This window comes from Aeromonas caviae (genome assembly GCF_000819785.1).
GTDB lineage: Bacteria > Pseudomonadota > Gammaproteobacteria > Enterobacterales > Aeromonadaceae > Aeromonas > Aeromonas caviae.
The window spans coordinates 1-51,773 of record NZ_CDBK01000028.1; the positions used below are offsets into that span (position 1 = coordinate 1).

Below are 51,773 nucleotides of genomic sequence, written 5' to 3' on the forward strand. Positions count from 1 at the left end.
GCCCAGCCCGCCCCCTTGACCCCCTGGCAACCCTCGGTCACCTCGGTGCAGGGGAGTGGCGGCGATCGCCTCGATCTTGGCAACCTCAGCCGCCTCTCTCTCTTTGGCAAGGCGCTGCAACCCCAGGCGGACAAGGCGGCAGAGACGGTGGCGGCGGATGCCCCGAAAACCCAGCTCAACGCCCAGCTCAACGGGGTGCTGGCAAGCTCGGATCCCGCCAAGTCCATCGCCATCATCGCCCACAACGGGACGCAGAACTCTTACGGCATCGGAGACTACATCGACGGTACCCAGGCCAGGATACGCCAGGTGTTTGCCGATCGGGTCATCATCGCCCGGGACGGCCGTGACGAGACCCTGATGCTGGACGGGGAAGAGTATGGCAAGCCCCTGCCCAAACCAGCCCGCCAGGAGGGGCTCTCCTCCGTGCGCAGCGAACTGCTGGGCAACCCGGGCAAGATCACCGATTACCTCAATATTTCTCCGGTCCGGGTGGACGGTCGCATGACCGGCTATCGCCTCAACCCGGGTCGCAATCCGGAACTGTTCAATCAACTCGGACTGGTCGCCAACGATCTGGCGGTCAGCATCAACGGCCTGGATCTGCGTGACAACGCCCAGGCCATGCAGGCGATGCAGCAGGTGGCGGGCGCCACGGAAATGACCGTCACCGTCGAGCGGCAAGGACAGCTCTACGACGTCTATGTCGGCTTGTCAGAATAATGAATTGGAGTAGCACCAAGAATGACAAATAAAGGGAAGGGCTGGCGTCTGGCCACCATGGCGGCAGCCTTGATGATGGCCGGTTCTGCCTGGGCCACCGAGTATTCCGCCAGTTTCAAGAACGCCGACATCGAGGAGTTCATCAACACGGTCGGCAAGAACCTGAACAAAACCATCATCATAGAGCCATCGGTACGCGGCAAGATCAACGTGCGCAGCTATGACCTGCTCAACGAGGATCAGTACTACCAGTTCTTCCTGAGCGTGCTCGACGTTTACGGCTTTGCCGTGGTGCCCATGAACAACGGCGTGCTCAAGGTGGTGCGCTCCAAGGATGCCAAGACCTCGGCCATCCCCGTGGTGGATGACACCAACCCCGGCGTGGGTGACGAGATGGTGACCCGGGTCGTGCCGGTGCGCAATGTCTCGGTCCGTGAACTGGCCCCCCTGCTGCGTCAGCTCAACGACAACGCCGGCGGCGGCAACGTGGTCCACTATGAGCCCTCCAACGTGCTGCTCATCACCGGCCGCGCCGCCGTGGTCAACCGCCTGGTGGAGGTGGTTCGCCGGGTGGACAAGGCGGGGGATCAGGACATGGACGTCATCAAGCTCAAGTTCGCCTCCGCCGGCGAGATGGTGCGGCTGGTGACCAACCTCAACAAGGATGGCAGCAATCAGGGAGCCAACGCCTCGCTGCTGCTCTCCCCCAAGGTGGTGGCCGACGAGCGCACCAACTCCGTGGTCATCAGCGGTGAGCCCAAGGCCCGTGCCCGCATCATCCAGATGGTGCGCCAGCTCGACCGGGATCTGCAGAGCCAGGGCAACACCCGGGTCTTCTACCTGAAATATGGCAAGGCCAAGGATCTGGTGGACGTCCTCAAGGGGGTCAGCTCCAGCATCGCCGCCGACAAGAAGGGCGGGGCGGCTGCCACGGCCACGGGCGGTGCCAGCATCGGCGGCGGCCAGCTCGCCATCTCCGCCGACGAGACCACCAATGCCCTGGTGATCACCGCCCAGCCGGACGTGATGGCCGAGCTGGAGCAGGTCATCGCCAAGCTCGACATTCGCCGTGCCCAGGTGCTGGTGGAGGCCATCATCGTCGAGATATCGGATGGTGACGGCATGAACCTCGGGGTGCAGTGGGCCAACACCAATGGTGGCGGCACCCAGTTCACCGACACCGGTCTGCCCATCGGCTCCCTGGCCATCGCCGCCAAGGATTACAAAGACAACGGCAACACCGACGGTCTGTCATCCCTGGCGGGCAGCTTCAGCGGCATGGCGGCAGGCTTCTATCACGGGGACTGGGCGGCGCTGGTGACGGCGCTCTCCACCAACAGCAAGAACGACATCCTCTCCACCCCGAGCATCGTCACCATGGACAACAAGGAGGCCTCTTTCAACGTCGGTCAGGAAGTGCCGGTGCAGAGCGGCTCCCAGAGCTCCACCACCAGCGATCAGGTGTTCAACACCATAGAGCGCAAGACGGTGGGGACCAAGCTGGTGGTGACGCCCCAGATCAACGAAGGAGATTCCGTACTGCTCAACATCGAGCAGGAGGTCTCCAGCGTGGCACAGAAGCAGGCGACCGGGACCGCCAACCTGGGCCCCACCTTCGATACCCGTACCGTGAAGAACGCCGTGCTGGTCAAGAGCGGCGAGACAGTGGTGCTGGGCGGCCTGATGGACGAACAGACCCAGGAGCAGATCTCCAAGGTGCCCCTGCTCGGGGACATTCCGGTACTGGGTTACCTGTTCCGTTCCTCCAAGACCTCCACCGCCAAGCGCAACCTGATGGTCTTCATCCGCCCGACCATATTGCGTGACGCCAATGTCTACTCCGGGGTCTCCAGCAACAAGTACACCCTGTTCAGGGCCGAACAGCTGAGCCGGGCTGCGGAAGAGGGCTATGCCACCTCGCCGGCTCGCCAGGTGCTGCCCGCCTATGGCCAGGACGTGATGATGTCCCCCGAGGTGCAGCAGCAGATCCAGAGAATGCAGGCCCAGCAGCAGGCGACCGCCACCGGCGTGCGCGCCCAGGTGCAGGAGCAGCCCTTCGTGCAGAGCAAGCCCTGATGGCCGCCTACCAGCTCGATGGCAGCGAGCTGCCGGCTCCCCTGCCGGAACTGCCGTTCGCGTTTGCCCGCAACTTCGGGGCCATCCTGACCGAGCGCCAGGGTGCCCCGGTGCTGCTCTGTCGTCAGGGGATCTCCCCCCAGACCCTGCTGGAGGTGCGCCGGGTGGCGGGCTGTGCCTTCGCGGTGGAGCAGCTTGGCAACGACGAGTTCGAGACGCTCCTGATGGCCCACTATCAGCGTGACTCCTCCGAGGCGCGTCAGCTGATGGAGGATCTCGGCAACGAGATGGACTTCTTTGCCCTGGCCGAAGAGCTGCCCCAGAGCGAGGATCTGCTGGATGCCGACGACGACGCCCCCATCATTCGCCTCATCAATGCCATGTTGAGCGAGGCGATAAAAGAAGAGGCGTCCGACATCCACATCGAGACCTTCGAGCGGGCCCTGGTGATCCGTTTTCGCATCGATGGGGTGCTGCGGGAGATCCTGCGCCCCCATCGCAAACTCGCCTCCCTGCTGGTGTCGCGCATCAAGGTCATGTCGCGCATGGACATCGCCGAGAAGCGGGTGCCGCAAGATGGCCGTATCTCACTGCGCATCGGCGGCCGGGCGGTGGACGTGCGGGTCTCCACCATGCCCTCCAGCTACGGCGAGCGGGTGGTATTGCGACTGCTGGACAAGAACAACGTGCGCCTCGAGCTCAAGCAGCTCGGCATGACGCTGGCCAACCGCAACATCATCAGCGAACTCATTCGCAAGCCCCACGGCATCATCCTGGTGACGGGCCCGACCGGTTCGGGCAAGTCCACCACCCTTTATGCGGCCCTCTCGGAGATCAACTCCCGGGATCGCAACATCCTGACCGTCGAAGACCCCATCGAATATGACCTCGAAGGGGTGGGCCAGACCCAGGTCAACAGCAAGGTGGACATGACCTTCGCCCGGGGCCTGCGCGCCATTCTGCGCCAGGATCCGGATGTGGTGATGGTGGGGGAAATCCGTGACCTCGAGACCGCCCAGATCGCGGTTCAGGCATCCCTCACCGGTCACCTGGTGATGTCGACCCTGCACACCAACACCGCCATCGGCGCCATCACCCGAATGCGGGACATGGGGATCGAGCCCTTCCTGCTCTCCTCGTCGCTCCTGGCGGTACTGGCCCAGCGGCTGGTGCGCACTCTCTGCCCGGATTGCCGCGCACCGCACCCTGTCACCGAGCAGGAGCGTGTTGCCATGGGCATCGAGCTTGCGCCGGATCAGCAGATCTGGCGTCCGGTGGGCTGCGAGCAGTGCAACCACACCGGCTATCGCGGCCGGACCGGCATCCACGAGCTGGTGGTGGTGGACGAGGCGGTGCGCGAGGCGATCCACAGTGCCAGCGGCGAGCTCGCCATCGAGCGGCTGATCCGGGGTCACACCCCCAGCATCCGCCGCGACGGCATCGACAAGGTGCTCAAGGGGCAGACCAGCCTCGAAGAGGTGCTGCGCGTGACCCGGGAAGACTGAAATGGCGGCATTTGAATACAAGGCTCTCGACGGCAAGGGGCGCAACAAGAGCGGCGTGCTGGAAGGGGATTCCGCCCGCCAGGTGCGCCAGCTGCTGCGCGAGCAGGGGCTGACCCCCCTCGAGGTGAATGAGACCACCGAGAAGGCCAAGCGGGAGGCGAACCGCTTCGTGCTGTTTCGCCGTGGTGCCTCCACCGCAGAACTGGCCCTCATCACCCGCCAGCTGGCGACCCTGGTGGGGGCCGGTCTCACCATCGAAGAGGCCCTCAAGGCGGTCGCCGAGCAGTGCGAGAAGGCCCACCTGCGCAGCCTGGTGGCGACGGTGCGCAGCAAGGTAGTAGAGGGGTATTCCCTGGCCGATTCGCTGGGGGCCTTCCCCCATGTGTTCGACCAGCTGTTCCGCTCCATGGTGGCGGCCGGCGAGAAGTCCGGTCACCTGGAGAAGGTGCTCAACCGTCTCGCCGATTACACCGAGCAGCGCCAGCACATGCGCACCAAGCTGCTGCAGGCGATGATCTATCCCATCGTCCTCACCCTGGTGGCGGTGGGGGTCATCTCCATACTGCTCACCGCCGTGGTGCCCAAGGTGGTGGCCCAGTTCGAACACATGGGCCAGCAACTGCCGGGCACCACCCGTTTCCTCATCGGCACCAGCGAGCTGTTGCAGCACTATGGCCTCTGGTTCCTGCTGCTCCTTGGTATTGGCGGCCTGATCTGGCGCTGGTGGCTGACCGACGACAAGCGTCGTCGTCGCTGGCACCAGGTGATACTGCGCCTGCCGGTGATCGGTCGGGTCAGCCGCGGTCTCAACACCGCCCGCTTTGCCCGCACCCTGAGCATCCTCAACGCCAGCGCCGTCCCCCTGCTGGAGGGAATGAAGATCGCCGGCGAAGTGCTCTCCAACGACTATGCCCGCATGCGCATCGGTGAGGCCACCGAGCGGGTGCGGGAGGGGACCAGCCTGCGCAAGTCGCTGGATGAAACCAGAATTTTTCCGCCCATGATGCTGCACATGATCGCCTCGGGCGAGCAGAGCGGCGAGCTCGACAGCATGCTGGAGCGGGCGGCGGACAACCAGGACAGGGAGTTCGAAACCCAGGTGAACATCGCCCTCGGGGTGTTCGAGCCCATGCTGGTGGTCTCCATGGCCGGGGTGGTGCTGTTTATCGTGATGTCGATCCTGCAGCCGATCCTGGAGCTCAACAACATGGTGAATCTGTGAGGGTCGGGTGCCCGAATAGGCTTCGCCATTCGAACCTGCAAATTCAATCGAACGATCGTGGTTTAACAGTTAATCGTTGATGGCTCATGCCATCTCATTTCGTTAGGGAGTCAGTCATGCAAAAGCGTCGTCAATCGGGTTTTACCCTGCTGGAAGTGATGGTGGTCATCGTGATCCTGGGGATCCTGGCCAGCCTGGTGGTGCCCAACCTGATGGGCAACAAGGAGAAGGCGGATCAGCAAAAAGCGGTCTCCGACATAGTGGCGCTGGAAAACGCCCTCGACATGTACAAGCTGGACAACAACCGCTACCCCACCACCGAGCAGGGGCTGGATGCCCTGGTCAACAAGCCGACCGCATCCCCTGAGCCGCGCAGCTACCGGGAAGGGGGCTACATCAAGCGCCTGCCGCAGGATCCCTGGGGCAACCAGTACCAGCTGCTGAGCCCGGGCCAGTTCGGCAAGATCGACATCTTCTCCATGGGGATGGACGGCGAAGCCGGGACCGATGACGACATCGGCAACTGGAACCTGAAGGACTTCCAATAAGTGATTCCGCCGCGTCGTGCTCACTGCGCTACCCCGGGGCTGCCTGAATGAAGGTGGCCTCTTGGGCCCGTCACCAGGCCGGTTTTACCCTGCTGGAAGTGTTGCTGGTCGCCATGTTGATGGGACTGGTGGCGACCGCCGTCACCCTCAGCATGGGGGGCGCCAGGGGGGATCGGGAGCTCGACAAGCAGGCGCGCCGCTTCATGGCGACCCTGCAGCAGGCCCAGGAGTATTCGGTCATGGATGGCAGGCTGCTGGGGCTGCGGGTCGAGGAGAACGGCTGGCAGTTTATGTCCCGGGATCCCAAGGATCGCAAGTGGCGCGCACTGACCGGTGACAAGCTGCTGGGGCCGGTGACGTTGCCGGAGGGGATGACCCTGGCGGTGGAGCTGGAAGGTTTCAACTGGCGCACTGCGTCGGACGAACGCCAGGAGCAGGGTCGGGACGAGCGTGAGCGGACACCCCAGATCCTGGTCTTTCCGGGGGGAGAGCTCTCTCCCTTCGTGTTGACCCTGAGCCAGCAGGACGAGGATCTGCACTACCTGCGCACCGTCAGGGGGGACGAGTTCGGTCGTCTCTCCCTGTTACAGGATGAAGAGGAAGAAGAGTGAGGAGCACCAGGCCCGCAGGGGGCGTTCTAGCGCGTCGCACCGTTCTGTCGGGCGGCCCCGCCCGGGTGCGCGGCATGACGCTGCTGGAGGTCATGGTGGCCCTGGCGGTGTTTGCCATCGCCGGGCTGGCGGTGATGAAGACCGCGAGCGAGCACCTGGCCGGCCTCAATTATCTGGAGCAGAAGACCCTGGCGACCTGGGTGGTGGAGAATCAGCTGGTGCAGCAGAAGCTCGAAGGCAAGTGGCCGGGAGACAGCTGGGTGGAAGGGGACGAGGAGATGGCCGGGCAGACCTGGTACTGGCGCTATCGCGGCGTCGCCACGGCGGACAGCAACTTCAGGGCGCTGGACATGGAAGTGCGCACCGCGCCCAAGGCCGAGGGCCCGGTGGCCATGATCCGGACCTATCTCAGCCGATGAACATTCATCAACGTGCGTCCATGATCCGGAGCCGGTGTCAGCCGATGATCCAGAGCAACCCCCGCCCATCGTGCCACCGCGGCTTTACCCTGCTTGAGATGCTGGTGGCCATTGCCATCTTCGCCACCCTGAGCCTGGGTGCCTATCAGGTGCTGCAAGGGGTGCTGACCAGCGACGAGGTGGCCAAGCGCAAGGAGGCCCGTCTCTCGGAACTGCAGCTCGCCTTCAGCCTGCTGGAGCGGGACGTCACCCAGATGGTGCCGCGCAGCGGTCGCATCGACGGCGAGAACAACAAGGTGCTGCTGGCGGCGTCCCGCTTCGGCCAGCAGAGCGACGACTGGGGCATGGCCTTCATTCGCGGCGGCTGGCTTAATCCGGACGGCATACTGCCGCGCTCCGGCCTGCAACGAGTGGGTTGGCGTCTCAAGGGGCAGACCCTGGAGCGGTTGAGCTACCTCTATCCGGATCCGGCCATTGGCACCGAGCCGCGCATTCAGCCCGTGCTGACCGGCGTGACGGCGCTGCGCCTCTATTTCTACGACAAGGGACAGTGGAAGGAGGAGTGGACCCAGCGCGACCTGCTGCCCTATGGGCTGGCGGTGGAGCTGGAGCTTGAAGACTACGGCACCATCCGTCGCCAGTTCCTGATCGGAGCCGGTGGTCAGAGGGCTGAGAATGGTAACTGATCGTCGTTTTCCCCTGTCCGTCACGAAGGATGACGGCACTATTCGACGTCGCCAGTTCCTGATCGGAACCGGTGGTCAGAGGGCTGAGAATGGTAACTGATCGTCGTTTTCCCCTGTCCGTCACGGAGGATGACGGCACTATTCGACGTCGCCAGTTCCTGAACGGCGCTGGTGGCCAGAGGGCGGACAATGGCAATTAAGCGCTCCCGCCCTCCTTCGGCCCCCGGCAGACAGCGGGGCATGGCCCTGCTGGTGGTGCTGCTCATCCTCGCGGTGATGGTGATCGTCGCCAGCAACATGAGCGGCCGCCTGCAACTGGAGCTGCGCCGCACCGCCAACCTCACCCTGGGCAAGCAGGCCTGGTGGTATGCCATGTCGGCGGAGGCCCTGGTGATCAAGGTGCTGAACCAGGACTTCAAGGATGACCCGGATCGGGTGAGTCTGGGACAGAACTGGGCGCGGGAGGACGGGGTCTTCCCGGTGGAGGATGGCACTCTCTCGGGCCGGGTGCGGGATCTGCAATCCTGCTTCAACCTCAACAGCCTGAGCGTGCCCCTCAAGGAGGGGGAGAACGGCGACGATCTCGACGCCCAGCCTTACCAGTTCAAGGTGTTCCGGGCCCTGCTCGCCCAGCTCGAGGTGGATGATTACGAAGCGGTGCAGCTGACGGACGCCATCCGCGACTGGACCGACAAGGATACCCAGCTGGTCTCGAGCAACGGGGCCGAGGATGCCTACTACGAGGGACTCAATCCCCCCTACCTGGTGGCTAACCAGCGGATGCTGGGCACCGACGAATTGCGGGCAGTGCGCGGGGTGAGCGCCAGCCTGTACGCCCGGTTGGCCCCCTATGTGTGCTCCCTGCCCAATGACAAGCTGGTGGTGAACATCAACACCATCCGGCCGGAGCAGGCGGCCCTGCTGGTGGGGCTCTACCAGGGGAAGATCGGGCTGGACGATGCCAAGCGGGTGCTGACCAGCCGCCCCAAGAAGGGGTGGAAGAACAAGCAGGAGATGACGGAGCAGTTGCAGGTTCAGCCGGGTGCCATCACCGGGCTGGATGGCGCCCTGGACATCAAGAGCAGCTTCTTCGAGGCCCGCCTGCTGGCGGAGGTGGGGGAGACCCGCGCCAGGCTTGAGACCGTCTTCCAGCGTGGCAAGGACAACAAGCTGGTGATGCTGCGTCGCCTGAGCGGCGGCGCCGAATAACAAGGGGGCGTGGGGCGGTTTCGCTACCCTGCGCATCCCCCGATTGGACTGCAACCCATGGCTGTGCGCCCGCCCCCCTGAGGGAGGATCGGGCATGGCAGGAGAGACATTAGTGAGCGAGAGTCTGGTCATCCGTCTGGGGACCAATGCGCAGCAGCCAGTGCACTGGCTGGTCTGGTCGGCGCAGGAGCAGGAGATCATCGCCTCCGGCATCCTGGCCTCGGCGCACGCCCTCGGCGAGCTGCAGGAGCGTGCCGGTGGTCGCCCCGTGGTGACCCTGGTGCCCGGCAGCGATCTTATCTTCCGGCGGGTCAATCTGCCGGGCAAATACAGCCGCCAGAGTGCGGCGGCCCTGCCTTATCTGCTGGAGGAGCAGATCGCCTCAGACGTGGACGATCTTCACCTGGTGGTGCTCGGCCATCAGGGCCGCGAGGTGGATCTGATGGCGGTGGACAAGGGGAAGATGCACTCCTGGCTCGGTTGGCTGGAGCAGGCAGGGCTCAAGACCCTGCACCTGCTGCCCGACGTGCTGGCGCTGCCGCTCGCCGCCGATGGCTGGTCAGCCCTGCAACTGGGGGAGGAGTGGCTGGTCCGCCAGGGCCCCCGTCAGGGCATAGTGGCGGAGGAATCCCTGCTGGCCATGCTGCTGGCAGCGCAGACCGAACCCGTCACCCTTCACTGCCATACTCCCATCCCCGCCATGGCGGCGGGCAACTGGCAGGGGGCTGACCCGGAACTGCCCATGCTGTTGCTGGCGAAAGGGGCGCTGACCTGCCAGGCCAACCTGTTGCAGGGGCCCTATCGTCCCCAGACCGAATACGCCCGCTACTGGTTGCAGTGGCGCAAGGTGGCGGTGCTGGCAGGCGTATTGTTGCTGGTGGCCCTGGTGCAGCGCGGTGTGCATCTGCACCAGCTGGCGGAACAGGACAAGGCCCTCAAGGCTGAGATCCGGCAGGTCTACACCCGGATCTTCCCGGGGGAGACGCGGATCGTCAACGTGCGCAGCCAGATGACCCAGCACCTCCAGCAGTTGGGGCAGGCTCCCCAGGATGGCGTCCTGTTGCTCCTGACCGAGCTGGCCCCGGTGTTTGCCGAGGTGCCCGGCCTCAAGCCCGAGGTGCTGCGCTTCGATGCAGCCCGGGGCGAGCTGAGGTTGCAGGTGACGGCCCCCGGCTTCACCGAGATCGAACGTTTCCGCGAGCTGGCGGGCAAGCGCTTCGAGGTGCAGCAGGGTGAGGTGCGAAGCACCGAAGGCAAGGTCGAAGGGGCGCTGGTGCTCAAGGGGAGGTCGTCATGATGGACAAACTGCAGAGCTGGTGGCGCGGCATCAGTGCCCGCGAGCAGCGGCTGGTGGCGGTGGGGGGCAGCGTGCTGCTCATCGGGCTCTTCTACTGGGCGATCTGGCAGCCGGTGGCAAATCGCATTGCCGAGCGCGAGCGGCAGGTGGTGAACCAGCAGCAGACCCTGGCCTGGCTCAAGGAGAAGGGACAGGAGGTGCTGGCGATGCAGGGGGGACAGGGGCGCCAGATCGATACCGGCGGTACCCTGGACGGCGTGGTGAACCGCACCGCCTTCAACCAGAAGATCAAGATTGCCCGCTTGCAGCCCCAGGGTCAGGAGCTGCAGGTATGGATAGACACGGTGCCGTTCGATGATCTGCTGATCTGGCTTGCGACCCTCTCGGATCAATACGGCGTCCAGGTGCAGATCATCGAGCTGGCCCGCGAGGGGCTGGCCCCCGGGCTGGTCAAGGTCAGACGTTTGCAGTTGAGTCGTTCCCAATGAAGCGAAAAATAGTGATCGCCAGTCTCTTCCTGCTGGCCTATCTCGGTTTCCTGCTGGCCCAGTTGCCTGCATCCCTGGTGGTGCGCCATCTGCCGCTGCCCCCCAATCTGGTGCGGCTGGAGGGGGTGAGTGGCACCCTCTGGAGCGGTCAGGCCGCCCGGGTGCAATATGCCAGCGAGTCCCTCACCCAGTTGCGCTGGGATCTCGATGGCTGGTCCCTGCTGCGGCTGGCGCCCGAGGTGTCGGTGCGCTTTGGCGAGCGCAGCGGACTCAACGGGCAGGGGATCCTGGGTTGGAACGGTGCCGCTTTCGGGCGCGACATCACCCTGAATGCGCCTGCCCCCTGGGTGCTGGAGCGGGTGCCGATGAGACCCCCCTTCCCGTTGACGGCGACGGGTCAGTTGCAGCTCAAGATCGATCAGTTTGCCCAGGGCACTCCCTGGTGCGACAACCTTTACGGGGATCTTCACTGGTATGACGCACAGGCGGACACCCCGGCGGGCAAGCTGGCCCTGGGGGATCCCGAGATCACGCTCACCTGTCTCGACTCCCGGCTGGTGGCCGAGATCAAGCAGGGCTCGGAGGCGGTGCAGGTGCTGGGCAAGCTGGAGTTGCAAGCCAATCGCCAGTACCTGTTCCAGGGCACCCTGAAACCGGGTCCCGAGCTGCCGGACCAGATGAAACAGGGGCTCCCCTTCCTCGGCCAGCCCGATGGGCAGGGGCGCTTCCCGCTGCGTTATCAGGGCCGCATCTGACGGCGTTGCCCATGGTTTGAACCACCCCGCCCCGGCGGGGTGGTGTCGTTATGGGGGCGCGCCGGCTGGCGCCGTGATGAGGTGATTGAGGAAGAAGCTGAACAGCTCGGCCCGGGAGTGCAGGTTCAACTTGGCGTAGAGGTGCTTGCGGTGATTCTTCACCGTGCCGCTGCCGATGCCGAGCGCACCGGCAATGGCCTCGGTATCCAGCCCTTGCAACAGCAAACCCGCCACCTGGCGCTCCCGCCGGGTTAGCTGATCTCCCCCCACACTGGCGATAGCCTGCTCCACCGCCCCCTTGAGGTCAGTGCCATCTGACCTGGCCGGGCTGCGGGCCAGGCGGGGTGTCTCTTCCCGCCAGTGCTGGCGACACAGCGAATGCACCAGCGGGAACAGTGCCTCCAGCCTGGCCAGCTCGTCACGGCTGAGGGAGCTGCGCTTGTCGAGGCGGCCCAGAAACAGCATCAGGGTGAGGCCGCCGCGCACCGGCAGGATCAGCCCCACCTCCTCCTGCCAGCCGGTGGCCTGATAGAAGTGGTGGCGATACTCGGGGTCGAGCCGCCCGCGCGACACCTGTGCCAGGGTCCAGACCCCGGCCCCCAGGCCCTGTTCCAGCGCCTGCATGAAGGGATCCTGACTGAAGTGGCGGGTGAGGTAGCGGTCGAACAATAGGGCCCGCTGGTGATGCAGGTTGTCGTAGAGGTAGACGGGGCGCTGCCCTACCCCGAGCAGCAGGGCGCAGTCGAACGCCACCTGCTGCTGGATCAGGCGCACCAGGGCTGCCGGGAAGCCGCTGCCGTGCAGGGCATCGACGGCGGCGGTCAGGCTCAGGGTATCCGTGGCAGGAGACGGGGGCATGGCGATGGGCTCCGGGTCAGGGAATGGCTTCCCCACGATGGCAGGATGCTAGCACGGGAGTGGCAAAACTGTCCCCTGGGGGACATATCTGCCAGCACTGCAAACGGCGAGGATGGCCCTCTTTCTCTTGCTGTTGGAGCCCTCCATGACAAATCCTCACCTGCTCGATGAGCTGACCCAGCGCGGCCTGGTGGCCCAGAATTCCGACCCGGTGGCGCTGGCCGACCATCTTGCCACCCCTCGCACCGTCTACTGCGGCTTCGATCCCACCGCTGGCAGCCTGCACATCGGCCACCTGGTGCCACTGCTGATGCTGCGCCGCTTCCAGCTGGCGGGCCACACCCCGGTGGCGCTGGTGGGCGGGGCCACCGGCCTTATCGGCGATCCCAGCTTCAAGGCAAGCGAGCGCCCCCTCAACAGCGCCGAGACGGTGCAGGGCTGGGTCGCCAGCCTGTCGGCCCAGATAAGCGCCCTGCTGCCAGCGAGCGACGGGCTGGCGGCGCCGCTGCTGGTCAACAACGCCGACTGGATGGGGCAGATGTCCGCCCTCGATTTTCTGCGGGACATCGGCAAGCACTTCTCGGTCAACGCCATGCTGGCCCGCGAATCGGTGCGCCAGCGCCTGGCCCGTCCGGATCAGGGCATCTCGTTCACCGAGTTCTCCTACGCCCTGCTGCAATCCCAGGACTTCGCCGTGCTCAACCAACGCCTCGGCTGCACCCTGCAGATCGGCGGCAACGACCAGTGGGGCAACATCACCAGCGGCATGGACCTCACTAGGCGGCTGCATCAGGCCCAGGTCTATGGCATGACCCTGCCGCTCATCACCAAGGCCGATGGCACCAAGTTCGGCAAGACCGAGGGGGGCGCTATCTGGCTCGACCCGGCGCTCACCTCCCCTTACGCCTTCTACCAGTTCTGGCTCGGTACCGCAGACGAGGATGTCTACCGCTTCCTGCGCTACTACAGCTTTATGCCGCTGGCCGAGATTGATACGCTGGAGGCGGAGGATGCGAAGCGGCAGGGGCGCAAGCTGGCCCAACAGGTGCTGGCGGACGAGCTGACCGAACTGGTACACGGCAAGGGGGCGCTGGCGGCGGCGCAGCGCATCAGCGAATCGTTGTTCAGTGGCGAGGTAGCGCGCCTTGGGGAGAGCGATCTGGCCCAGCTGGCGCAAGATGGCATGCCAAGCAGCTGCATCGAGGGGGAAACGGATCTGGTGACCCTGCTGGTGGAGTGCGGCCTGGCCAACTCGAAGCGGATCGCCCGCGAGCTGCTGGCGGCGGGAGCCGTCAGCGTCAACGGTGCGATCCGCCGGGATGAGCCGCTCACCGCCGACGATCGGCTGTTCGGCCGCTACCTGCTGCTGCGCCGGGGCAAGAAGCAGTACCACCTGGTGATCTACTCATGAAGGGGTGAGCGCCTCGATGACGTAGTCGAGGAAGTGGCCGACCAGGGCCGACTCGGCCCGGCGCTGGGTATAGAGGGCGTAGAAATGGGCCCCCTTGGGGCGATAGTCCGGCAGCACTTCGCGCACCACCCCCTCGGCCAGCTCGGCCGCCACCAGGTAGCGCGGCAGGCGGGCTATCCCCAGTCCCTGGCGCATCCCCTGGTGAATCGCCTTCTTGCTGCTGAAGGCCAGTTCGCCCGCTACCTCGAGAGGGATCTCGCGCCCCTGGGCAAGCAGGGGCCAGCACTCGTGGCGGCCGTACTCCTGGCTGCGGGTGATGAGACTGTGCTGGTGCAGATCCTGCGGTGTGGTGAGGGGCGGGTGGCGGTCCAGGTAGTTGGCGCTGGCGCAGAGCACCAGATCGTCCACCGCGATGGGGCGCGCCAGGTAGGGCTGGGTGCCGAGCTCGGTGCTGCGAAACGCCACGTGCAGGTTGTCGCGCAGCAGGTCGGCCGGGGTATTGCTGAAGTCGGCGATGATCCGCACCTCCGGGTGGTCGGCGCGAAAGCGCAGCAGCACCGGAGTCAGCACCACTTCTCCCCAGAGATCCGGCGCCGTGATGCGCAGCTCCCCGCACAGTGCCGAGCGGCGGCGCTGCAGGCCGTCCAGCAACTGCTCGTGCAGGGCGATCATCTGGTCGGCCTGGCGGTAGGCGAGCTCTCCTGCGTCGGTCAGTTGCACCCGGCGGGTGGTGCGACTCAGGAGCACGCTGCCGAGGCTCTGCTCCAGGTGGCGCAGATCTTTTGACGCCTTGCTCGGGGTGATGCCCAGGCGGGCCGCCGCCGCGGCGAAGGATCCACAGCGGACGATGGCGACCAGCAGGCGCATCAGGTAGAGGGTGTCGAGCTTGTGGTGACTCATGAGGGGTGGCCTATTGTGTCTTGCTGGGAATGAATGTCTTGCTTGTGCGCCTGATTATATCCTGGTGGCCCGGGTTTATAGTGGCCGCCATGCCATTGCGATCCCGGGAGAGGACGATGAACAAGACACTGGGCGACAGCTTCCACTTCGAGCGAGCTGGATTGCGGCTCAAGAACCGGGCCGTGCTGGCCCCTTTGACCCACAACATGAGCGGCGCAGGTGGTGATCCCGGCCAGGCCGAGCTCGACTGGCTGGCGCGCTGTGCCCGTGGCGGCTTCGGCCTGCTCATCGCCGCCGCCACCCAGGTGCAGCCCGGCGGACGCTGCTGGGCGGGGCAGCCTGCCCTGATGACGGACGCTCAGCAGCAGGCCTTCACGGCCCTGGCCGACAGTGCGCGGCAGGCCGGGGCGCTGGCGGTGGTGCAACTGCATCACGGCGGGATGCGGGCTCTGCCCGAGCTGAACGACGGGGTGCCGGTCGGCCCGTGCGCGCTGGCGCCGGGCGGGCGTTACCCCCTCGGGGTCAAGGGGCTGAGCGAGGAGGAGATTCTGACGCTCATTGACGCCTTTGTGAGCGCTGCCGAACGGGCCCATGGCGCCGGCCTGCACGGGGTCGAGCTGCACGCAGCCCACCACTTCCTGCTCTGCAACTTCCTCAACCCCCTGCACAACCTGCGCACCGACCGCTGGGGGGGCAGCCTCGCGAACCGGGCGCGGATCCTGGTGGAGATAGTGCGCGGCATTCGCGCCCGTCTACCCCGGGGCTTCCTGGTCGGGGTGCGTCTCTCCCCCGAGAGCTATGCCCATATCCAGGGCATCGAACTGGCCCATCAGCTGGCGGTGGCGCGCCTGCTGGCGGACGAGGGGATCGACTACCTGCACTTCTCCATGGGGGACAGCTTCAAGGCAGTGGCGGGGGATCCCGACGGCGGCGCCCTGCTGGAGGCGGTAAGGGTCGGGTTGGCCGGGCGGGTGCCGCTCATGGTGGCGGGCAAGATTAGCGACGCAGATTCGGCGGAGCGGGCTCTGGCCGGCGGCGCCGATCTGGTGGCGGTGGGCACGGCGGCCCTTGGCAATCCGGACTGGATGGAACGGGTGAGCCGCGGCCTGCCTCTGCATGCAGCCCCTTTCACGGCGGCGCACCTCACGGAGGTCGGCTTCACCCCAAGCGCCCTCGACTACCTGGCCAGCATGGGGGTGCTGGCCCCGCGCGATGCGGCCTGAGGGCTTTCATGAACGGTATGCGCTCGGCAGGCTGTTGAGCTGATGTGACAAGGCCCTCGTGAAGAGGGCCTTGTGCGTGTCAGGCGCCGAGAGGGAGCAGGTCGGCGTAGTCGTCGAGCGCCGGGAAGTGCTGGAAGGTGAGCGGCGGCATCTGGCTGTCGGGGTGACGGATGCCGAGCTGGTGGGCAATGCCGAACTCGGCCGAGGCGGCCAGGATCCGCTCGCTGTCATCCACGAAGAGGGTGCGGGCCGGGTCGAACGCCAGCCGCTCGGCCAGTGCCTGCCAGCAGTGCTGGCTCTCCTTCGACCACCCGAGCTCATGGGTGCTCACCATCAGGTCGAGGTGCTGGGCGAGGCCGAGGCGTGCATCCTTCACCGACAGGCTGGCGGGATGGGCATTGGTGAAGAGCACCACCTGCTTGCCGGCGGCCTTGAGTGCGGCCAGGAAGGGAATGACGTTGGGGCGCCACTGGATCTTCTCCAGGATCTCCTGTTTGAGGGCGCGGATTTCGAGCCCGAGCGTCCGGGTCCAGTAATCCACGCAGTACCAGTCGAGGGTGCCGTTGACCGCATGATAGTGGGTGTCTATCTGCGCCTTCGCCTCGGCCAGCGGCAGGCCGAGTCGCTCGGCGTAGCGCGCCGGCACCAGTGTTTGCCAAAGATGGCTGTCAAAATGGAGATCGATCAGGGTGCCATCCATGTCGAGCAACACGGTATCAATCTGGTGCCAGGGCAGGGGAGTCGACATGGGGCCTCGTGATGTCTGTGGTGATGGGAAAAACGGGGCGCATTATAACGGATTTTTCAGACATCTTTCCCCTCTTTGCCCCGTGGTGTTCGGCAGGGGAGTCGTTTACTCTTGAAACACGATTTTTTAACGAGCAGTCAGCCCCCGATGAGCGATCCCCACAAGCGCAATCCCGTCCACCTCAGTGTCGAGACCATGGCCCATGACAAGAGCAAGCCGGAGATCCTCAAGGCCGAGATCGTGGCCGAGAGCCGGCTGTTCAAGGTGGAGTCCCTTCACCTGAAATTCTCCAACGGCGAGGAGCGGGTCTACGAGCGGATGCGCGGCGGCAACCGGGGTGCCGTCATGGTGGTGCCCCTGTTCGATGCCCACACCCTGCTGCTGGTGCGCGAGTACGCGGCGGGCACCCACTCCTACGAGCTGGGTTTCCCCAAGGGATTGATAGACCCCGGTGAAAATGCCTTCGAGGCGGGCAACCGGGAGCTGATGGAGGAGGCGGGCTTCGGGGCGAGCAGACTGACCCTGCTCAAGCAGGTGTCGCTGGCGCCGGGGTATTTCTCCAGCCGGATGGACATCTTGCTGGCGCGGGATCTCTACCCCGAGCAGCGGGTCGGTGACGAGCCCGAGCCTCTCGAGGTGATCCCCTGGCCCCTCAACCGGATCGACGAGTTGCTGGCACGACCGGACTTCACCGAGTCGCGCAGCATCAGTGCCCTGCTGCTGGCCAGCAAATGGCTGGCGGAGCAGGGAAATTAGCCCGCAGAGGGTCTGTTTGGTAATCAGAGGCAGAGGTAAGCACCATGCAGGAGTTGTTGGCCTGGATACCCGAGGTCAAGGAGATCGCCCGTGAGGCGGGCAGGATCCTTCACGAGATCTATCGCGGCGGTCAGTTCGAACGCCAGTTGAAGGAGGATGCGACCCCGGTCACCAGTGCCGATCTTGCTGCCGATGCCTACCTCAAACAGGCGCTGGCAGCGCTCACTCCCCATGTCCCCGTGCTGACCGAAGAGGCGGCCGACATCCCCTTCAGCCAGCGTGCGAACTGGCGCCAGTACTGGCTGGTGGACCCGCTGGACGGCACTGGCGAGTTCATCGCAGGCAGCGGCGATTTCGCCACCCTGATCGCCCTGGTGCGGGACAATGTCCCGGTGCTCGGGGTCATCTATGCCCCCGAATCCGATCTGCTCTACTGGGCGGTGCGTGGTCACGGCGCCTTCAAGGAGGCGAACGGCGAGAGCCGTCCCATCAGCGCCATCCATCATGAACACGATCAGCCTGACTCCCTGGTGGTGGCCATCAGCCGCCGCCAGAAACTGGAGAACCTGACCCGTCGCCTCAACCCGGCCATCCACTACGAGCTGATCCCGCTCGGCTCCAGCTCCCTCAAGTCCTGTCTGGTAGCGGAAGGCGTGGCGGATTGCTACGTGCGCCTGGGCCCCACCGGGGAGTGGGATACCGCTGCCGCCCAGTGCATCGTGGAGGCGGCAGGGGGCCGCATCCTCAGCCTGGCGCTGCAACCGCTGAGCTACAACGAGACCGAGTCGCTGGAGAACCCGGACTTCATCGTGATGGGGGACCCGGATCTCGCCTGGGGACGCATTCTGGCCCACTGACGGGTCGACCAGCTCGCAGGGAATGCAATCAGGCGACCACAGGGTCGCCTGATTGCATTGGTGTGATCCACTGGCTGGTTACGGGGATTTCAGGGAGATTCGCTAGTGATGGCGATAACGGCAGTGGATCATCACATCCAATCTGGCTGCACTGGCATAAATTTCAGTAAATTCTGAAAACATGCATTTCATCGAAACAAAAAATCGACGTCTATTTTGATTTTGGTTTTATATTCCTAATTTTTGGTTAATGTCAGGATTAATCGAATAATCCGGGGTGAAATTTCCTCCCAATCTCACTGGTGGAACAGGGCTTTGCCAGTGAGATCTGCCAGTCTCCATTTTTGAGAATTAAATGCTAAAGGAGCACAATGTTTTTAGATTTTAATACTGCGTAAAAGTGATTTATCGATGAGTTTATCTGTAGACGTCTCACGGGAGCTGTCCGGTTCCCCCTCCACCATGGCCAGCACCGGCTGGCGTCGCCACGACACCCACTGGGTCATCAGCCTGTTCGGCACCGCCGTCGGCGCCGGCATCCTGTTCCTGCCCATCAACCTGGGTCTGGGGGGGATTTGGCCCCTCATCATCGTCGCCGTGCTGGCCGGTCCCATGACCTTCCTGGCCCACCGCGGGCTGGCGCGTTTCGTGCTCTCGTCGTCGCGCCCCCAGGCCGACTTCACCGAGGTGGCCGAGGAGCACTTCGGCAAGATGGCCGGGCGCCTCATCTCGGCGCTCTATTTCCTCTCCATCTTCCCGATCCTGCTCATCTACGGCGTCGGGCTGACCAACACGGTGGAGAGCTTCATGGTCAATCAGCTCGGCCTGGCCTCCCCGGATCGGGTGATGCTCTCCGGCGTGCTGGTGTTCGCCATGATCGCCGTGATGCTGGCCGGCGAGAAGGCGATGCTGCGGGCCTTCGCCGTCATGGTCTACCCGCTGGCGGCTATCCTGCTGGCCCTCTCCTGCTACCTCATTCCCCAGTGGCAGTGGCAGTGGCCGGAAGTGACCGCCTTTGAAGGCACGAGCTTCCTCAACACCGTCTGGCTGGCGCTGCCGGTCACCGTGTTCGCCTTCAGCCACGCCGCCGCCATCTCGGGCTTTGCCAACGTGCAGCGCCGGGAATACGGGGAGCAGGCCGAAACCAAGAGCGGCCTGATCCTGCGCAACACCACCGTCATGCTGGTGGGCTTCGTGCTCTTCTTCGTCTTCTCCTGCGTGCTGAGCCTCTCCCCGGCCCAACTGGCCGAGGCCAAGGCCCAGAACGTCTCCGTGCTCTCCTATCTCGCCAACATCACCGACAACCCGGTGATCGTGACCCTGGGGCCGCTCATCGCCTTCATCGCCATCAGCTCCTCCTTCCTCGGCCACTTCCTCGGTGCCCGCGAAAGCCTGAAAAGCCTGATCGCCAAGGCCACCGGCCTGCCGCTGGCGAAGGCGGACAAGCTCGGCATCGCCCTGATGTTCTTCGCCATCTGGGGCGCCGCCATCATCAACCCGGGCATTCTGGGGTTGATGGAGACCCTCTCCGGCCCCGTCATCGCTATGATCCTCTTCATCATGCCGGTGGTGGCCATCTACAAGGTGGAGGCGCTGGCCCGTTTCCGTCACCGTTGGGTCAACGGCTTCATCCTGCTGACCGGTGCCCTGGCGGTCTCGGCCCTGCTGTTCAGCCTGCTGAAATAAGCCAGGCCGTCAGCATCAAACAAGAGAGGCGACCCCGGGGGTCGCCTCTCTTGTTTCTGCTCTCTGGTTGCCTTGCCGTGTCTCACCCCAGCTTGGCGCCGTTCTCCACCGCCTGCTCGGGGATGGCGATCACCACGGCGCCATCCGGGCGATAGAAGCCGGTCAGCAGAAACTCCGACTGGATGGGGCCTATCTGCTTGGGAGGAAAGTTCACCACGGCGACGATCTGGCGGCCCACCAGATCCTCCGGTCGATAGAGGTCGGTGATCTGGGCGCTGCTCTTGCGCACCCCGAGCTCGGGGCCGAAATCCGCCCACACCTTGTAGGCGGGGCGGCGCGCCTCGGGGAAGGGCTCGACCCGCACCAGGGTGCCCACCCTGAGCTCCACCATCTCGAAATCCTGCCAGCTTATGGTCTGCATCTTGGCTCCTCGTTGCCCATACCGTGCATGAGCCTCAGCATGCCTCGAATGCCCGGGGATTGTCTTCGGCAAAGAGCCGACTGATTACGGCAGGCGGCCGTTTTGCCGGCGCCAGAGGGAAGGGGTCAGTCCGGTCTCGGCCAGGAAACGCTCGGCAAAGGCCCCCTGGTTCTGGTAGCCGCAGCGGCTGGCCACTTCGCCGACGGGCAGCCGGGTGCGGGCGAGCAGGCTGCGGGCCAGCGCCATGCGCCGCATCCTGAGGTAGTGGGAGACGCTCGTGCCCACCTGCTGGCGAAAGGCGTGTTTGAACTGGCTCAGGCCGAGGCAGGCGATGGCGGCGAGTTCCTCGTTGGTGAGGGGGTCTGCGAGGTGGGCTTCCATATGACGCTGCACCTTGGCGATACGAGGGGCTATGCGGGGAGCGACGGCGGGGCCCATGCCGCGTCCCTCGGTCAGCAGCCCGAGCCACACCTGATCCATGCTGGCCACGTGGCGCCCCTCGGCCACCATGCGGTGCAGGAAGGCGAGGTAGTGGCGCTGAGCCTCATCCAGCTCGACGAAGGGGTGGTCCCCCAGGGCTGCCGGCAGCCAGTGGCTCTCCTGCACCAGAAACACGTGCGCCGGGTCGGCGGCGTAGTCGTGGCGAAGGCCAGGGGCGATGATGCAGGCAAAACCGGGGGCGAGGCGACATCCCCGACCCTGCACCTCGATCTCGAGGGGGCCGACGAGGGGGATCACCAGCTGGGCGTGGTCATGACTGTGGCTCTGCATGTCGCTCTGGTAGTGACGCAGGCTGAAGGGGGAGGTGGCAGATAAGCATGACGCGGCACCGGGCCGCGTCATTGAAAGGGATGCATCGTTTGCCATGGGCAGCCGCATTACTCGGCGTCGAAGTCTTCGATCTCTTTGCCAAGGGCTTCCATGATGGCGCGGGCCTCAGCGGGGACGCTGTCCGGGTGATCCTTGCGCAGGTCGTCGTCACAGGGCAGCGGCTGGCCGGTGAAGGCGTGCAGGAAGGCTTCGCAGAGCAGCTCGCTGTTGGTCGCATGACGCAGGTTGTTCACCTGGCGACGGGTGCGCTCATCGGTCAACACCTTCAGCACCTTGAGCGGGATCGAGACGGTTATCTTCTTGACCTGTTCGCTCTTCTTGCCGTGCTCTGCATAGGGGCTGACGTAGTCGCCGTTCCACTCTGTACCCATGTTCCACCTGTAGTCGTTTGGCCGTGAGCGCGGATTTTAACCCTTAAGGAATTCAATGGCAATCCAACAGCAAAGCCATTTAGACGTCTGGAAGTGTTGACGGCTTTTTTAAGGTGGCGTAGTGTGGTGCACCATGGGCCGGCAGTCCGGCCAGCGAAAATGAGAGCGGGGCTGGACGACCCACGAGGCGGACCGGCTCCGGCAACCCATCAAGGAGAGTGACATGACCCACAAGGCCACCCTGGCGGTACGCACCGGGATTGAAACAGACACGCAGCACGGTGCCGTGGTGCCCCCCATCTACCTCTCCAGCAACTACACCTTTGCCGACTTTGGCGAGCCCCGTCAATACGACTATGCCCGCTCCGGCAACCCGACCCGCACCAATCTGGCGGATGCCCTGGCGGCCCTGGAAGGGGGGGCCGGCGCCGTGGTGACCGGTACCGGCATGGGGGCTGTTCACCTGGTGACCACGGCTCTGCTCAAGGCGGGGGATCTGCTGATCGCCCCCCACGACTGCTACGGCGGTACCTGGCGTCTGTTCGAGTATCTGGCGGCCAAGGGCCACTACCAGGTGCAGTTCGTGGATCAGGGAGACGAGGTGGCGCTGGCCGCCGCGCTGGCCCAGAAACCCGCACTGGTGTGGGTGGAGACCCCCTCCAATCCGCTGCTGCGGGTGGTGGACATCGCCGCCATCGCCGAGGCCTCCCACGGGGTGGGGGCCCAGGTGGTGGTGGACAACACCTTCCTCTCCCCCTTGCTGCAACAGCCCCTGGCCCTTGGTGCCGACGTGGTGGTCCACTCCACCACCAAGTACATCAACGGCCACTCCGACGTGGTAGGAGGTGTGGCGATCGCCAAGGATCAGGCTCTGGCCGACTCCCTGGTGTGGTGGGCCAACTGCCTGGGGCTCACCTCCGGTGCCTTTGACTCCTACCTCACCCTGCGGGGCCTGCGCACCCTGGCCCCGCGCCTGCGCACCCATCAGGAGAACACGGATCGCATCCTCGCCTTCTTGCAGCAGCAGCCGCTGGTCAAGCGGATCTATCACCCCAGCCTGCCGAGCCATCCGGGCCACGACATTGCGCGCCGTCAACAGTCCGGCTTTGGCGCCATGCTAAGTTTTGAGCTCGATTGCAACGAGACGGGGCTGCGAGCCTTCCTCGCGGGGCTGCGCCTCTTCTCGGTGGCGGAGTCCCTCGGCGGTGTGGAGAGTCTGGTGGCCCATCCGGCCAGCATGACCCACAGGGCCATGACCCCTGCGGCCCAGCAGGCGGCGGGTATCAGTGCCCAGTTGCTGCGCCTGTCGGTGGGGATCGAACACGGTGAGGATCTGGTGGCCGATCTGGCCCAGGGGTTTGAACAGGCGCAGTTGGCACAACAGGCAGAGCAGGTGAAGTAATGGAACAACAACAAGGAGAGTGTGTGGTGGCAACAGAGGCAGTCTTCAAGCGGCGCCATGTACACAAGTTCGGCGGCAGCAGCCTGGCGGATCCGGTCTGTTATCGCCGGGTCGCCAGCATCGTCGAGCAACAGGTGGGGGGCAACGAGCTGGTGGTGGTCTCCGCCGCAGGCAAGACCACCAACCGGCTGATCCAGCTGGTGGAGCTGGCGGAAGCGGGGGATGAGGCCGCAGGCGAAGCCATCACCGCCCTGCACGCCTATCAGCAGAGCCTGATCGACGGCCTGCTGGAAGGGGAGCTTCACCTCGATCTGAGCCAGCAACTGACGGACGACATGCAGTTGATCGCCAAGACCCTGGAGGGGCAGTTTGACCGCTTCGAGCGCAACGGCCTGCTCGCCTTTGGCGAGGTGTGGTCCGCCCGCCTGCTGGCTGCCCTGCTCACCAGCCGGGGTGAGGCGGCCGCCTGGCTCGATGCTCGCAGCTTCCTGCGCGCAGAAGACGGCGCCCTCATCAAGGTGGACACCGCCCTCTCCAGCGAGCTGCTCAAGGCCCGCCTGGCCGAGCACGCCGGTCGCATCGTGGTGACCGGCTTCATTGCCGCCGACATGGAGGGGCGTTCCCTGCTGCTGGGGCGCAACGGCTCCGACTACAGTGCCAGCCTCCTGGCGGCGCTGGCGGACGGCGAGTCCACCACCATCTGGAGCGACGTGGCCGGGGTCTACAGTGCCGACCCGCGCCGGGTGAAAGAGGCGCGTCTGCTGGAGCGCCTGAGCCTGGCCGAGGCCAACGAGCTGGCGCGCCTGGGCTCCTCGGTGCTGCATTCGCGTACCCTGCAGCCGGTGGCCGACAGCCGCCAGCGACTCACCCTGCGCTGCAGCTACAATCCGGACGAAGGCTGTACCCACATCCTGCGCCGTGCGCCCCGCTCCGGCGGTGCCCGCATCGTCTCCTCGGTGGATCAGATAGCCCTCATCGAGCTCAAGGTGCTGCCGCAGACGGACTTTGAGCAGACAGTGGCGGCCATCGAGGCCCATCTGGCCCGCCATCGCCTCCATCCGCTCACCCTGCAGCGCCAGCCGGATCGGCGGGTGCTGCGTCTGGCCTACACCCTGGAGGTGGCACAAGGGGCCTTCGAGGTGCTCCGTGACTTCCAGTTGCAGGGCAACTTTACCGGCCTCATCCAGAAGGAGGGGTTCAGCCTGGTCGCCCTGGTAGGGGCCGGCGTCACCGACAATGCCGAGCAGTGCCACCGTTTCTACCAGCTGCTGGCGGATCAGCCTCTGGAGTTCGTGCAGGTGGCCAAAGACGGCCTGAGCCTGGTGGCCGTGCTGCGCCAGATCGTGCTGGAGCCGCTGCTCATCGCTCTGCACAGTGCCCTGTTCAGCCGCCCGACCCGGGTCGGGCTGGTGGTGTTCGGCAAGGGCAATATCGGCGGTCACTGGCTGGGGCTCTATGCCCGCGAGAAGGCGCGCCTCGAGCATGAGCTCAATCTGGCGCTCACCCTCTACGGGGTCTTCGACTCCAAGGGCGGGCTGCTGGACGAAGAGGGGCTGGATCCCCTCAAGGTACAGGACAACTTCCATCCCAAGCCGCTCATCTGGCCGGAGCTGCTCTCCCAGCTGGAGCAGCACAGTTTTGACTCCCTGATCGCGCTCGACATGACCGCCAGCGAGACGGTGAGCCGCTACTACCCGGACTTTGCCCAGCTCGGCATCCACATCATCGCCGCCAACAAGTTTGCCGGTGCCGCCGACAGCGAGTTTTACCAGCGCATCAAGCAGACCTGCCGCGACCATCAGGTGCAATGGCGCTACAACGCCACCGTGGGGGCCGGGCTGCCCATCCAGTCCAGTATCCAGATGCTGCGCCAGAGCGGTGACCGCATCCAGGGGGTCTCCGGCATCTTCTCCGGCACCCTCTCCTGGCTGTTCCAGCAGTATGACGGCACTCGCCCCTTCTCCGAACTGGTGGACGAGGCGTGGCAACACGGCCTGACCGAGCCGGATCCCCGGGAGGATCTCTCCGGTCAGGATGTGCGCCGCAAGCTCCTCATCCTGGCGCGGGAGGCGGGCTTCGAGCTCGACTCCGCCGACATCGAGCTGGAGAACCTGGTGCCGGTGGTCCTGCGCAAGGTGAGTGCGGATCAGTTCATGGACAGGCTCAAGGAGCTGGATGACCCTATCCAGACCGCCTTCGAGGGGGCGCGCCGGGTCGGCAAGGTGCTGCGCTATGTCGCCCGCTTCGAGCACGACGGCAAGGCCCGCGTCGGGCTGGAGGCGCTGGAGCCCCATCACCCGTTTGCCAACCTCTTGCCCTGCGACAACGTGTTCGCCATCGAGAGCGACAGCTATCGCACCAACCCCCTGGTGATCCAGGGGCCGGGAGCGGGCCGGGAAGTGACGGCCGCCGCCATCCAGTACGATCTCTGGCAGATCTGCGCCAGCCTCTGAGGCTGCGTGACACGATGCAATGAGAAGAGGCGCCCCAGGGCGCCTCTTCTGTTATCGGGTGGCGGAGTTACCAGAACAGCCGGCCCAGGAGGGGGGCGAGCAGCACGGTGGCCATGCCGGCGATCATCATTACCATGCTGGAGACCACCCCCTCCTCGTTGCCCATCTGATAGGCCCTGGCTGTCCCGGCCCCGTGAGCCGAGGCACCAAAGCCCGCGCCCTTGCCGAGGCGGCTGCGGATGGCGAGCACGGTGAGCACGCTTTCTCCCACCGCCATGCCGATGACGCCGGTCAGCACCACGAACAGGGCGGTGAGATCGGCGTTGCCACCCACGGAACGGGTCGCCTCCACCGCGAAGGGGGTGGTGATGGATCTCATGGCCATGCTGCGTTGCAACAGCTCGGAGAGGTTGAGCCAGCGGGCCAGCAGCACTGTGCTGCCCACCGCCATCACCACGGACGCCACGACCCCGACCGAGAGGGAAAGCCAGTGGCGGCGCATCAGCTGGCGATTCTCGTAGACGGGCACCGCGAAGGCGACGGTGGCAGGGCCCAGCAGCCAGAGCAGCCAGTGGGATTCGGCCATGTAGTCCCGGTAGGGAATGTGGAACAGCATCACCACGGCCACCAGCAGGGTGGGGGCCAGCAGCAGCGGCATCAGGGGCAGGATGCGCTTTTTGCCATAGAGCCACTTGCTGGCGTAGTAGAAGAGCAGGGTCAGGGCGAAGCAGAGCAGGCCGAGCAGGGTGTCAGACATGGCGGCGACTCCGGCGGGCCAGCTTCAGCTCGAGGCGATAGACCCTGTCCACCACCAGGGCCGTGGTGCCGAGCACCAGCACGGTGCTGACGATCAGGACCACCATGATGCGCCACCCCTCCTGCAGCAGCAGCTCCTGATAGTTGACCACGGCCACCACGGCGGGGACGAAGAAGAGCAGCATCTCCGCCAGCAGCCAGCGGGCCCCGGCACTGAACCACTGGGCCTTGACCACCCCGAGCAGGATGCAGACCAGCAGCAGCAACATGCCGGTGAGGTTGGCGGGCAGGGGCAGGTGCAAGGTGCGCACTGCGATGTCGGCCAGCAACCAGATGGCCGCCAGCAGGGCGATTTGGAAGGGGGTTTGCAACCAGCGAAGGCAGAGGGTTTTCATGGCAAGCGTCTTTCTGTGAACCTGCTCACAGTATAGAGAGGGACCAAACCTGCAAAAAATGAATTTAAATTATCAAAATCATGCCAAAGAGGCATGATTTAGCCAGCCATCCCCGTCAAGAGAGCACCATGGATATTCGAGCCCTGCGTTACTTCGTCGAGCTGGTGCGGGAGCAGAGTTTCACCCGCGCCTCCGAGAAGCTGTTCGTCACCCAGCCCACCATCAGCAAAATGATCCGCAACATGGAAGAGGAGCTGGGCCAGCCCCTGCTGAGCCGGGTCGGTCGCCGCTTCACCCTGACCGACAGCGGCCAGGTGCTGTTCAATCGGGCCCAGACCATCCTGGCGGAGATGCAGCAGCTGGAGGCGGAGCTGGCGGATCTGCAGAGCCTGCAATCCGGGCGTCTTGCCCTCGGCATCCCGCCCATGGTGGGCCATGTCTATGCGGATCTCATTCGTACCTATCGCAGCCGCTACCCCGGGGTGGAGCTCTCCATCGTCGAATATGGCGGGCGGCGCATCGAGCAGGCGGTGCTGGCGGGGGAGCTGGATCTCGCCATCACCATGCTGCCGACCAGGGAAGAGGGGGCCCTCTGCGCCCTGGATCTGGACAGTTACCCCATCCGGGTGGTGCTACCGGACCTGCCCCGCTGGCGCGAGGGGGGCGAGATCCGGCTGGAGGCTCTGCGGGACGAACCCTTCCTGCTCTATACCCAGGCCTTCACCCTGAGCGAGCGGCTGGAGCAGGCCTGCGAGCAAGCCGGGTTCGTGCCTCAGGTGGCGGCCCGCAGCAGCCAGTGGGACTTCCTCACCGCCATGGTGCGAAGCGGCATGGGGGTCGCTTTCCTGCCGGAGCCCATCTGCCGGCGGCTGACGCCGGACGGCCTGGTGTTGCGCCCTCTGGCCCCGGCGCTGAGCTGGCGACTCGGGGTGATCTGGCCAGGGGATCGCTACCTCTCCCGCACCGCCGAGGCCTGGCTTGCCCTGTGCCGCGAACAGGGCTGAAGAGAGGGTCTGGGGTTAGGGGGTCCCCTGTGACGCCATGCCTGTGACGAAGCGGGCATAGGCTGCGGAGTGTCGCACCTCCTCAATCTCGTCCCACACCTGTTGGCTGAGATCGGGGTGGGCTTGATGGAAGGGGTGGGAGAAGATGAGGTAGTAGGGTTTTTCGACCAGGGGAGGGGTGATCCGCTCGAGTGTGGCCTGCAACTGCGGGTGGGCGGCCAGGGTCCGTTCTGCGACCCCGGTTTGCAGGGCGGCGGCAACGGCGCGCTGCATCGCGACCTTCTTGAGCAGGATCAGTGGTTCCCTGCTGGAGTCATCCACCCTGACACCGCTCTCCTGCAGCTGGGCGACGATGGAGAAACCGGACTGCGCCGCAATGACGCCATGGGCGACGAGCTGCCGGCCATCCCAGCGAACCTGTCCGCCTTTTGGCTGGTAGAGGCTGTAGCTCTCGGTGAGCAGGCGCTTGGCGGGATCAGGTGCCCCCTGTCGCATGGGATAGACCCCTATGGTGCGAGCACGCTCTTCGCTGTAGCTCAGCTTGACGGCGGCATCGAGCTGGCCCTGGCTGACGAGGGAGAGGCAGCGTTTCCAGGGAAGGGGGGTGAGAATGATGGGATGCCCGATCCGGTTTGCCACCTCCTTGAGGTGGAACTGCACTATCCCCTCGCCGGACATCAGCAACCAGGGAGGCGAATCACTGTTCTCCATGCAGGCACGAATGCTGCCGGGAGCGGCCATGACGCAGGTCGGCAGCAACCAGAGCAGCAGCGCCAGGCAGAGAGTGCGCAAGGGGAGCCTGCCTGACAGGGGAGAACCGGCGAGCCAGTCAGGGAGCGATGCCAAAGTCATCCCTCATCGGGTCATAGAGATAGGCGCGGTAGTCGGTGCTCTCGTCGGGCAACTGCGGGTTGGTCAGCCGGAAGATCTGGCGTGAATCGAGCCGGGCAAAGACCAGGGAAGGCTGGAAATGATGGCGCCAGAGGCGCTGCAGGGAGCCATCTTTCCAGGCCAGTTGCAGGCCGCGCAAAAGGCGCTCGCGCTCCTTGCTGTAGGTGGCGTGGCTATAGAGGGAGTGGATGAGCGGATAGAAGAGGGCGACATGGCTATCCACGGTCAGCCCCGGCAGGCCGGGTCTGTGGTTTTTCCACTCGCTCAATATCTCGTTGGCACCACGGCAGAAGAGATCGATCCGGCCACGGGCCACCAGGCGAAACAGTGACTCATAGTTATCCACCTCCTGCACCCTGAAGCCGTTGTAGCGAAGGATGTCGGCATCCCGCCAGCCTGTGCCCACCCCTTGCGTGAACTGCTGCAACTGGGACAGGGTGTGAACCCCGGCAAGTGCCCGGGCACGGGCGCTGCCGACAAAACAGACCCGGTAGCCGAGCACGCCCAGATCGATGGGGAAGGGGACCAGGCTGACGCCGGGTTGAGGGATCTCCTGGGGCCAGCTGTCGACGATGAAGAGGGCATTCTTGCCCGGCGTTTGCACTTCGAGCCGCATCCTCGCCTTGTTCATCCTGATGGCGTCGAGCAGTTCATAGTCGCCGTAATCGGGCCGTGTTTTCTCCAGCGCCAGCCGCATCGCCGCCCGGTAATAATTCATGCGGACATCCTGTTGGGTCTCCCCGGTGATCAGGGTGAAGCGGGTGGCCGCCATCGTGAGGGACGGGAGGGAGAGGGCGAGCAAAAGGAGCAGGATTCGATGCATCTTGACCGGGTTCGGCAACGGGATTGTGCCCAGTATAGACGGGCCATTCCCGTCGACACAGCGCTATCAGGCTCTGGCAGATCTGACCTCTTGAGAAGGGGGTCATGCGGATTTCATCAAGAGACCCAGGCGGCGACAGAGTTGGCGCAGCGTCTGGTTGTCGAGGCAGCCGAAGCCGAGCAGCCACCCCTCCAGCGTCGGCGGGCCCAGGTAGAACTGGCCCAGATGACGCAGCCCCAGCCCGCAGGCGTTGGCGGCATCGGTCCAGCGCGCCTCGCCACCGGGGGGCAGCAGCACGGCGCACTGCAGGCCGGCGCCGCTGTGGATGGGGGTGAGCCCCGGGCAGTGCTCGGCCAGTTCCGCCAGCAGCAGATCCCGTCTGCTCTGGTAGAGGAGGCGGCTCTGGCGCAGGTGGGTGGCGAAGTGCCCGCCCCGGATGAAGTCTGCCGTGACCGCTTGCTGCAACTGGTTGCTGTGGCCGTCGACGGCGGCCCGGGCGCGGCAGAAGGAGTCCATCAGTGGCCTGGGCAGCACCAGGTAGGCGAGGCGCAGCGAGCCGAACAGCACCTTGCTGAAGGTGCCCACATAGATCACCCGCCCCTGGCCGTCGAGCCCCTGCAGGGCAGGCAGGGGACGCTGATCATACTGGTACTCCCCGTCGTAATCGTCCTCCAGGATCCAGGCGCCGTGACGCTCTGCCTCGGCCAGCAGCGCCATGCGGCGGGGCAGGCTCATGGGGACGCCAAGGGGATACTGGTGTGCCGGGGTGCAGTAGATGAGGCGCGGTGCAGGATGATCCCCATGAGGGTTGAGCCCCTCTTCATCCACCGGCACCGGATGCACCCGGGCACCGGCGCTCTCCATGGCGGTGCGAGCCCCGGGATAACCGGGGTCTTCCACCCAGACGGTGTCGCCGGCATCGATGAGCAACTGGGTCGCCAGCAGGATCCCCTGCTGGGAGCTGGTGAGGATCAGGATCTGATCCGGCTCGCACACCACGCCGCGTGACTGCACCAGATAGCTGCTGATGGCGGCGCGAAGTTCCCCAAGCCCCTGGGGATCCCCGTAGTTCATCCAGTCGCTGGCGCGCTGGCGCCACTGTTGCTGCATCAGCCGACCCCAGAGTGCCTGGGGGAAGAGACGGGGATCCGGCTGGCTGGAAGCAAAGGTGGTGCCCACCTCGGGCACGTCGTGACAGGCGCCACCCAGGGCCATCTCCTGGCCGCGGCGGGAGAGGCCAGCCGCTGACTGGGGCGGGCGCGGCGCGGGGCGCACCGCCGCCAGGGCGACAAAGCTGCCGGCGCCCACCTTGCGCACCAGATACCCCTCCGCCTCGAGCCGGCCATAGGCCAGTTCCACCGTGCTGCGGGAGATACCGAGATCCCGGGCCAGGAGGCGGCTGGCGGGCAGGCGGCTGTGCAGGGGCAGGTGGCCCGCCAGGATGGCCTCGCGCAGGGTACGCACCAGTTGTTCGTGCAGGGGCAGCTCCCCTTGCTGCTGGCTGGCGAAGAGCGTTGGCAGAACGGTCATGGTGTGCTCCCGTTGGCTCGTGGGGGGCGCCCCTTTCGAGGCAGGGATCCTGCCCGCAGGGCATGGCGCGGCTGTGGGGCTGGCGACCGACGGGCAGAGCGGGTGGGGTGGATGGTCATGGTGGCGGCTCGATGAAATTGGTCTGCCCATATTGGCAAAATTGGTCGGCGTGGCAAGGCCATTTTGTCGCTACATTGGTGGTCACAGGGTGGCGCCAGCAGGCGGCACGGATTGGCAACACAAGGAGTCTGCATGTCGGAATACAGTGCCACCATCAGTTGGCAGCGGGGGGAGCACGAGCCCTTCGTCGATCAGCGTTACAGCCGGGCCCATGAGTGGGCGTTTGATGGCGGGGTCAGGGTGCCGGCCTCCTCCTCTCCCCATGTGGTGCCGCTGCCTTACTCGGTGGCGGAACATGTGGACCCGGAAGAGGCGTTTGTGGCGGCCCTCTCCAGTTGCCACATGCTCACCTTCCTTTGGCTGGCGGCGAAGGCGGGCTATCGGGTAGAGAGCTACCGGGACGACGCGGTCGGCATCATGGCTAAAAACGGGCAAGGTCGCCTCGCCATGACCCGGGTCACCCTGCGTCCCAGGGTGATCTTCGGGGGAGAGCGGGAGCCCGCCCTGGCGGATCTGGAGCAGTTGCACCACCAGGCCCATGAGGAGTGCTTCATCGCCAACTCGGTCAACACCGTCGTCACCACAGAGATCGTCATCTAGTCATCAGGAGCGTTCAGGATGAGTCATGTATTGAGCACAGGGGTGGCAGGGGCCGCCGAAGCCAGCGTCTTTTTCGAGGCCCAACTGAAGTTTCGTACCGATCCGGCGGATCTGGCCGCCGATCTGCTGGCCGGGGCGGCGGGGATCGTGGTCATCGATACCCGCTCCCCCGCACACTATGCCGAGGGGCACATTCCCGGCGCCATCTCCTTCCCCCACAGGACCATGACGGCGTCGACCACGGCGTTACTGGACCGGAACCTGGTGTATGTCTGCTATTGCGACGGCATCGGCTGCAACGGTTCGACCCAGGGGGCCTACAAGCTGGCGTCCCTCGGGTTTGAGGTCAAGGAGTTGATAGGGGGTCTGCACTGGTGGCGTCAGGACGGTTTCGCCGTCGCCACGGGCAGCGAGCCCGGAGTGCTGCTGGAAGGGGGAATTGCCTGTGCCTGTTGAACGTTGCAATGAGGGGGGCGACGCCTCCCTGTCCGGCGCCGCCCTTTTCAACGACTTTGGGCAGCCTCTGGGGCGTGCGCTGCCAGAATGGCGCGGCGCCGAATTCCCTCCCCACCGCGCACTGCATGGCTGGGGTTGTCGTCTCGAGCCCCTTGATCCCGAGCGCCACCTGGGGGATCTGTGGCAGGCGTTCAGTGCCGACAGCGGGGCCATGTGGACCTACCTGACCAGCGGCCCTTTCGCGGACGAGGCCGCCATGGGGGTCTGGCTGCGGGAGGTGGCCACCAAGCGGGATCCCCAGTTCTACGGCATCATCGACGAGGGGAGCGGACGGGCGCTGGGACTGGCGAGCTACCTGCGCATCGATCCCCTGGCGGGCAGCATCGAGGTGGGCTGGCTGCACTTCTCCCCCGCCATGCAGCAGTCACGGCTGGCGACGGCGGCCATGGTGTTGATGATGGCCAATGCCTTTGCTCTGGGATACCGGCGCTACGAGTGGAAGTGCAATGCCCTGAACCTGCCTTCGCGCCAGGCTGCCCTGCGCCTGGGCTTCCACTATGAGGGGACCTTCCGTCAGGCGCGGGTGGACAAGGGACACAACCGGGATACGGCCTGGTTCTCCGTCATCGACAGCGAGTGGCCCGCCCTGAAAGGGTGCTTCGAGCGCTGGCTGGAGGACGGCAACTTCGACCATGCCGGGCGTCAGCGTAGTCGGCTCTCCGAACTGACCGCCGCCTGCCGCTCTGGGGCGTGTTGAGGGCGGCAGATCACCCGCCGGGACGGGGCGGTTTCCGGTGCCGGGGCTTTGGGTATCCTTCGCACACAAGGCGCCAGATCCGACATCCAGACGCAAGAGGCGCCAGTCATGGCGCCTCTTTTGTTTGTTCAGTCGTGGTGATCGCCGATGGGGGCCGCAATCCAGTTCATCAGCCGGACCATGTCCTCGGGGGCCACGCCGACCGAGAGCCCCCGCTTGCCACCGCTCACCAGGATCTCGTCGAAGGCCATGGCGGAGTCGTCCAGCACGGTGGGCAGCAGCTTCTTCTGGGCCAGGGGACTGATGCCGCCCACCTTGTAGCCGGTCAGCTTTTCGGCTTCCGCCGGCTTCATCATCTCCACCTTCTTGAGCCCGGTAGCCTTGGCGAGCTGCTTGAGGCTGCACATGCCCGAGGAGGGCACGATGGCCACCACCGCCTGCTTGTCGTGATGGGCGAGCAGGGTCTTGAACACCTGCGCCTCGGGCAGGCCCAGCTGGGTAGCGGCATGCTTGCCGAAGTCGTCGTGGGCTTCGCACTCATAGGGGTAAAGCCTGTGAGGTATCTTGAGCTTTTTCAGCAAGTTGATGGCGGGTGTCATGGGGTCTCCTCGAACCGTGGCAAGGCCAGACAGTCTGCGCCCGGGAGCCGGATGTGGCAAGAACCAGTCTTCACACCCAATCGGGGCCTGTGTTAGCGTAACCGGGTGCCGGATCCTATGATTTGGGCACTTGTCCCCGCATTCCAATGCAATGCGCCGGCGATCGAAAGGAATCGTAGCCATGAATACCACAGCACTTTGCGCTCGCGATATCGACGCGATGGATCGATATGAGACCCTTGCCAGGCTGACCGCCCTTGATCGGGCCTATGGCATGGTCGAGTTCGATCTCGATGGTCGCATGGTCTCGGTCAACCCCCTGTTTTGCGACATGCTGGGCTATCCCCCCGAAGCGCTGGTGGGCCAGTCCCATCTCATGCTGTTGCCGCCGGATCTGCAGGCGGAGCATGATCTCTTCTGGCAGAAGGTATTGGGTGGCGAGATCCAGTCGGGGGAGTTTCGCCGGGTCAGGCAAGGTGGCAGCCCCCTCTGGCTCCATGCCACCTACATGCCCGTGAGCGACGAGGCCGGCACCCTGCTGGGGGTGGTCAAGCTGGCGCACGACATTACCTCGGCTGTGATGGCCAAGCAGCGGGTCGAGCAGCAGAGCCAGCTGTTTGACATCGTGGTGGCCGCGCACCAGAGTTTTCTGCTCGATCGCAATCTCGGCTCCGCCTGCGATACCGTCTTCGAGCGCCTGCTGAGCGTGAGCGAGAGCTCCTATGGTTTCATCGGCATCATCCAGTACGAGGATGGTCGTCCCAGTCTCTATGTCCCCTCCATCTCCAATGTCTCCTGGGACGAGGCGACCCACGCCTGGTATGAACAGCAGCGCCAGAGTCGGGGCGGGCTCATCTTCAGCAAGCTCGACAACCTGTTTGGGCACGTGGTGACCCACAATACCCTGGTTTGCTGCAACGATCTGCCGAGCCATCCAGCCAGTCGCGGTGTCTCCCCCCGTGGTCATCCGCACCTGGAGAGCTTCCTCGGCATTCCCATCCGCCACAAGGGAGAGGCGATCGGCATGATCGCCCTGGCCAACCGCCCGGGTGGCTTTGACGAGACCCATGTCAGCCTGCTCGAGCCCCTCACCACGGCCCTTGGCACCCTTATCCACGCCCGCAACCTGGAGGACGAGCGCAGCCGCATGGAGCGGGTGCTGCGCTTCAACGCCGAGCACGATTTCTTGACCAAGCTGCCCAACCGCAGCAGCTTTTTCCAGCAGGCAAACGTGTTGCTGGATCACGTCCAGCACCATCCCGCCGAAGGGGAGGCCTGCTGCCTGGCCTTGATAGATATCGACTTCTTCAAGCAAATCAATGATGTATATGGACACCTTGCCGGAGATGCCGTGCTGGCGTCGCTGGCGGGGCTCCTGATGCAGGCGGTGCGCAGCAAGGATCTGGTGGCGCGATTTGGCGGGGAGGAGTTCATCCTGCTGCTGCGGGGCACGACCCTGGAGGAGGCCCACACCATCATGGAGCGCATCCGGCGCCAGGTGGAGCAGCACACCTTCCTGTATCAGCACCAGGCGATCACCGTCACCATCAGTGTGGGGCTCACGCCCTATCAGATGAGTTACAGGCGCATGGATGACTGGCTTCAATGCGTGGACCAGCGACTTTACGAGGCAAAACGTCGGGGTCGCAACCAGGTCTCCTGATGAGAGGCCATATCGCGAAATAAAACAGGGCGCCATCATGGCGCCCTGATTGTTGTGGATGTTTTTTTCCCTTAGAGGGGGCTGTGCTGGCGGCAATATCGGGATCCCCGTGCCCGGCAGGGACGAAAAAGGGCGCCGGGGCGCCCTTGTTTGCAACGGTCCGGGATCAGCCGGTGTTGCGCATGCCGGCGGCGATGCCGGCGATGGTGACCATCAGCGCCTGATCCAGCTCGGGGTGCAGGGTCTCCGGGTGGTTGCGGGAGCGATTGAGCAGCTCGGCCTGCAGCACGTTGAGCGGGTCTGTGTAGGGGTTGCGCAGCTTGATGGACTCCTTGATCCAGGGCTGATCGTCCAGCAGGTCGCCCTGCGGGCGCAGTTTCAGCACTACCTCGATGGAGTCGGCAAGCTCCTGACGCAGCTGCTTGCCGAGTGCCCACAGGTTCTCCGGCACCAGGCGGGTGTCATAGTATTCCGCCAGCCAGAGGTCGGCCTTGAGGAACACCATCTCCAGCATCTCGAGACGGGTGCGGAAGAAGGGCCACTGGCGACTCATCTCGTCCAGCACGCTCTTCTGGCCGTCGTCGATGGCCTGTTGCAATCCCTTGTGGGCGCCGAGCCAGGCCGGCAGCATCAGCCGGTTCTGGGTCCAGGCGAAGATCCAGGGGATGGCGCGCAGGCTCTCGACACCGCCGTTGGGCTTGCGCTTGGCGGGGCGGGAACCGAGCGGCAGCTTGCCGAGCTCCATCTCCGGGGTGGCGGCACGGAAGTAAGGCACGAAGTCCGGGTGACCGCGCACGATACTGCGGTAGTGATCACAGGAGACAGACGCCAGCTGCTCCATCACGGCGCGCCAGCTCTCTTTCGGCTTGGGCGGCGGCAGCAGGTTCCCCTCCAGCACGGCGCTGGTGTAGAGGTTCAGGCTCTGGATGGCCACCTTCGGCAAGCCGAACTTGAAGCGGATCATCTCCCCCTGTTCGGTGACCCGCAGGCCGCCGCGCAGGGATCCCGGGGGTTGCGACAGGATCGCCTGATGGGCGGGGGCGCCGCCACGGCCGACGGTACCGCCGCGGCCATGGAACAGGGTGAGGCGGATGTTGTTGGCTTCAGCCAGCGCCACCAGGGATTCCATGGCGGCGTACTGGGCCCAGCCAGCGGCCATCATGCCCGCATCCTTGGCGGAGTCGGAGTAGCCGATCATCACGTACTGACGGCCCTGGATGTAACCGCGATACCAGTCCACCGACAGCAGGCGTTCCATCACGGCGGTGCCCGCCATCAGGTCTTCCTGGGTCTCGAACAGCGGGGCAACCGGCATGCGGAACTTGCAGCCAGCTTCCTTCAGCAACAGCTGGACCGCCAAGACATCGGACGGGGCACCGGCCATGGAGATGATGTAGATGCCGAATGCATCGGGGTCGTGCTGGGCGATGACGCGACAGGTGTCGATGGTCTCGCGGGTCTCGGCACTGGGATCCCAGTCGCTCGGGATGAGGGGGCGGCGGGAGTTCAGCTCGCGCAGCAGGAAGGCCTGCTTGTCCTCTTCGCTCCACTCGGCGTAGTCGCCCACACCCAGGTAGCGGGTCAGCTCGGAGAAGACCTGGCCGTGACGCTCGCCATCCTGACGGATGTCCAGCTTGACCAGGTGGATGCCGAAGCAGGCCAGCTTGCGCAGCACGTCCAGCAGCATGCCGTCGGCGATGTTGCCCATGCCGCAGGCGTGCAGGGAGTGGTAGCAGAGCTCCAGGGGCTCGCGCAGCTGGGCGGTGCTCTTGACCAGATCCCGGCTCTCGCTCGCCTGGCCCTGTACCTTGGCGGTCAGGTACTCCTGGGTCTCGCGCAGCTGCTCGCGCAGCTCACGCACCAGGGCGCGATAGGGTTCCGGGTTATCACCGACCCGGGCACGCACGGCGTCGGTGCAATCGGCCATGGAGAGCTCGGAGGTGAGCTCCTTGATGTCCTTGTAGAACAGGCTCACCGCCATCCAGCGGCCCAGCTCCAGCACTTCGGCGGTCACCTTGGCGGTGACGAAGGGGTTGCCGTCGCGGTCACCGCCCATCCAGGAGGTGAACTTGACCGGCGCGGCATCCAGCGGCAGCCGCACACCCAGATGGTGTTGCAGGCGCTCGTCCAGATTGCGCATGAATTCGGGGATGGCCGGCCACAGGCTGTTTTCCACCACGGCGAAGCCCCACTTGGCTTCGTCCACCGGGGTCGGGCGCTGTTCGCGGATCTCGTTGGTGTGCCAGGCCTGGTTGACCAGCTGCTCGATGCGACTCTGGATCTTGTCCCGCTCGCGGGGCAGCAGATCGGAGAGTTCCAGGGCCTCGAGGCAGTCGTTGAGCTGCACGTGCTTGTGGATCAGGGTACGACGGGTCACCTCGGTGGGGTGAGCGGTCAGCACCAGATCGATGTCCAGCTCGCGCACGGCCTGGATGATGGCCTCCTGGGACAGGTTGGAGGCTTTCAGCTTGTCGAACATCTGCTCCAGCGGGTCCGGGGTGCAGACCTGCTCTTCGCAGCGACGGGAGATGGTGTGGAACTGCTCCGCCACGTTCGCCAGGTTGAGGAACTGGCTGAAGGCACGGGCCACGGGCAGCAGTTCGTCATCGGAGAGGGTACGCAGGGTGTCGAGCAGGCGCTCTCTGTCTGCCTCGTTCCCCTTGCGGGAAGACTTGGCCAGTTGGCGAATGGTCTCAATCTTGTCGAGGAAGGCCTGCCCCTGATGATCCTTGATGGATTTACCCAGCAGTTGGCCCAACATGCCTACGTTGGCCCGTAGTGCGGCGTACTTTTCGTTCATTCCACATCCTTATTTTGTTGGTGCCTCCTGACCTTCCAGGCGGGAGGCGACCTCACTTATTGTTGTGCGATTACAACATATGCTCCGTCATCTTAGGGGGACAATCTACCCAGATTGTCTGCGCAAGGTCAAATAACAAGCCGATTCAGAACATGTATTTCCCTCACCTGTCCCAAGGCGCCTGTCATGTAACTTACTTACATCCCTATTTGGCTAGACGCAGAAGCGCCGGATCAGGTGCTGCAGCACCGCCGTGGTCGGTTTGACGAACGACAGATCCAGGTATTCATCGGGCTGGTGGGCCTGGGTGATATGGCCTGGACCCATCACTATGGTCTCGCAACCCAGCTGCTGGATAAAGGGGGCTTCGGTGCAATAGTTCACGGACTCGGCGGCCCGGCCGCTCGCCTTTTCCGCCTCCCGCACCAGCTCGGAGTCATCCTGGCAGGCATAGGCCGGAATGGGTTCGTGCAGGTGCTGCAGGTGCAAGCAGCCGGGCTGGTGGATCTCGATGGGGGAGAGCGCCTCTTTCAGCATGCCCATCAGCTCGTCGGGTCCCACCTGCGGGGTGGGACGCATGTCGATGTGCAGCTCGCAGCAGCCGCAGATGCGGTTCGGGCTGTCGCCCCCCTGGATGTAGCCGAGGTTCAGGGTGGGCTGGGGCACGGCGAAGCGGTGATCCGCGTACTTTTCCTTCAGATCCTGCTGGAGCCTGAGCACCTGACCCATGGCCTTGTGCATGATCTCCATGGCATTGACGCCGTTGGCGGGATCCGAACTGTGGCCGCTTCGGCCTGTGATGCGAATGGCTTCCGACATGTGGCCCTTGTGGGCCACCACGGGCACCAGCCCGGTGGGTTCGCCGATCACCGCGTAATCGGGTTTGAGTTCGGCTGCGGCGGCGATGGCGCGGGCCCCGGCCATGGTGGTCTCTTCATCGGCGGTGGCAAGAATGCGCAGCGGCTTGCTCAGGGTCTTGAGGTCGACCTCCTTGAGCGCTTCCACGATAAAGGCGAAGAAGCCCTTCATGTCGATGGTGCCGAGCCCGTACAGGCGGTTGCCCTCTTCGGTCACCTTGAAGGGGTCTTTGGTCCAGGCTCCTTCATCGAAGGGAACGGTATCCGTGTGACCCGCGAGCAGCAGCCCCCCTTCTCCCTGACCATAGGTTGCCACCAGGTTGAACTTGCCCGGCAGATCCGGCAGGGCCGTGACCTCGCACTGGAACCCAAGCTGGCCGAACCAGTCGGCCAGCAGCCGGATCACCGCCTCGTTGCTCTGATCCCAGCGAGTATCCGTGCTGCTGATAGAGGGAATCGCAATAATATTCTTATAAAGTGAAAAAAAATCCAGTTTGGCCATCAGCTCCTCCTTGCGTCCCCGGAGTGTTTCTGTTAGAAAATACAAATGCAAAGTGAGTGCATGAATATTCTGTTCGAGTGCTCATCGACAAGGCCTCTAGTTGTAAGGGAAAGTTAATGTTCTGTCACCTGATCTGTAACCGACGACGCATATCCGCCTGAATTGCCCCTCCGCACTCGTTGCATCAAAGGGGCGATAGCCGACCCCTTGCACCGCAGCACCATGCTGTGAATTTCGAACCCAGACTTGGAATACTCAAACATGCTTAAGACCGTTATCGTCGGTGCCAGTGGCTACGCGGGGGCCGAACTGGCCGCTCTGGTCCAGAACCATCCACAACTCGAGCTGTTCGGCCTCTATGTTTCCGCCGGCAGCCAGGACGCCCACAAGCGCTTCTCTTCCCTGCATCCCCAGTGGGTGGGCAAGCTGGATCAGCCGCTGCTGCCCCTGGACGAAGACGGCATGACCCGGATCCTGACCCAGGCCGATCTGGTGGTGCTGGCTACTGCTCACGAGGTGAGTGCGGAACTCGCGCCCAAGTTCCTGGCCAAGGGGTTGCCGGTGTTCGATCTCTCCGGTGCCTTCCGGGTCAACGATCAGCAGTTCTACTCCTCCTTCTACGGCTTCACCCACGAGAATGAGCAGTGGCTGGAGCAGGCCGCCTACGGTCTGGCCGAGTGGAATGCCGATGCCGTCAAGGCCGCCCAGCTGATTGCCGTGCCGGGATGCTACCCGACCGCCTCCCTGTGCGCCCTCAAGCCGCTGCAACAGGCCGGGCTGATTGCCCAGGGGTGGCAGCCCATCATCAATGCGGTTTCCGGCGTCTCCGGGGCTGGTCGCAAGGCCGCCATCAACACCAGTTTCTGCGAAGTGAGCCTCAATCCCTACGGCACCTTCAATCACAGGCACCAGCCGGAGATCAGCCACCACCTCGGCAAGGAGGTGCTGTTCCAGCCCCACCTCGGCAACTATGTGCGGGGCATCCTGGCCACCATCTATGTGCAACTGGCGGAAGGGGTGACGCCGACCCAGGTGGATCAGGCCTACCTCAAGGCCTACGAAGGCAAGCCGCTGGTACGCCTCACCGGCCAGATGCCCTCCATCCGTGGCGTGGCGAGCACGCCCTACTGCGACATCGCCTGGCAGCAGCAGGGCAACATGCTGGTGGTGGTTTCTGCCATCGACAACCTGCTCAAGGGGGCCGCCTCGCAAGCCATGCAGTGCATAAATATCAAGTTTGGTTTTGAACCGGCCACCGGCCTGATTTAACGCTTTAAGAAAGGATCGAGAAGATGGACAAGCAGACGCTGGTAATCAAGTTGGGTGGTGCCCTGATCGAGAACGACGAGGCCCTGACTGCCCTGTTCGCCACCCTGAAGACCTTCCTGGATGATCAGCACCGTCCTCTGGTGCTGGTGCACGGTGGTGGCTGCCTGGTGGACGACCTGCTCAAGGGGCTGGGCATGACCTCCACCAAGAAGAACGGCCTGCGGGTGACCCCGTTCGAGCAGATCCCCGTGATTGCCGGTGCCCTGGCCGGGACCGCCAACAAGATGATGATGGCCAAGGCCATCTCCACCGGCATTCCTGCTGTGGGTCTGTGCCTCGCCGACGGCGGTCTGTGCCAGGTGACCCAGCTCGATCCGGATCTCGGTGCGGTCGGTGACTGCAAACCGGGCAACCCGGCGCTGGTGGCCGGCATCCTGGGGCAGGGCTTCCTGCCGGTGGTGAGCTCCATCGGCATCACCGCCGACGGACAGATGATGAACGTCAATGCGGATCAGGCGGCCACCGCCATCGCCGAAGCGCTGGGCGCCGATCTGGTGATGCTGTCGGATGTGAGCGGCATTCTGGATGGCAAGGGCAAGCTGGTGCCGCAACTGGACAAGCAGAGCGCGCTGGACCTGATGGAGAAGGGGGTTATCACGGACGGCATGGCCGTCAAGGTGAAAGCCGCCCTGCATGCCGCCGAAACCCTGGGCAAGCCGGTCTGTGTCGCCAGCTGGCGCTACCCGGATCAGCTGCTCAAGCTGCTGGCTGGCGGCGCGGTCGGCACCCAGGTCACCCTCTGATCTCCACCGGGAAAAGGACAATCCGATGCAACATCTTCTGAAAGACAGTGATTTAAGCAAGGCCCAGATCGAGGCGCTGCTGGCGCTAGGCAAGGCGGTCAAGGCCGATCCGAAGAAATACAGCCAGGCCCTGGCGGGCAAGAGCGTGGTCACCCTGTTCGAGAAGCCCTCCCTGCGTACCCGGGTCACCTTCGACATCGGCATCGCCAAACTGGGCGGTCACAGCGTCTATCTGGATCAGCAGAACGGGGCGCTCGGCAAGCGGGAGTCGGTGAAGGATTTCGCCAGCAACCTGTCCCGCTGGTGTGACGCCATCGTCGCCCGGGTGTTCGATCACCAGACCCTGGTCGAGCTGGCCGAGTTCGGCTCGGTGCCTGTGGTCAACAGCCTGTGCAACCTCTACCACCCCTGCCAGGGGCTGGCGGATTTCATGACCATCAGCGAGCACTACAGCGATCTGTCCAAGGTGAAGCTGGCCTATCTCGGCGATGGCAACAACGTGAGCCACTCCCTGCTGCTGCTGGGGGCGACCCTCGGTACCGACGTGACCCTGGTCTGCCCGAAAGGCCATGGCCCGGATACCCAGATCTTCCTGCAGGCCCAGGCACTGGCAGCTCAATCTGGCGCGACCATACATATCAGCGATGATGTCGCGGATATCGAAGGCTTTGACGTGGTTTATACCGATACCTGGGTTTCCATGGGTGACAACACACCAATGGAGCAGGTAAAAGATATCTTCATGCCTTATCAGATCAACCAGGCCCTGCTCGATCGGACCGGCATCCAGCATGTGCTGCACTGCCAGCCGGCCCACCGGGAGCTGGAGATCACCTCGGAGGTCATGGACGGCCCAGCCTCCCTCATCATGGATGAGGCAGAAAACCGGATGCATATCCAGAACGCCGTGCTGCTGACCCTGTTCGGACAGGGCCAGAAGTAATCCGGCAACCGACCCGGAATCACCCCTTTTTATCGAATCATCACGGAGAGAAGTAAATGAGCGGAATCAACAAGATCGTACTGGCTTACTCGGGCGGACTGGATACCTCGGCCATCATTCCCTGGCTGAAGGAGCACTATGACGCTGAAATCATCGCCTTCGTCGCCGACGTGGGCCAGGAGCGTGACGATCTGGAAGGGATCGAGCAGAAGGCCATCGCCTCCGGCGCGGTCAAGTGCATCGTCAAGGATCTGCGGGAAGAGTTCGTCAAAGAGTATGTCTACCCGACCCTGAAGACCGGTGCAGTCTATGAAGGCACCTACCTGCTGGGCACCTCCATGGCTCGTCCGGTGATCGCCAAGGCCATGGTCGAGGCTGCCCTGGCAGAAGGGGCTGATGCCATCTCCCACGGTTGCACCGGCAAGGGCAACGACCAGGTGCGGTTCGAAGGGGCGGTGGCTGCCCTGGCGCCCCAGCTGAAAGTGATCGCCCCGTGGCGGTTGTGGGACATGCGTTCCCGGGAAGATCTGCTGGCCTATCTGGAAGCCCGCAACATCCCCTGCAAGGCGACCCTGAAGAAGATCTACAGCCGCGACGCCAACGCCTGGCACATCTCCACCGAGGGTGGCGAGCTGGAGAGCACCTGGAACGAGCCGTCCGAAGCCGTCTGGCAGTGGACCGTCTCTGCAGAGGATGCCCCGAACGAGCCGGAATACGTCAAGCTGACCGTGGCCAAGGGCGAAGTGGTCGCCGTTGACGACCAGCCGCTCAGCCCGCACCAGATCCTGACCACCCTGAACGAGCGTGCCGGCAAGCACGGCGTGGGCCGGATCGACATCACCGAGAACCGGATGGTGGGCATGAAGTCCCGTGGCTGCTACGAGACCCCGGGTGGTACCGTGATGGTTGCCGCACTGCGCGCCGTGGAAGAGCTGGTACTGGACAGACCGACCCGCGCCTGGCGGGAAAAGCTGGGTGCCGAGTTCTCTCACCTGGTGTATGACGGTCGCTGGTTCACCCCGCTGTGCAAGGCCATTGTCGCCTCCGCCAACGCCATCGCCGAGGAGCTCGACGGTGAAGTGGTGCTGAAGATGTACAAGGGTCAGGTCACCGCGGTGCAGAAGAAGTCGCCGAACAGCCTCTATTCCGAAGACTTCGCCACCTTCGGTGCCGACGAAGTGTACGACCAGAGCCATGCCGAAGGCTTCATCCGTCTCTACACCCTGGCGAGCCGGATCCGCGCCATGAAGGAGCAGCATCAAGCCATCGGTGGCGACCATACCCACGGCTAAACAAGCGCTATCACCCGTTGATTCGAGGGGGCATGGCCCCCTCTTTTACAGGCAGAGAGGCCCTTTGCCATCCTCATCGGGTGTGACAAGAGCGGCTGCGCCCTGGCCGCTTCTGTGAGATAACAGGCTCGCAGAAAAACAGGGCAAGATTTCAAGTTCGACGGCGCAAGGCGCCGCCGACAACGCATTCAAGGAGAGCAGTATGGCACTTTGGGGTGGACGCTTCAGTCAGGGAGCCGATAGCCGGTTCAAGCAGTTCAACGATTCGCTGCGGTTCGACTACCGTCTGGCGGAGCAGGATATTCAAGGCTCCATGGCCTGGGCCAAAGCGCTGGTCAAGGTGGGCGTGTTGACCGAGGGTGAGCAGGCCAAGTTGCAGCAGGCGATGGAGGTACTGCTCGCCTCGGTGCAACAGGATCCCCAGCAGATCCTGAACTCGGACGCCGAAGACATCCACTCCTGGGTCGAGAGCCAGCTCATCGACGCCGTCGGCGCCCTTGGCAAGAAGCTGCACACCGGTCGCTCGCGCAACGATCAGGTCGCCACCGACCTCAAGCTCTGGTGCAAGGCACAGGGTGAACTGCTGCTCGGCTCCATTACCGCCCTGCAACAAGGGTTGGTGGCCTCCGCCCGTGCCAACCAGGCCGCGGTGCTGCCCGGTTACACCCACCTGCAGCGGGCCCAGCCGGTCACTTACGCCCACTGGGCCCTGGCCTATGTGGAGATGCTGGAGCGGGACCATTCCCGTCTGCAGGATGCCCTCAAGCGCCTCGACACCAGCCCCCTCGGCTGCGGCGCCCTGGCAGGCACCGCCTATGCCATCGACCGCGAAGCCCTGGCGCTCGACATGGGCTTTAGCGGCGCGACCCGCAACAGCCTGGATTCGGTGTCCGATCGGGATCACGTGGTGGAGCTGATGCACGTGGCGTCGCTCTCCATGACCCACCTGTCGCGGTTTGCCGAAGACCTTATCTTCTACAACACAGGTGAAGCCGGTTTTGTGGAGCTCTCCGATGCGGTGACCTCAGGTTCCTCTCTGATGCCCCAGAAGAAGAACCCGGACGCGCTGGAGCTCATTCGTGGCAAGACCGGCCGGGTGGTCGGCGCCCAGATGGGCATGTTGATGAGCCTCAAGGCGTTGCCGCTGGCCTACAACAAGGACATGCAGGAAGACAAAGAGGGGCTGTTCGACGCCCTCGACACCTGGCACGACTGCCTCGACATGGCGGCCCTGGTGCTGATCGATCTGAAGGTCAATGGCGAGCGTACCAAGGCGGCGGCCCAGGGCGGCTACGCCAACGCCACCGAGCTGGCGGACTATCTGGTGGCCAAGGGCATCCCGTTCCGTGAGGCGCACCATATCGTCGGCGAGACTGTGGTCTATGCGATCCAGGTGAAAAAGCCCCTGGAAGAGCTCTCCCTCCCCGAGTTCCAGCGCTTCAGCCCCGTGGTGGGGGAAGATGTTTACCCGAACCTGGAGCTGGAAGCGACCCTGGCCAAGCGGGTCGCCAAAGGCGGCGTCGCCCGCGAGCAGATAGAGGCAGCTCTCACCGCCGCCGAAGCCTGGCTGAGCAAGCGGGCGGGTTAAGCCAACCGGCTTGCCATGGGAGTAAGAAGGCAGAACGGCAACCCCAGGGTTGCCGTTTTTTTATGGGCACGCCTCGGCGCCGTGAGGCGCGTTGACCAGGCGCTGTCAGCCCCTGTGTCCGGCGCTGGCCTGATGCACGGCGTCCGTGAGCAGCCGTTGCAACTGGCATCTGGCCTCGTCGGTTTCATGGCTGGCAGTGAGCAGCACCACCCCCAGGGTGCCCGGTGAGGGCAGCACGCCGCCGAGGAGGGTGAGACTGGCCGGCATGCCGATGGGGGAACGCACCGTGATCCCGAGCCCAGCCTGCACGGCGGCCCAGATCCCGCCGAGGCTCTGGCTGGTGAAGGCGATCCGCCAGGGGATCCCGGCATCGTCGAGGGCGCGGATGGCCCGCGCCCGCATCAGGCAGGGGGCATCGAAGAGCACCAGGGGCAGGGGCTCCCCGCGCGCGAGCAAAGGGGCGAGGTCCCACTCGGGGTGGGCAATCCAGGCCAGTTGCACCACCTCGATGAGGGGAAGATCCTCCCGCTCTCCCTGTGGCTGCCAGGCGAGAGCCATGTCGAGGGTGCCTTCCCTGATCCCCTGCACCAGGGCCCCGTTGCGATCGATGCGGGTCGTCATGCGCAGGGCCGGGTGCTGGCGACAGAGGGGTCCCAGCACGGCGGGGAGCAAAGATTCACCGAAGTCCTCCTGCACCCCGAGCCGGATCTCCCCTTGCAGCAATTCCCCTTTGAGGGCGAGCACGGCTTCGTCATTGAGCGCCAGCAGCCGCTTGGCGTAGCCCAGCAGGCGCTCACCGCTGGCTGTCGGCACCAGGTGACGTCCCTGCTTCATGACCAGATTGGTGCCGCACTGCTGTTCGAGTTTTTTCAACTGGGCGCTGACCGCCGAGGTGGAGCGGCACAGCCGCTGCGCCGCCAGCGCAAAGCTGCCGCACTCCAGTCCCAGCACGTAGCTGCGCAGGGCATCGAGATCCAGGCTGGGGGGAAGGGGTGACATAACTATCCTTTTAATCGGGATGATTGGTCTTGAATATTTCGATTTTTAAATTGTAGCAGTGAGGGAGAGTGGCTTCATCCACCAAGGAGATTGCCATGACACCCGATGTTCCCGATCGCGCCACCCTGGCGCAGCTTGCCCCCCGACTCGCCCGACTGGCGGAAGAGACGCTGTTTGGCGATATCTGGCAGCGCCCCACCCTCTCGCCCCGCGAGCGCAGCCTGATCACCCTGGCCATCCTGGCGTCACTGGGCCGGGTGCAACAACTGCCCTGGCATATTGCATTCGCCCGGCAAAACGGCCTGTCCCGGGATGAGCTGGAAGAGCTGTTCACCCATCTTGCCTTCTACGCCGGTTTGCCCGCCGCAGTGACGGCCGTGGGCTATCTGCCCCCCCGCGAGGAGGTGACCCCATGCCGCTGACCCGTATCACCCTGTGCGAGGGGATGAGCGACGCACACCTGCAACAACTCAGCGCCCTCTACCACCAGACCCTGGTGGAGGTGTTCGAGGTGCCGCCGAAGGATAAATTCCAGATCCTCGAGATCTTGCCTGCCAGTGCGCTCATCTATGACCCCCACTACCAGACCGGCCGCCGGGACCAGGGTTTCATCCTCTTCCAGATCCTGGCGGGCAAGGTGCGCAGCACCGCGACCAGGGAGCGGCTTTATGCACGTCTCGCCGAGCGCCTTGAGGCCGAGCTTGGGATCCACCCCGACAACCTCATGGTGGTGATCCAGCAGACCGATGCCGAGGCGTGGAGTTTCGGCCAGGGCCGGATGTTCAGACAGGAGGTGGCCTCATGATCGCCATGCACTACCGATTCACCCTGCCCGCAGACTACGACATGGCGCTGATCGAGCAGCGGATCGCCAGCAATGGCGCCAGACTGGACGGCTTTCCCGGTCTGTTGTTCAAGGCCTATCTCTACAGCCGTCAGGACGATGGGGCCCTGCCGGGGCAGGAGAACCGCTATGCCCCCTTCTATGTGTGGCACAGCGCCGAGGCGATGCACCGATTCCTGGCAAGCGAGGGATTCGCGGCGCTCACCCGGCATTTCGGCTGGCCCCGCATCGAGACCTGGCATCTGCTGCGGGCGCCGGATCCGGCCTCCCTCGACGGGGCTTGCATGGCCAGGCTGCGGCGCACCAAGGTCGCTTCCCACGACCAGCTGGCCGACCTGCACGGCGAGGCCATGGTGAGCGGCTGGGATCTCACCCGATGGGAATGGCTGGAGGCGGATTTTCTCCCGTCCCTCTCATCGCCCTTGCCTGGCGGGGGCGAGATCTACCGTATCGGCTATCTGGCGAAGGGGAGAGGGGGGTAAAGCGGAATTATCTTTGTCATTGAGGCTGTTTTTCCATTCACTTGGGCTGTGAAAGTGATATTAGCACCGTGAACATAGGGTGTTATATCTCGCTTGTGGATGATGATGTGGAGTTGCATCCACCTGCTGCAATGAACTGGCTCAGTGGGCACATTCAGGGTGACGGCCCGCGCCGGGCAGGGCATGATCCCGCTGCAATGCGTATGGACGCGTCAACCGGATCAAGGAGTTCCCATGTACCTGCCACCCCATTTCGCCGTTACCGACCCCGAGGCGCTGCACCAGCTGATGCAGGCGAACCCCCTGGGGGCCCTGATCACCTGTGGTGAAGGGGGGCTGGATGCCAACCACCTGCCGTTCGAGTTCGATGGGGCGCAGGGGGCCCACGGTGTGCTGCGGGCCCATGTGGCTCGCAACAACCCGCTTTGGCAGGAGGTGAAAGAGGGCGACGAAGTGCTGGTGATCTTCAGAGCCGCCGACGGCTACATCTCCCCCAGCTGGTATCCGGGCAAGCAGGTGCATCACAAGCAGGTGCCGACATGGAACTACTGCGTGGTGCACGCCCATGGCCGTATCCGGGTGAGGGACGATGCCCGCTTCGTGCGTCGCCTGCTCGCGACCCTGACCCGTACCCACGAGGCGGGAGAATCCACCCCCTGGAAGATGGCGGATGCGCCGCGAGACTATCTCGAGACCATGGTACAGGCCGTGGTAGGCATAGAGATCGAGATTGAGCGGCTGGTCGGCAAGTTCAAGCTGGGTCAGAACAAAGAGGCGGCGGATCGCCTGGGAGCGGCCAATGCCCTGCAGGAGCGCGGGCAGACCGCACTGGCCGGCGCCATGCTGAGCCCGCCTCCTTCACAGCCCTAGCGTGACACCTTGAGATTCGGCCCGACAAAAACGGCAACCGTCTGGTTGCCGTTTTTCATGGTTCCACTCCCGCTCACGCGCTGGCATTGAGCAGCTTGCCGACGCCTTCCCCCGGGCCCTGGGGCAGGGTTTGCTTGAAGGCAGAAAGCAGCTGATCGAGGTTGAGGTCGCTGTTGCCGAGGGAGCCCTTGAGGGTGTCGAGCTCGCTTTGCAGCGCGTCGAGGCGGGTGCTCTGGGTGCCGTCTGCCAACTGGGTGCGGGCGGCATCGATGGCCTGGGACAGGGGCTGATCCGAGGATTCCTGACCCAGGGTCTGCATCAGCGCCCCCATGAAGTGGTTGATGGCGGGGCGGTTCTGCTCGCTGTCAGCCTCCTGGATGCCGAGGCGCTGGAACAGGCTCTGCACCGTGGGGGCAAGCTGCGCTTCCTGCACGGCAGGCTCGGTCTGGGCGGGCGGCGTGCTGTCGCCCAGCAGCTTGCTGCCGAGCTTGATGGCAAGGGAGGCGAGGGGAAGCAGGGTGCCGATGGCGATCATGATGTCACTCTCCGTACGACTGATGTCATGACGGAGCAGGGATCGGGCCAGCTTGGCGAACATTCAACCGAAAAATGGCAGGGGATTGATCCTGCTGTGAATTTCGTTTTTGCCAGGCGGAGGACGGGCGGGTGCGAGCGGGGGCGGCGGCAAACCCTTGCTGCCCGGGGGCTGGCCGGTTTGCCGCCCGGCTTGCCGGATCAGAGCTCCTTGAACGGGCGGCGCTTCTCCTCTTCGATGACGATGGCCTCCAGATTGGCGATGCGCTCCTGCAACTCCTTGATGATCATGTCCTGCTTGCCAAGACGGTCGGTAATGCGGGCATCCCCCATCTGGTAGCGGGCGCGTTTGGTGAGATAGCTGAACGACACGCTGATAAAGACGATCAGGACGATACCTGTCCACATGGTCATGAATGACTCCTTTCAAGATTTGAACGAGAGGATCTGTCTCCCGCGCTGTCGTTGTCTCATACCCGACCTTGGGCGGCAATGCCCGCCTGGTTGTCTTCGGTTCACGCTGGGCTGCCCGAGGGGGTCACTCTCCGTCAAGGAGGATGCCTGAATGTGATGGCTCCTCTGTCATGCGGTCGTGACTGGACAGGGCGTGTGCTGGCGATGATGTTGGTTATTTGCCGCGAGTAAAGATGAATGCATGGTCGTGAAAAGTGTGCGTTCGATCATTCATGCACATTATTCAGTATGTTATTGATGGAGTCCTCTTTTAATAAATGCCTGTCACCTGATATCGATGATGCATATCAGGCCGGGCATCAGCATGAGGTCATCCAATGGAAATAAGAAGACTGGCGCGCGGTGACGAAAATATCTGGTTCAAGGCATTATCCATATTGCTTGCTGAAACAGGAGAGGGGGCAGAAAAAGCCTCTCTGGAAGATATTGCCGCCGCTATTTCCGATGAGCGCTGTTATCTGCTGGTTGCCTTGCATGGCGATGAGCCTGTCGGGCTGCTCAGTGCGTACCGTTTCCCCGACGTGAGAACTGGGGGGTACCTGGCGTATCTTTATGATATTGAGGTGATGGATGAAAAAAGAGGGCGTGGCATAGGAAAAGGGTTGGTCAATACCCTGATTGCCTGCTGCACGCGCGATGGTGTCAGACTGGTTTGGGCCGGGACCGACATGGCAAATAAAGCCGCACGACAGACCTTTGTGACGACCGGCGGGAAGGTAGAAGGCAGCGCTTATGTTGAATATGAGTGGGATAGGCTGGATGACGCCATGTCACCGGCATGTCCGTCTGCTTCACCGGTCAGCCCCTTGACCAAACCATCGTCATCATGACCTGTTGCCATAAAGAACTGGGTATTACTTTTTTCCAGAATGTGTGAACTGCTTCTTCGAGTGTTGACCGGGCCGGCAACAATATAGAGCTGTTCTAACGATGGCGAGATGTTGGAAATTATCTTGTCGAACTGATATTGCAGTCTGACAATAAAATAAGAAAGGTTGATGATTGAGGCCAGAAATTCTGGCCATCAATGAATTTCTACTGTTTTTAATATATGGCCCCTCTTTGAGGGGCCTTTGGGGACGTTATGCCGTTTAGATATTAGTAATAAATCGCAACGCGACACATCACTCTATTGCTTAGGGTCGCTGTAGATTCACCAATATACCCATCACTCATACGGACGTGTGGTCTTCGACCATAGGAAGAGGTGGCGTATGCCCAATACATTGAGCCCATAGAGTAGTCGTTGACAATGAAGTAATCTGCTGCTCCCCACTCAGAAAATAATGAACCTACCTGTCGAATCCTCAGACCCAATGACACTTCACTCACAGGGGGGATTCTAGAGTTGCGATCACGTGAATCACACCACCACGAAGCCGTCGTACCAGAGCTTTCATATGGATACTGACTATACGTATGAACGAAGAACCAGTGGCGTAACGCAAAGGTATAGGTTAGAGGTGCCCCCCCCGAGGTGGGGACTGCTGTGATGGTGACTGGGGTTAGCATTCTTACTGGTGCTGAATGGTCCTCTGAAGTAATACGAACATTTCCGCCGTTGTCTACCGAAACCCATTCCACATCACTGCTCCAGGTGTACTCGCTCGGCGCACTGGGGGTATTCAGGGTGAACTCTGCGCCATGAAACCCCGTGGTCGGGAACCCGGCATCGACCGCAAACGTGAAGTCATTGACGGAAATATCTTCAAACTCCCCGAAAAGAGGGGTGACGACGACATTGATCGTCACCCTGTCACTGGTCACGCCATCCAGGCTGGCACTGATCTCTGTGGTGCCCTCTTCCACACCGGTCAGCAGGCCGCTGGTCACGGTGGCCGTAGCGGCGTCATCGGACAGCCAGGCGACGCTGCCGGTCACATTGGCCGTGGTGTTGTCGCTGTAGGTGGCGGTGGCGGTCAGCTGCTGGGTCTGGCCTTTGCCGACTGAGACGCTCGACGGCGTGATCTCGATAGCGGTGAGGACGGCATCGGTGACGGTGACCTGGGCTGTGTTGCTGGTCACGCCATCCAGGCTGGCGGTCACTTCCGTGGTGCCCTGCTCCACACCGGTCAGCAGGCCGCTGATCACGGTGGCCGTAGCAGTGTCATCGGACAGCCAGGCAACGCTGCCGGTCACATTGGCCGTGGTGTTGTCGCTGTAGGTGGCGGTGGCGGTCAGCTGCTGGGTCTGGCCTTTGCCGACCGACACGCTTGGCGGCGTGATCTCGATAGCGGTGAGGACGGCATCGGTGACGGTGACCTGGACTGCATTGCTGGTCACGCCATCCAGGCTGGCACTGATCTCTGTGGTGCCTTCTTCCACACCGGTCAGCAGGCCGCTGATCACGGTGGCCGCGGCGGTGTCATCGGACAGCCAGGCGACGCTGCCGGTCACATTGGCCGTGGTGCTGTCGCTGTAGGTGGCGGTGGCGGTCAGCTGCTGGGTCTGGCCTTTGCCGACCGA

Annotated in this window: 52 protein-coding genes and 2 pseudogenes; 36 read left to right on the forward strand and 18 right to left on the reverse strand. The window is 64.0% G+C overall.

The genetic code is table 11. The features are described 5' to 3' along the window. The 14 genes and pseudogenes from exeC to exeN all read left to right on the forward strand — a co-directional run. Window positions 1-723 (forward strand): GspC family type II secretion system variant ExeC (gene exeC, locus BN1120_RS03520; RefSeq protein WP_042014782.1); only part of this gene is annotated, 723 nt, incomplete at its 5' end. 21 nt (window positions 724-744) lie between these two features. Beyond that, window positions 745-2,799, forward strand: a complete 2,055-nt coding sequence (gene exeD, locus BN1120_RS03525; RefSeq protein WP_010675726.1) for a GspD family T2SS secretin variant ExeD — start codon at window positions 745-747, stop codon at window positions 2,797-2,799. After that, window positions 2,799-4,304 carry a GspE family T2SS ATPase variant ExeE gene (gene exeE, locus BN1120_RS03530; RefSeq protein ID WP_042014784.1) on the forward strand — a complete coding sequence of 502 codons (1,506 nt, stop codon included), beginning with the start codon at window positions 2,799-2,801 and terminating at the stop codon, window positions 4,302-4,304. The genes exeD and exeE overlap by 1 nt, the downstream gene beginning before the upstream one ends. A 1-nt stretch (window position 4,305) precedes the next feature. Further along, entirely contained in the window at window positions 4,306-5,526 is a 1,221-nt protein-coding gene (exeF, locus tag BN1120_RS03535; protein ID WP_039040588.1) for a GspF family T2SS innner membrane protein variant ExeF, read from the forward strand. 116 nt (window positions 5,527-5,642) lie between these two features. After that, window positions 5,643-6,074: a GspG family T2SS major pseudopilin variant ExeG gene (gene exeG, locus BN1120_RS03540; protein ID WP_010675723.1), complete on the forward strand. Its 432-nt coding sequence runs from the start codon at window positions 5,643-5,645 to the stop codon at window positions 6,072-6,074. 47 nt (window positions 6,075-6,121) lie between these two features. Further along, window positions 6,122-6,685, forward strand: a complete 564-nt coding sequence (exeH, locus tag BN1120_RS03545; protein WP_039040587.1) for a GspH family T2SS minor pseudopilin variant ExeH — start codon at window positions 6,122-6,124, stop codon at window positions 6,683-6,685. A gap of 65 nt (window positions 6,686-6,750) precedes the next feature. Next, window positions 6,751-7,104: a GspI family T2SS minor pseudopilin variant ExeI gene (exeI, locus tag BN1120_RS03550; RefSeq protein WP_268877503.1), complete on the forward strand. Its 354-nt coding sequence runs from the start codon at window positions 6,751-6,753 to the stop codon at window positions 7,102-7,104. Window positions 7,105-7,148: 44 nt separating this feature from the next. Next, window positions 7,149-7,790 carry a GspJ family T2SS minor pseudopilin variant ExeJ gene (gene exeJ, locus BN1120_RS03555; protein ID WP_039040585.1) on the forward strand — a complete coding sequence of 214 codons (642 nt, stop codon included), beginning with the start codon at window positions 7,149-7,151 and terminating at the stop codon, window positions 7,788-7,790. A 25-nt stretch (window positions 7,791-7,815) separates the two neighbouring features. Further along, window positions 7,816-7,890: pseudogene (locus BN1120_RS22000) on the forward strand (type II secretion system protein GspJ); the annotation flags it as partial. A gap of 25 nt (window positions 7,891-7,915) precedes the next feature. Next, a pseudogene (locus tag BN1120_RS21190) lies at window positions 7,916-7,990 on the forward strand (type II secretion system protein GspJ); the annotation flags it as partial. After that, window positions 7,980-8,999, forward strand: a complete 1,020-nt coding sequence (gene exeK / locus BN1120_RS03560) for a GspK family T2SS minor pseudopilin variant ExeK (RefSeq protein WP_039040584.1) — start codon at window positions 7,980-7,982, stop codon at window positions 8,997-8,999. The pseudogene BN1120_RS21190 and the gene exeK, both read left to right, overlap by 11 nt. Before the next feature lie 112 nt (window positions 9,000-9,111). Next, on the forward strand, window positions 9,112-10,296 hold the full coding sequence (gene exeL, locus BN1120_RS03565) for a GspL family type II secretion system protein ExeL (protein WP_080767872.1): 1,185 nt from the start codon (window positions 9,112-9,114) through the stop codon (window positions 10,294-10,296). Next, window positions 10,293-10,784, forward strand: a complete 492-nt coding sequence (exeM, locus tag BN1120_RS03570) for a GspM family type II secretion system protein ExeM (RefSeq protein ID WP_010675717.1) — start codon at window positions 10,293-10,295, stop codon at window positions 10,782-10,784. The genes exeL and exeM overlap by 4 nt, the downstream gene beginning before the upstream one ends. Continuing rightward, window positions 10,781-11,539 (forward strand): GspN family type II secretion system protein ExeN, encoded by a 759-nt coding sequence (gene exeN / locus BN1120_RS03575; protein ID WP_039040581.1) that lies wholly within the window; start codon window positions 10,781-10,783, stop codon window positions 11,537-11,539. The genes exeM and exeN overlap by 4 nt, the downstream gene beginning before the upstream one ends. Before the next feature lie 48 nt (window positions 11,540-11,587). Here the strand turns inward: exeN and BN1120_RS03580 are convergent, their stop codons facing one another. After that, on the reverse strand, window positions 11,588-12,397 hold the full coding sequence (locus tag BN1120_RS03580) for a helix-turn-helix transcriptional regulator (RefSeq protein WP_042014787.1): 810 nt from the start codon (window positions 12,395-12,397) through the stop codon (window positions 11,588-11,590). Window positions 12,398-12,542: 145 nt separating this feature from the next. Between BN1120_RS03580 and tyrS the strand changes: the two genes are divergently transcribed. Continuing rightward, window positions 12,543-13,808, forward strand: coding sequence for a tyrosine--tRNA ligase (gene tyrS, locus BN1120_RS03585; RefSeq protein WP_042014815.1), 1,266 nt, complete (start codon window positions 12,543-12,545; stop codon window positions 13,806-13,808). On the opposite strand, the gene BN1120_RS03590 is transcribed toward tyrS, so the two are convergent. Beyond that, window positions 13,803-14,708: a LysR family transcriptional regulator gene (locus tag BN1120_RS03590; protein ID WP_042014789.1), complete on the reverse strand. Its 906-nt coding sequence runs from the start codon at window positions 14,706-14,708 to the stop codon at window positions 13,803-13,805. The two genes, tyrS and BN1120_RS03590, sit on opposite strands and share 6 nt — an antisense overlap. Window positions 14,709-14,824: 116 nt before the next feature. Between BN1120_RS03590 and BN1120_RS03595 the strand changes: the two genes are divergently transcribed. Further along, complete coding sequence (locus BN1120_RS03595; protein WP_042014790.1) at window positions 14,825-15,931, forward strand: NADH:flavin oxidoreductase; 1,107 nt, start codon at window positions 14,825-14,827, stop codon at window positions 15,929-15,931. A 79-nt stretch (window positions 15,932-16,010) separates the two neighbouring features. Here BN1120_RS03595 and yrfG read toward each other — a convergent pair whose 3' ends face one another. After that, window positions 16,011-16,679, reverse strand: coding sequence for a GMP/IMP nucleotidase (gene yrfG, locus BN1120_RS03600; protein ID WP_042014792.1), 669 nt, complete (start codon window positions 16,677-16,679; stop codon window positions 16,011-16,013). Between the two features lie 147 nt (window positions 16,680-16,826). Here yrfG and nudE point away from each other — a divergent pair, with 147 nt between their 5' ends. From nudE to BN1120_RS03615, 3 genes are all read left to right on the forward strand, one after another. Then, a complete protein-coding gene (gene nudE, locus BN1120_RS03605; protein ID WP_042014793.1) occupies window positions 16,827-17,435 on the forward strand; it encodes an ADP compounds hydrolase NudE in 609 nt (202 codons plus the stop codon). Window positions 17,436-17,479: 44 nt separating this feature from the next. Next, window positions 17,480-18,292 carry a 3'(2'),5'-bisphosphate nucleotidase CysQ gene (gene cysQ, locus BN1120_RS03610; RefSeq protein WP_010675709.1) on the forward strand — a complete coding sequence of 271 codons (813 nt, stop codon included), beginning with the start codon at window positions 17,480-17,482 and terminating at the stop codon, window positions 18,290-18,292. A gap of 411 nt (window positions 18,293-18,703) precedes the next feature. Then, on the forward strand, window positions 18,704-19,978 hold the full coding sequence (locus BN1120_RS03615) for an aromatic amino acid transport family protein (protein WP_042014795.1): 1,275 nt from the start codon (window positions 18,704-18,706) through the stop codon (window positions 19,976-19,978). Window positions 19,979-20,060: 82 nt separating this feature from the next. Here the strand turns inward: BN1120_RS03615 and BN1120_RS03620 are convergent, their stop codons facing one another. From BN1120_RS03620 to metJ, 3 genes are all read right to left on the reverse strand, one after another. Continuing rightward, window positions 20,061-20,399 carry a tRNA-binding protein gene (locus BN1120_RS03620; RefSeq protein WP_010675707.1) on the reverse strand — a complete coding sequence of 113 codons (339 nt, stop codon included), beginning with the start codon at window positions 20,397-20,399 and terminating at the stop codon, window positions 20,061-20,063. Window positions 20,400-20,483: 84 nt separating this feature from the next. Next, complete coding sequence (locus BN1120_RS03625) at window positions 20,484-21,242, reverse strand: AraC family transcriptional regulator (RefSeq protein ID WP_042014816.1); 759 nt, start codon at window positions 21,240-21,242, stop codon at window positions 20,484-20,486. Window positions 21,243-21,277: 35 nt separating this feature from the next. Further along, the gene (gene metJ / locus BN1120_RS03630) at window positions 21,278-21,601 is read right to left on the reverse strand and encodes a met regulon transcriptional regulator MetJ (protein WP_005327165.1); all 324 of its coding nucleotides are present in this window, start codon (window positions 21,599-21,601) and stop codon (window positions 21,278-21,280) included. Between the two features lie 223 nt (window positions 21,602-21,824). Between metJ and metB the strand changes: the two genes are divergently transcribed. Together metB and BN1120_RS03640 are read left to right on the forward strand one after the other, a co-directional pair. Beyond that, window positions 21,825-23,003 (forward strand): cystathionine gamma-synthase, encoded by a 1,179-nt coding sequence (gene metB, locus BN1120_RS03635; protein WP_010675705.1) that lies wholly within the window; start codon window positions 21,825-21,827, stop codon window positions 23,001-23,003. Continuing rightward, window positions 23,003-25,456 (forward strand): bifunctional aspartate kinase/homoserine dehydrogenase II, encoded by a 2,454-nt coding sequence (locus BN1120_RS03640; RefSeq protein WP_039040575.1) that lies wholly within the window; start codon window positions 23,003-23,005, stop codon window positions 25,454-25,456. The genes metB and BN1120_RS03640 overlap by 1 nt, the downstream gene beginning before the upstream one ends. Before the next feature lie 67 nt (window positions 25,457-25,523). Here BN1120_RS03640 and BN1120_RS03645 read toward each other — a convergent pair whose 3' ends face one another. Together BN1120_RS03645 and BN1120_RS03650 are read right to left on the reverse strand one after the other, a co-directional pair. Further along, window positions 25,524-26,213 carry an LrgB family protein gene (locus BN1120_RS03645; protein ID WP_010675703.1) on the reverse strand — a complete coding sequence of 230 codons (690 nt, stop codon included), beginning with the start codon at window positions 26,211-26,213 and terminating at the stop codon, window positions 25,524-25,526. After that, window positions 26,206-26,607 carry a CidA/LrgA family protein gene (locus tag BN1120_RS03650; RefSeq protein ID WP_039040574.1) on the reverse strand — a complete coding sequence of 134 codons (402 nt, stop codon included), beginning with the start codon at window positions 26,605-26,607 and terminating at the stop codon, window positions 26,206-26,208. Before BN1120_RS03650 ends, BN1120_RS03645 begins: the two co-directional genes overlap by 8 nt. A 128-nt stretch (window positions 26,608-26,735) precedes the next feature. Here BN1120_RS03650 and BN1120_RS03655 point away from each other — a divergent pair, with 128 nt between their 5' ends. Next, on the forward strand, window positions 26,736-27,611 hold the full coding sequence (locus tag BN1120_RS03655; RefSeq protein WP_039040573.1) for a LysR family transcriptional regulator: 876 nt from the start codon (window positions 26,736-26,738) through the stop codon (window positions 27,609-27,611). 15 nt (window positions 27,612-27,626) lie between these two features. On the opposite strand, the gene BN1120_RS03660 is transcribed toward BN1120_RS03655, so the two are convergent. The 3 genes from BN1120_RS03660 to pdxR form a co-directional block, all read right to left on the reverse strand. Then, the gene (locus BN1120_RS03660) at window positions 27,627-28,457 is read right to left on the reverse strand and encodes a substrate-binding periplasmic protein (protein WP_231959413.1); all 831 of its coding nucleotides are present in this window, start codon (window positions 28,455-28,457) and stop codon (window positions 27,627-27,629) included. Then, window positions 28,441-29,325 (reverse strand): hypothetical protein, encoded by an 885-nt coding sequence (locus BN1120_RS03665; RefSeq protein ID WP_041215775.1) that lies wholly within the window; start codon window positions 29,323-29,325, stop codon window positions 28,441-28,443. The genes BN1120_RS03660 and BN1120_RS03665 overlap by 17 nt, the downstream gene beginning before the upstream one ends. Window positions 29,326-29,427: 102 nt before the next feature. Continuing rightward, window positions 29,428-30,855: a MocR-like pyridoxine biosynthesis transcription factor PdxR gene (pdxR, locus tag BN1120_RS03670; RefSeq protein WP_042014798.1), complete on the reverse strand. Its 1,428-nt coding sequence runs from the start codon at window positions 30,853-30,855 to the stop codon at window positions 29,428-29,430. Between the two features lie 252 nt (window positions 30,856-31,107). Here pdxR and BN1120_RS03675 point away from each other — a divergent pair, with 252 nt between their 5' ends. The 3 genes from BN1120_RS03675 to BN1120_RS03685 are packed head-to-tail and all read left to right on the forward strand — an operon-like array spanning window position 31,108 to window position 32,788. Continuing rightward, window positions 31,108-31,575: an OsmC family protein gene (locus BN1120_RS03675; RefSeq protein WP_042014799.1), complete on the forward strand. Its 468-nt coding sequence runs from the start codon at window positions 31,108-31,110 to the stop codon at window positions 31,573-31,575. Window positions 31,576-31,593: 18 nt separating this feature from the next. Then, window positions 31,594-32,031, forward strand: coding sequence for a rhodanese-like domain-containing protein (locus tag BN1120_RS03680; RefSeq protein WP_042014800.1), 438 nt, complete (start codon window positions 31,594-31,596; stop codon window positions 32,029-32,031). 28 nt (window positions 32,032-32,059) lie between these two features. Continuing rightward, the gene (locus BN1120_RS03685) at window positions 32,060-32,788 is read left to right on the forward strand and encodes a GNAT family N-acetyltransferase (RefSeq protein WP_042014820.1); all 729 of its coding nucleotides are present in this window, start codon (window positions 32,060-32,062) and stop codon (window positions 32,786-32,788) included. A 128-nt stretch (window positions 32,789-32,916) separates the two neighbouring features. Here the strand turns inward: BN1120_RS03685 and ybaK are convergent, their stop codons facing one another. Then, window positions 32,917-33,387, reverse strand: coding sequence for a Cys-tRNA(Pro) deacylase (gene ybaK, locus BN1120_RS03690; protein WP_042014801.1), 471 nt, complete (start codon window positions 33,385-33,387; stop codon window positions 32,917-32,919). A 181-nt stretch (window positions 33,388-33,568) separates the two neighbouring features. On the opposite strand from ybaK, the gene BN1120_RS03695 reads away from it, so the two are divergent. Next, window positions 33,569-35,050, forward strand: a complete 1,482-nt coding sequence (locus BN1120_RS03695; protein WP_042014802.1) for a GGDEF domain-containing protein — start codon at window positions 33,569-33,571, stop codon at window positions 35,048-35,050. Window positions 35,051-35,216: 166 nt separating this feature from the next. Here the strand turns inward: BN1120_RS03695 and ppc are convergent, their stop codons facing one another. Together ppc and argE are read right to left on the reverse strand one after the other, a co-directional pair. Continuing rightward, window positions 35,217-37,850: a phosphoenolpyruvate carboxylase gene (gene ppc, locus BN1120_RS03700; RefSeq protein WP_010675692.1), complete on the reverse strand. Its 2,634-nt coding sequence runs from the start codon at window positions 37,848-37,850 to the stop codon at window positions 35,217-35,219. 213 nt (window positions 37,851-38,063) lie between these two features. Beyond that, window positions 38,064-39,209, reverse strand: coding sequence for an acetylornithine deacetylase (gene argE, locus BN1120_RS03705; protein WP_039040568.1), 1,146 nt, complete (start codon window positions 39,207-39,209; stop codon window positions 38,064-38,066). Between the two features lie 261 nt (window positions 39,210-39,470). On the opposite strand from argE, the gene argC reads away from it, so the two are divergent. The 5 genes from argC (at window position 39,471) to argH (ending at window position 45,104) form a co-directional block, all read left to right on the forward strand. Beyond that, window positions 39,471-40,478, forward strand: a complete 1,008-nt coding sequence (gene argC, locus BN1120_RS03710; RefSeq protein WP_010675690.1) for an N-acetyl-gamma-glutamyl-phosphate reductase — start codon at window positions 39,471-39,473, stop codon at window positions 40,476-40,478. A gap of 23 nt (window positions 40,479-40,501) precedes the next feature. Further along, the gene (argB, locus tag BN1120_RS03715) at window positions 40,502-41,281 is read left to right on the forward strand and encodes an acetylglutamate kinase (protein WP_010675689.1); all 780 of its coding nucleotides are present in this window, start codon (window positions 40,502-40,504) and stop codon (window positions 41,279-41,281) included. A gap of 25 nt (window positions 41,282-41,306) precedes the next feature. Beyond that, on the forward strand, window positions 41,307-42,224 hold the full coding sequence (locus BN1120_RS03720; RefSeq protein WP_010675688.1) for an ornithine carbamoyltransferase: 918 nt from the start codon (window positions 41,307-41,309) through the stop codon (window positions 42,222-42,224). 56 nt (window positions 42,225-42,280) lie between these two features. After that, a complete protein-coding gene (locus BN1120_RS03725; RefSeq protein WP_010675687.1) occupies window positions 42,281-43,516 on the forward strand; it encodes an argininosuccinate synthase in 1,236 nt (411 codons plus the stop codon). A 202-nt stretch (window positions 43,517-43,718) separates the two neighbouring features. Continuing rightward, window positions 43,719-45,104, forward strand: a complete 1,386-nt coding sequence (gene argH, locus BN1120_RS03730) for an argininosuccinate lyase (RefSeq protein WP_042014804.1) — start codon at window positions 43,719-43,721, stop codon at window positions 45,102-45,104. 105 nt (window positions 45,105-45,209) lie between these two features. Here the strand turns inward: argH and BN1120_RS03735 are convergent, their stop codons facing one another. Next, entirely contained in the window at window positions 45,210-46,103 is an 894-nt protein-coding gene (locus BN1120_RS03735; RefSeq protein WP_042014806.1) for a LysR substrate-binding domain-containing protein, read from the reverse strand. A gap of 95 nt (window positions 46,104-46,198) precedes the next feature. On the opposite strand from BN1120_RS03735, the gene BN1120_RS03740 reads away from it, so the two are divergent. The 4 genes from BN1120_RS03740 (at window position 46,199) to BN1120_RS03755 (ending at window position 48,299) form a co-directional block, all read left to right on the forward strand. Continuing rightward, complete coding sequence (locus BN1120_RS03740) at window positions 46,199-46,525, forward strand: carboxymuconolactone decarboxylase family protein (protein WP_042014808.1); 327 nt, start codon at window positions 46,199-46,201, stop codon at window positions 46,523-46,525. Further along, window positions 46,516-46,908: a tautomerase family protein gene (locus BN1120_RS03745; protein WP_010675683.1), complete on the forward strand. Its 393-nt coding sequence runs from the start codon at window positions 46,516-46,518 to the stop codon at window positions 46,906-46,908. The genes BN1120_RS03740 and BN1120_RS03745 overlap by 10 nt, the downstream gene beginning before the upstream one ends. Beyond that, window positions 46,905-47,429, forward strand: a complete 525-nt coding sequence (locus tag BN1120_RS03750) for a DUF4865 family protein (RefSeq protein WP_042014809.1) — start codon at window positions 46,905-46,907, stop codon at window positions 47,427-47,429. Before BN1120_RS03745 ends, BN1120_RS03750 begins: the two co-directional genes overlap by 4 nt. Window positions 47,430-47,663: 234 nt before the next feature. After that, entirely contained in the window at window positions 47,664-48,299 is a 636-nt protein-coding gene (locus BN1120_RS03755) for an FMN-binding negative transcriptional regulator (RefSeq protein ID WP_042014810.1), read from the forward strand. A gap of 73 nt (window positions 48,300-48,372) precedes the next feature. Here the strand turns inward: BN1120_RS03755 and BN1120_RS03760 are convergent, their stop codons facing one another. After that, window positions 48,373-48,834, reverse strand: a complete 462-nt coding sequence (locus BN1120_RS03760) for a hypothetical protein (RefSeq protein WP_042014822.1) — start codon at window positions 48,832-48,834, stop codon at window positions 48,373-48,375. Between the two features lie 200 nt (window positions 48,835-49,034). Next, window positions 49,035-49,247: a hypothetical protein gene (locus BN1120_RS03765; RefSeq protein WP_041211694.1), complete on the reverse strand. Its 213-nt coding sequence runs from the start codon at window positions 49,245-49,247 to the stop codon at window positions 49,035-49,037. Between the two features lie 377 nt (window positions 49,248-49,624). On the opposite strand from BN1120_RS03765, the gene BN1120_RS03770 reads away from it, so the two are divergent. After that, window positions 49,625-50,137 carry a GNAT family N-acetyltransferase gene (locus BN1120_RS03770; protein WP_042014811.1) on the forward strand — a complete coding sequence of 171 codons (513 nt, stop codon included), beginning with the start codon at window positions 49,625-49,627 and terminating at the stop codon, window positions 50,135-50,137. Window positions 50,138-50,405: 268 nt separating this feature from the next. Here BN1120_RS03770 and BN1120_RS03775 read toward each other — a convergent pair. After that, window positions 50,406-51,773, reverse strand: a 1,368-nt coding sequence (locus BN1120_RS03775; protein ID WP_042014813.1) for an Ig-like domain-containing protein, incomplete at its 5' end; no start/stop codon positions are given.

What these genes read in the sequence shown, in the direction of transcription:
- exeD (WP_010675726.1), top strand. Translation starts at nt 745, where the DNA reads ATGACAAATAAAGGGAAGGGCTGGCGTCTGGCCACCATGGCGGCAGCC.
- exeE (WP_042014784.1), top strand. Translation starts at nt 2,799, where the DNA reads ATGGCCGCCTACCAGCTCGATGGCAGCGAGCTGCCGGCTCCCCTGCCG.
- exeF (WP_039040588.1), top strand. Translation starts at nt 4,306, where the DNA reads ATGGCGGCATTTGAATACAAGGCTCTCGACGGCAAGGGGCGCAACAAG.
- exeG (WP_010675723.1), top strand. Translation starts at nt 5,643, where the DNA reads ATGCAAAAGCGTCGTCAATCGGGTTTTACCCTGCTGGAAGTGATGGTG.
- exeH (WP_039040587.1), top strand. Translation starts at nt 6,122, where the DNA reads ATGAAGGTGGCCTCTTGGGCCCGTCACCAGGCCGGTTTTACCCTGCTG.
- exeJ (WP_039040585.1), top strand. Translation starts at nt 7,149, where the DNA reads ATGATCCAGAGCAACCCCCGCCCATCGTGCCACCGCGGCTTTACCCTG.
- exeK (WP_039040584.1), top strand. Translation starts at nt 7,980, where the DNA reads ATGGCAATTAAGCGCTCCCGCCCTCCTTCGGCCCCCGGCAGACAGCGG.
- exeM (WP_010675717.1), top strand. Translation starts at nt 10,293, where the DNA reads ATGATGGACAAACTGCAGAGCTGGTGGCGCGGCATCAGTGCCCGCGAG.
- exeN (WP_039040581.1), top strand. Translation starts at nt 10,781, where the DNA reads ATGAAGCGAAAAATAGTGATCGCCAGTCTCTTCCTGCTGGCCTATCTC.
- BN1120_RS03580 (WP_042014787.1), bottom strand. Translation starts at nt 12,397, where the DNA reads ATGCCCCCGTCTCCTGCCACGGATACCCTGAGCCTGACCGCCGCCGTC.
- tyrS (WP_042014815.1), top strand. Translation starts at nt 12,543, where the DNA reads ATGACAAATCCTCACCTGCTCGATGAGCTGACCCAGCGCGGCCTGGTG.
- BN1120_RS03590 (WP_042014789.1), bottom strand. Translation starts at nt 14,708, where the DNA reads ATGAGTCACCACAAGCTCGACACCCTCTACCTGATGCGCCTGCTGGTC.
- BN1120_RS03595 (WP_042014790.1), top strand. Translation starts at nt 14,825, where the DNA reads ATGAACAAGACACTGGGCGACAGCTTCCACTTCGAGCGAGCTGGATTG.
- yrfG (WP_042014792.1), bottom strand. Translation starts at nt 16,679, where the DNA reads ATGTCGACTCCCCTGCCCTGGCACCAGATTGATACCGTGTTGCTCGAC.
- nudE (WP_042014793.1), top strand. Translation starts at nt 16,827, where the DNA reads ATGAGCGATCCCCACAAGCGCAATCCCGTCCACCTCAGTGTCGAGACC.
- cysQ (WP_010675709.1), top strand. Translation starts at nt 17,480, where the DNA reads ATGCAGGAGTTGTTGGCCTGGATACCCGAGGTCAAGGAGATCGCCCGT.
- BN1120_RS03615 (WP_042014795.1), top strand. Translation starts at nt 18,704, where the DNA reads ATGAGTTTATCTGTAGACGTCTCACGGGAGCTGTCCGGTTCCCCCTCC.
- BN1120_RS03620 (WP_010675707.1), bottom strand. Translation starts at nt 20,399, where the DNA reads ATGCAGACCATAAGCTGGCAGGATTTCGAGATGGTGGAGCTCAGGGTG.
- BN1120_RS03625 (WP_042014816.1), bottom strand. Translation starts at nt 21,242, where the DNA reads ATGACGCGGCCCGGTGCCGCGTCATGCTTATCTGCCACCTCCCCCTTC.
- metJ (WP_005327165.1), bottom strand. Translation starts at nt 21,601, where the DNA reads ATGGGTACAGAGTGGAACGGCGACTACGTCAGCCCCTATGCAGAGCAC.
- metB (WP_010675705.1), top strand. Translation starts at nt 21,825, where the DNA reads ATGACCCACAAGGCCACCCTGGCGGTACGCACCGGGATTGAAACAGAC.
- BN1120_RS03640 (WP_039040575.1), top strand. Translation starts at nt 23,003, where the DNA reads ATGGAACAACAACAAGGAGAGTGTGTGGTGGCAACAGAGGCAGTCTTC.
- BN1120_RS03645 (WP_010675703.1), bottom strand. Translation starts at nt 26,213, where the DNA reads ATGTCTGACACCCTGCTCGGCCTGCTCTGCTTCGCCCTGACCCTGCTC.
- BN1120_RS03650 (WP_039040574.1), bottom strand. Translation starts at nt 26,607, where the DNA reads ATGAAAACCCTCTGCCTTCGCTGGTTGCAAACCCCCTTCCAAATCGCC.
- BN1120_RS03655 (WP_039040573.1), top strand. Translation starts at nt 26,736, where the DNA reads ATGGATATTCGAGCCCTGCGTTACTTCGTCGAGCTGGTGCGGGAGCAG.
- BN1120_RS03665 (WP_041215775.1), bottom strand. Translation starts at nt 29,325, where the DNA reads ATGCATCGAATCCTGCTCCTTTTGCTCGCCCTCTCCCTCCCGTCCCTC.
- pdxR (WP_042014798.1), bottom strand. Translation starts at nt 30,855, where the DNA reads ATGACCGTTCTGCCAACGCTCTTCGCCAGCCAGCAGCAAGGGGAGCTG.
- BN1120_RS03675 (WP_042014799.1), top strand. Translation starts at nt 31,108, where the DNA reads ATGTCGGAATACAGTGCCACCATCAGTTGGCAGCGGGGGGAGCACGAG.
- BN1120_RS03680 (WP_042014800.1), top strand. Translation starts at nt 31,594, where the DNA reads ATGAGTCATGTATTGAGCACAGGGGTGGCAGGGGCCGCCGAAGCCAGC.
- ybaK (WP_042014801.1), bottom strand. Translation starts at nt 33,387, where the DNA reads ATGACACCCGCCATCAACTTGCTGAAAAAGCTCAAGATACCTCACAGG.
- BN1120_RS03695 (WP_042014802.1), top strand. Translation starts at nt 33,569, where the DNA reads ATGAATACCACAGCACTTTGCGCTCGCGATATCGACGCGATGGATCGA.
- ppc (WP_010675692.1), bottom strand. Translation starts at nt 37,850, where the DNA reads ATGAACGAAAAGTACGCCGCACTACGGGCCAACGTAGGCATGTTGGGC.
- argE (WP_039040568.1), bottom strand. Translation starts at nt 39,209, where the DNA reads ATGGCCAAACTGGATTTTTTTTCACTTTATAAGAATATTATTGCGATT.
- argC (WP_010675690.1), top strand. Translation starts at nt 39,471, where the DNA reads ATGCTTAAGACCGTTATCGTCGGTGCCAGTGGCTACGCGGGGGCCGAA.
- argB (WP_010675689.1), top strand. Translation starts at nt 40,502, where the DNA reads ATGGACAAGCAGACGCTGGTAATCAAGTTGGGTGGTGCCCTGATCGAG.
- BN1120_RS03720 (WP_010675688.1), top strand. Translation starts at nt 41,307, where the DNA reads ATGCAACATCTTCTGAAAGACAGTGATTTAAGCAAGGCCCAGATCGAG.
- BN1120_RS03725 (WP_010675687.1), top strand. Translation starts at nt 42,281, where the DNA reads ATGAGCGGAATCAACAAGATCGTACTGGCTTACTCGGGCGGACTGGAT.
- argH (WP_042014804.1), top strand. Translation starts at nt 43,719, where the DNA reads ATGGCACTTTGGGGTGGACGCTTCAGTCAGGGAGCCGATAGCCGGTTC.
- BN1120_RS03735 (WP_042014806.1), bottom strand. Translation starts at nt 46,103, where the DNA reads ATGTCACCCCTTCCCCCCAGCCTGGATCTCGATGCCCTGCGCAGCTAC.
- BN1120_RS03740 (WP_042014808.1), top strand. Translation starts at nt 46,199, where the DNA reads ATGACACCCGATGTTCCCGATCGCGCCACCCTGGCGCAGCTTGCCCCC.
- BN1120_RS03745 (WP_010675683.1), top strand. Translation starts at nt 46,516, where the DNA reads ATGCCGCTGACCCGTATCACCCTGTGCGAGGGGATGAGCGACGCACAC.
- BN1120_RS03750 (WP_042014809.1), top strand. Translation starts at nt 46,905, where the DNA reads ATGATCGCCATGCACTACCGATTCACCCTGCCCGCAGACTACGACATG.
- BN1120_RS03755 (WP_042014810.1), top strand. Translation starts at nt 47,664, where the DNA reads ATGTACCTGCCACCCCATTTCGCCGTTACCGACCCCGAGGCGCTGCAC.
- BN1120_RS03760 (WP_042014822.1), bottom strand. Translation starts at nt 48,834, where the DNA reads ATGATCGCCATCGGCACCCTGCTTCCCCTCGCCTCCCTTGCCATCAAG.
- BN1120_RS03765 (WP_041211694.1), bottom strand. Translation starts at nt 49,247, where the DNA reads ATGACCATGTGGACAGGTATCGTCCTGATCGTCTTTATCAGCGTGTCG.
- BN1120_RS03770 (WP_042014811.1), top strand. Translation starts at nt 49,625, where the DNA reads ATGGAAATAAGAAGACTGGCGCGCGGTGACGAAAATATCTGGTTCAAG.